Annotated in this window: 49 protein-coding genes (1 of these 49 cut by a window edge); 25 read left to right on the plus strand and 24 right to left on the minus strand. The window is 66.5% G+C overall.

The window, feature by feature from the left end; translation table 11 throughout:
- Positions 1–83 precede the first annotated feature (83 nt).
- Positions 84–827, minus strand: coding sequence for a proteasome-type protease (locus AC5P9L_RS07475; RefSeq protein ID WP_012481280.1), 744 nt, complete (start codon positions 825–827; stop codon positions 84–86).
- A gap of 91 nt (positions 828–918) precedes the next feature.
- On the opposite strand from AC5P9L_RS07475, the gene folK reads away from it, so the two are divergent.
- Entirely contained in the window at positions 919–1,404 is a 486-nt protein-coding gene (gene folK, locus AC5P9L_RS07480; RefSeq protein ID WP_227415440.1) for a 2-amino-4-hydroxy-6-hydroxymethyldihydropteridine diphosphokinase, read from the plus strand.
- A 31-nt stretch (positions 1,405–1,435) separates the two neighbouring features.
- On the opposite strand, the gene AC5P9L_RS07485 is transcribed toward folK, so the two are convergent.
- Positions 1,436–2,173: a pteridine reductase gene (locus AC5P9L_RS07485; RefSeq protein WP_005411052.1), complete on the minus strand. Its 738-nt coding sequence runs from the start codon at positions 2,171–2,173 to the stop codon at positions 1,436–1,438.
- A 59-nt stretch (positions 2,174–2,232) separates the two neighbouring features.
- On the opposite strand from AC5P9L_RS07485, the gene AC5P9L_RS07490 reads away from it, so the two are divergent.
- On the plus strand, positions 2,233–3,417 hold the full coding sequence (locus tag AC5P9L_RS07490; protein ID WP_227415437.1) for a class I SAM-dependent methyltransferase: 1,185 nt from the start codon (positions 2,233–2,235) through the stop codon (positions 3,415–3,417).
- Positions 3,414–3,806, plus strand: coding sequence for a VanZ family protein (locus tag AC5P9L_RS07495; RefSeq protein WP_033835244.1), 393 nt, complete (start codon positions 3,414–3,416; stop codon positions 3,804–3,806). The genes AC5P9L_RS07490 and AC5P9L_RS07495 overlap by 4 nt, the downstream gene beginning before the upstream one ends.
- A gap of 105 nt (positions 3,807–3,911) precedes the next feature.
- On the opposite strand, the gene AC5P9L_RS07500 is transcribed toward AC5P9L_RS07495, so the two are convergent.
- From AC5P9L_RS07500 to AC5P9L_RS07510, 3 genes are all read right to left on the minus strand, one after another.
- Positions 3,912–6,269 carry a beta-N-acetylhexosaminidase gene (locus tag AC5P9L_RS07500; protein WP_227415436.1) on the minus strand — a complete coding sequence of 786 codons (2,358 nt, stop codon included), beginning with the start codon at positions 6,267–6,269 and terminating at the stop codon, positions 3,912–3,914.
- A 111-nt stretch (positions 6,270–6,380) separates the two neighbouring features.
- Positions 6,381–9,089, minus strand: coding sequence for a TonB-dependent receptor (locus AC5P9L_RS07505; protein WP_005414491.1), 2,709 nt, complete (start codon positions 9,087–9,089; stop codon positions 6,381–6,383).
- Between the two features lie 143 nt (positions 9,090–9,232).
- Positions 9,233–10,252, minus strand: coding sequence for a glucokinase family protein (locus AC5P9L_RS07510; RefSeq protein ID WP_024957032.1), 1,020 nt, complete (start codon positions 10,250–10,252; stop codon positions 9,233–9,235).
- A gap of 378 nt (positions 10,253–10,630) precedes the next feature.
- On the opposite strand from AC5P9L_RS07510, the gene AC5P9L_RS07515 reads away from it, so the two are divergent.
- The 6 genes from AC5P9L_RS07515 (at position 10,631) to AC5P9L_RS07540 (ending at position 19,606) form a co-directional block, all read left to right on the plus strand.
- A complete protein-coding gene (locus AC5P9L_RS07515; protein WP_088428836.1) occupies positions 10,631–11,920 on the plus strand; it encodes a sugar MFS transporter in 1,290 nt (429 codons plus the stop codon).
- A gap of 39 nt (positions 11,921–11,959) precedes the next feature.
- On the plus strand, positions 11,960–13,027 hold the full coding sequence (locus AC5P9L_RS07520) for a LacI family DNA-binding transcriptional regulator (RefSeq protein ID WP_005411045.1): 1,068 nt from the start codon (positions 11,960–11,962) through the stop codon (positions 13,025–13,027).
- 7 nt (positions 13,028–13,034) lie between these two features.
- Positions 13,035–14,063: an SIS domain-containing protein gene (locus tag AC5P9L_RS07525; protein WP_005411044.1), complete on the plus strand. Its 1,029-nt coding sequence runs from the start codon at positions 13,035–13,037 to the stop codon at positions 14,061–14,063.
- Positions 14,063–15,211 (plus strand): N-acetylglucosamine-6-phosphate deacetylase, encoded by a 1,149-nt coding sequence (gene nagA, locus AC5P9L_RS07530; protein WP_227415435.1) that lies wholly within the window; start codon positions 14,063–14,065, stop codon positions 15,209–15,211. The genes AC5P9L_RS07525 and nagA overlap by 1 nt, the downstream gene beginning before the upstream one ends.
- Positions 15,211–16,278 (plus strand): acyltransferase family protein, encoded by a 1,068-nt coding sequence (locus AC5P9L_RS07535; protein ID WP_227415434.1) that lies wholly within the window; start codon positions 15,211–15,213, stop codon positions 16,276–16,278. The genes nagA and AC5P9L_RS07535 overlap by 1 nt, the downstream gene beginning before the upstream one ends.
- A gap of 298 nt (positions 16,279–16,576) precedes the next feature.
- Positions 16,577–19,606, plus strand: a complete 3,030-nt coding sequence (locus AC5P9L_RS07540) for an autotransporter family protein (protein WP_227415433.1) — start codon at positions 16,577–16,579, stop codon at positions 19,604–19,606.
- A gap of 207 nt (positions 19,607–19,813) precedes the next feature.
- Here AC5P9L_RS07540 and AC5P9L_RS07545 read toward each other — a convergent pair whose 3' ends face one another.
- The gene (locus tag AC5P9L_RS07545) at positions 19,814–20,248 is read right to left on the minus strand and encodes a hypothetical protein (RefSeq protein WP_100438123.1); all 435 of its coding nucleotides are present in this window, start codon (positions 20,246–20,248) and stop codon (positions 19,814–19,816) included.
- A gap of 411 nt (positions 20,249–20,659) precedes the next feature.
- On the opposite strand from AC5P9L_RS07545, the gene AC5P9L_RS07550 reads away from it, so the two are divergent.
- Positions 20,660–21,697: a S41 family peptidase gene (locus AC5P9L_RS07550; RefSeq protein WP_197596566.1), complete on the plus strand. Its 1,038-nt coding sequence runs from the start codon at positions 20,660–20,662 to the stop codon at positions 21,695–21,697.
- 3 nt (positions 21,698–21,700) lie between these two features.
- Entirely contained in the window at positions 21,701–22,033 is a 333-nt protein-coding gene (locus AC5P9L_RS07555) for a hypothetical protein (RefSeq protein WP_100438121.1), read from the plus strand.
- A gap of 80 nt (positions 22,034–22,113) precedes the next feature.
- Here the strand turns inward: AC5P9L_RS07555 and AC5P9L_RS07560 are convergent, their stop codons facing one another.
- Both AC5P9L_RS07560 and AC5P9L_RS07565 read right to left on the minus strand, forming a co-directional pair.
- Positions 22,114–23,598: an XVIPCD domain-containing protein gene (locus AC5P9L_RS07560; RefSeq protein ID WP_100438120.1), complete on the minus strand. Its 1,485-nt coding sequence runs from the start codon at positions 23,596–23,598 to the stop codon at positions 22,114–22,116.
- Positions 23,595–24,233 carry a hypothetical protein gene (locus AC5P9L_RS07565; protein ID WP_100438119.1) on the minus strand — a complete coding sequence of 213 codons (639 nt, stop codon included), beginning with the start codon at positions 24,231–24,233 and terminating at the stop codon, positions 23,595–23,597. Before AC5P9L_RS07565 ends, AC5P9L_RS07560 begins: the two co-directional genes overlap by 4 nt.
- A gap of 688 nt (positions 24,234–24,921) precedes the next feature.
- Between AC5P9L_RS07565 and AC5P9L_RS07570 the strand changes: the two genes are divergently transcribed.
- Entirely contained in the window at positions 24,922–25,356 is a 435-nt protein-coding gene (locus AC5P9L_RS07570) for an SseB family protein (protein WP_005411035.1), read from the plus strand.
- 79 nt (positions 25,357–25,435) lie between these two features.
- Here AC5P9L_RS07570 and AC5P9L_RS07575 read toward each other — a convergent pair whose 3' ends face one another.
- Both AC5P9L_RS07575 and AC5P9L_RS07580 read right to left on the minus strand, forming a co-directional pair.
- Positions 25,436–26,656 carry a multifunctional CCA addition/repair protein gene (locus AC5P9L_RS07575; RefSeq protein WP_100438118.1) on the minus strand — a complete coding sequence of 407 codons (1,221 nt, stop codon included), beginning with the start codon at positions 26,654–26,656 and terminating at the stop codon, positions 25,436–25,438.
- Positions 26,657–26,860: 204 nt separating this feature from the next.
- The gene (locus AC5P9L_RS07580; RefSeq protein WP_133050307.1) at positions 26,861–28,846 is read right to left on the minus strand and encodes a transglycosylase SLT domain-containing protein; all 1,986 of its coding nucleotides are present in this window, start codon (positions 28,844–28,846) and stop codon (positions 26,861–26,863) included.
- A gap of 196 nt (positions 28,847–29,042) precedes the next feature.
- On the opposite strand from AC5P9L_RS07580, the gene AC5P9L_RS07585 reads away from it, so the two are divergent.
- The 3 genes from AC5P9L_RS07585 to AC5P9L_RS07595 all read left to right on the plus strand — a co-directional run bounded on the left by AC5P9L_RS07585 (position 29,043) and on the right by AC5P9L_RS07595 (position 33,892).
- Positions 29,043–29,453 carry a biopolymer transporter ExbD gene (locus tag AC5P9L_RS07585; RefSeq protein WP_133050308.1) on the plus strand — a complete coding sequence of 137 codons (411 nt, stop codon included), beginning with the start codon at positions 29,043–29,045 and terminating at the stop codon, positions 29,451–29,453.
- A 270-nt stretch (positions 29,454–29,723) separates the two neighbouring features.
- Positions 29,724–32,585 carry a TonB-dependent receptor plug domain-containing protein gene (locus AC5P9L_RS07590; protein WP_262101862.1) on the plus strand — a complete coding sequence of 954 codons (2,862 nt, stop codon included), beginning with the start codon at positions 29,724–29,726 and terminating at the stop codon, positions 32,583–32,585.
- 125 nt (positions 32,586–32,710) lie between these two features.
- A complete protein-coding gene (locus AC5P9L_RS07595; protein WP_012481258.1) occupies positions 32,711–33,892 on the plus strand; it encodes a hypothetical protein in 1,182 nt (393 codons plus the stop codon).
- A 140-nt stretch (positions 33,893–34,032) separates the two neighbouring features.
- Here the strand turns inward: AC5P9L_RS07595 and fhuE are convergent, their stop codons facing one another.
- The 3 genes from fhuE to AC5P9L_RS07610 all read right to left on the minus strand — a co-directional run bounded on the left by fhuE (position 34,033) and on the right by AC5P9L_RS07610 (position 37,407).
- Positions 34,033–36,192 carry a ferric-rhodotorulic acid/ferric-coprogen receptor FhuE gene (gene fhuE / locus AC5P9L_RS07600; RefSeq protein WP_262101861.1) on the minus strand — a complete coding sequence of 720 codons (2,160 nt, stop codon included), beginning with the start codon at positions 36,190–36,192 and terminating at the stop codon, positions 34,033–34,035.
- 171 nt (positions 36,193–36,363) lie between these two features.
- A complete protein-coding gene (locus tag AC5P9L_RS07605) occupies positions 36,364–36,915 on the minus strand; it encodes a M23 family metallopeptidase (protein ID WP_227415429.1) in 552 nt (183 codons plus the stop codon).
- 9 nt (positions 36,916–36,924) lie between these two features.
- Positions 36,925–37,407, minus strand: coding sequence for an Lrp/AsnC family transcriptional regulator (locus AC5P9L_RS07610; protein WP_012481255.1), 483 nt, complete (start codon positions 37,405–37,407; stop codon positions 36,925–36,927).
- A gap of 72 nt (positions 37,408–37,479) precedes the next feature.
- Between AC5P9L_RS07610 and AC5P9L_RS07615 the strand changes: the two genes are divergently transcribed.
- Complete coding sequence (locus AC5P9L_RS07615) at positions 37,480–38,349, plus strand: EamA family transporter (protein WP_012481254.1); 870 nt, start codon at positions 37,480–37,482, stop codon at positions 38,347–38,349.
- A gap of 110 nt (positions 38,350–38,459) precedes the next feature.
- Here the strand turns inward: AC5P9L_RS07615 and AC5P9L_RS07620 are convergent, their stop codons facing one another.
- From AC5P9L_RS07620 to AC5P9L_RS07635, 4 genes are all read right to left on the minus strand, one after another.
- Positions 38,460–39,197, minus strand: coding sequence for an endonuclease/exonuclease/phosphatase family protein (locus tag AC5P9L_RS07620; protein ID WP_005411026.1), 738 nt, complete (start codon positions 39,195–39,197; stop codon positions 38,460–38,462).
- A 53-nt stretch (positions 39,198–39,250) separates the two neighbouring features.
- Entirely contained in the window at positions 39,251–40,087 is an 837-nt protein-coding gene (locus AC5P9L_RS07625) for a thiol:disulfide interchange protein DsbA/DsbL (protein WP_049396488.1), read from the minus strand.
- A 106-nt stretch (positions 40,088–40,193) separates the two neighbouring features.
- On the minus strand, positions 40,194–40,844 hold the full coding sequence (locus tag AC5P9L_RS07630; RefSeq protein ID WP_005411024.1) for a thiol:disulfide interchange protein DsbA/DsbL: 651 nt from the start codon (positions 40,842–40,844) through the stop codon (positions 40,194–40,196).
- A 106-nt stretch (positions 40,845–40,950) separates the two neighbouring features.
- Positions 40,951–41,751, minus strand: a complete 801-nt coding sequence (locus tag AC5P9L_RS07635; protein ID WP_005411023.1) for a c-type cytochrome — start codon at positions 41,749–41,751, stop codon at positions 40,951–40,953.
- 156 nt (positions 41,752–41,907) lie between these two features.
- On the opposite strand from AC5P9L_RS07635, the gene yihA reads away from it, so the two are divergent.
- The gene (yihA, locus tag AC5P9L_RS07640) at positions 41,908–42,510 is read left to right on the plus strand and encodes a ribosome biogenesis GTP-binding protein YihA/YsxC (protein WP_005411022.1); all 603 of its coding nucleotides are present in this window, start codon (positions 41,908–41,910) and stop codon (positions 42,508–42,510) included.
- 72 nt (positions 42,511–42,582) lie between these two features.
- Here yihA and AC5P9L_RS07645 read toward each other — a convergent pair whose 3' ends face one another.
- From AC5P9L_RS07645 to AC5P9L_RS07655, 3 genes are all read right to left on the minus strand, one after another.
- Positions 42,583–43,554 (minus strand): MBL fold metallo-hydrolase, encoded by a 972-nt coding sequence (locus AC5P9L_RS07645; RefSeq protein ID WP_049396489.1) that lies wholly within the window; start codon positions 43,552–43,554, stop codon positions 42,583–42,585.
- Between the two features lie 629 nt (positions 43,555–44,183).
- Positions 44,184–45,008, minus strand: coding sequence for a helix-turn-helix transcriptional regulator (locus tag AC5P9L_RS07650; protein ID WP_043034020.1), 825 nt, complete (start codon positions 45,006–45,008; stop codon positions 44,184–44,186).
- A complete protein-coding gene (locus AC5P9L_RS07655) occupies positions 45,005–45,709 on the minus strand; it encodes a VIT1/CCC1 transporter family protein (protein WP_043034022.1) in 705 nt (234 codons plus the stop codon). Before AC5P9L_RS07655 ends, AC5P9L_RS07650 begins: the two co-directional genes overlap by 4 nt.
- 152 nt (positions 45,710–45,861) lie before the next feature.
- Between AC5P9L_RS07655 and AC5P9L_RS07660 the strand changes: the two genes are divergently transcribed.
- On the plus strand, positions 45,862–47,226 hold the full coding sequence (locus AC5P9L_RS07660; RefSeq protein ID WP_049450587.1) for a glutamate--cysteine ligase: 1,365 nt from the start codon (positions 45,862–45,864) through the stop codon (positions 47,224–47,226).
- Between the two features lie 121 nt (positions 47,227–47,347).
- On the opposite strand, the gene AC5P9L_RS07665 is transcribed toward AC5P9L_RS07660, so the two are convergent.
- Positions 47,348–48,406: an NAD(P)-dependent alcohol dehydrogenase gene (locus AC5P9L_RS07665; protein WP_495230597.1), complete on the minus strand. Its 1,059-nt coding sequence runs from the start codon at positions 48,404–48,406 to the stop codon at positions 47,348–47,350.
- Between the two features lie 107 nt (positions 48,407–48,513).
- Between AC5P9L_RS07665 and AC5P9L_RS07670 the strand changes: the two genes are divergently transcribed.
- Complete coding sequence (locus tag AC5P9L_RS07670) at positions 48,514–49,398, plus strand: LysR family transcriptional regulator (protein WP_005411016.1); 885 nt, start codon at positions 48,514–48,516, stop codon at positions 49,396–49,398.
- Between the two features lie 109 nt (positions 49,399–49,507).
- On the opposite strand, the gene AC5P9L_RS07675 is transcribed toward AC5P9L_RS07670, so the two are convergent.
- Positions 49,508–50,170, minus strand: coding sequence for a TetR/AcrR family transcriptional regulator (locus AC5P9L_RS07675; protein ID WP_227415428.1), 663 nt, complete (start codon positions 50,168–50,170; stop codon positions 49,508–49,510).
- A gap of 76 nt (positions 50,171–50,246) precedes the next feature.
- Between AC5P9L_RS07675 and AC5P9L_RS07680 the strand changes: the two genes are divergently transcribed.
- Positions 50,247–50,942, plus strand: coding sequence for a DAPG hydrolase family protein (locus tag AC5P9L_RS07680; RefSeq protein ID WP_201862505.1), 696 nt, complete (start codon positions 50,247–50,249; stop codon positions 50,940–50,942).
- 12 nt (positions 50,943–50,954) lie between these two features.
- On the opposite strand, the gene AC5P9L_RS07685 is transcribed toward AC5P9L_RS07680, so the two are convergent.
- Positions 50,955–51,371: a VOC family protein gene (locus AC5P9L_RS07685; RefSeq protein ID WP_227415427.1), complete on the minus strand. Its 417-nt coding sequence runs from the start codon at positions 51,369–51,371 to the stop codon at positions 50,955–50,957.
- Positions 51,372–51,485: 114 nt separating this feature from the next.
- Between AC5P9L_RS07685 and AC5P9L_RS07690 the strand changes: the two genes are divergently transcribed.
- Positions 51,486–52,163, plus strand: a complete 678-nt coding sequence (locus tag AC5P9L_RS07690; RefSeq protein WP_065183179.1) for an SMI1/KNR4 family protein — start codon at positions 51,486–51,488, stop codon at positions 52,161–52,163.
- 101 nt (positions 52,164–52,264) lie between these two features.
- Here the strand turns inward: AC5P9L_RS07690 and AC5P9L_RS07695 are convergent, their stop codons facing one another.
- Positions 52,265–53,368, minus strand: a complete 1,104-nt coding sequence (locus AC5P9L_RS07695; RefSeq protein ID WP_227415426.1) for an alkene reductase — start codon at positions 53,366–53,368, stop codon at positions 52,265–52,267.
- Between the two features lie 129 nt (positions 53,369–53,497).
- Between AC5P9L_RS07695 and AC5P9L_RS07700 the strand changes: the two genes are divergently transcribed.
- The 4 genes from AC5P9L_RS07700 to AC5P9L_RS07715 all read left to right on the plus strand — a co-directional run.
- Positions 53,498–54,403, plus strand: coding sequence for a LysR family transcriptional regulator (locus AC5P9L_RS07700; protein WP_060380164.1), 906 nt, complete (start codon positions 53,498–53,500; stop codon positions 54,401–54,403).
- Positions 54,404–54,473: 70 nt separating this feature from the next.
- Positions 54,474–54,749: a formaldehyde-responsive transcriptional repressor FrmR gene (frmR, locus tag AC5P9L_RS07705; protein WP_005411009.1), complete on the plus strand. Its 276-nt coding sequence runs from the start codon at positions 54,474–54,476 to the stop codon at positions 54,747–54,749.
- Between the two features lie 59 nt (positions 54,750–54,808).
- Positions 54,809–55,918 carry an S-(hydroxymethyl)glutathione dehydrogenase/class III alcohol dehydrogenase gene (locus tag AC5P9L_RS07710; protein WP_005411008.1) on the plus strand — a complete coding sequence of 370 codons (1,110 nt, stop codon included), beginning with the start codon at positions 54,809–54,811 and terminating at the stop codon, positions 55,916–55,918.
- Positions 55,919–55,926: 8 nt separating this feature from the next.
- Positions 55,927–55,987, plus strand: the 5' portion of a protein-coding gene (locus AC5P9L_RS07715; protein WP_012481241.1) for a YqcC family protein. 299 nt of this gene lie beyond the right edge of the window; only the first 61 of its 360 coding nucleotides appear in the window; its start codon is at positions 55,927–55,929; its stop codon lies off the right edge, out of view.

Consider the following 55,987-nt stretch of genomic DNA (forward strand, 5'->3'; position numbering starts at 1 on the left):
CAGGGCTGATGCCCGGTAGTGCCGGCCGCTGGCCGGCATCCCTGTGTGGCGGGATCAATGCGGTTGCCGGCCAGCGGCCGGCACTACCGTTCGGCAGTTTCCCAGGGGAAGCGTGGCAGGGCGTCCACCGCCTGTTCCAGGCGCCGTGACCAATTCTGGTGGATGTCCGCATACAACGTTGAATCCGCGCCGAGCCGCAGCTGCTGCCCGATGCGCAGTTCACCATCACGCAGCAGCGCCAGGTCGATCGGCAGGCCTACCGACAGATTGGAGCGAATGGTCGAATCCAGCGACACGATTGCCGTGCGCGCCGCGTCCTCCAGGCGTGTGGCCGGGCTGAGGATGCGGTCCAGGATGGGCTTGCCGTACTTGGACTCACCGATCTGAAGATAGGGCGTCTCCGGCGAAGCGGCGATGGCGTTGCCGAGCGGATAGATCATGTACAGCCCGGGCCGCTCGCCAGCGATCTGGCCACCGAAAATCAGCGTCGCCTGGGTGTTGACCCCGTCATGGCCGTGCTCGCTGTGGCTGCTGTGCACCTGGCTGTCCACCAGCAGCTGGCCGACGTACTCGGCAGCTTCGAACAGATGGGTCATGTCGCGCAGGTTGGGCGTGCGCCGTTCACCGGCGTCGCGCCCCAGGCGTGACACCAGCAGCTGGGTGGTGGCCAGGTTGCCAGCCGCCATCAGCACGTAGGCTGCCTGGCCGGGGTACTCGAACACGTGCAGCTTGCGGTGCACGCGCACATCGTCCAGCGAGGCATTGGTCCGGGTGTCGGCAGCGAAGACCAGGCCTTCGTCCACCTCGATTCCAACGCAATAGGTCATGTCGGTGCCCTATCATGTGCGTCCCGGATTGTAGGCAGGCCGCCGTGACGACGGCATGTCCACGCCCCCCAAGTGCCGTCACCTGAACCGCATGACCACCGTGCTCCTGAGCCTGGGCAGCAACGTCCAGCCCCGCCGCTACCTCCACGCCGCGGTGACGGCCCTGCGCGAGCGCTTTGGCGCACTGCAGGTGTCACCCGCCTACCGTACTGCCGCGGTCGGCTTCGATGGCCCGGCCTTCCTCAACAATGCGGTGGCGATCGAGACCGATCTGCCGCTGCAGGAACTGGACGACTGGCTGCATGCGCTGGAAGACGCGCATGGCCGCGATCGCAGCGGGCCGCGCTTCTCCGACCGGACCCTGGATATCGACGTGGTGTTCTACGGCGACCTGGTGGTGGAAGGCCCCGGCCACCTGCGCATTCCGCGCCCGGAACTGAAGCATGCCTTCGTGCTGAAGCCGCTGGCGGACATCGCGCCGGGCTTCATCGACCCGGTCAGCGGGCAGGACCTGGCCACGCTGTGGCGGGCGCACGCGCAGTTTGGCGAAGCGTTCGAGGTGATGGACCTGGAATGACGGCGGTTGCCGGCCAGCGGCCGGCACTACCTCAACTGACCGTGCGCCCACCATCCACGCGCAGGGTGTGGCCGGTGACGAAGCTGGCTTCGGCCACCAGCCAGTAGACCGCTTCGGCGATCTCCTCGACCGTGCCGATCCGTGCCAGCGGCGTGCGCGCCAGCAACGCCTCGCGGGCGAAATCGTCCTTGCCCTGCTCCGGCCACAGGATCGCACCCGGGGCCACCGCATTCACACGCACCTTCGGCGCCAGCTCCAATGCCAGCGCGCGGGTGGCCATCTCCAGCGCAGCCTTGGCCATGGTGTAGGCGATGTGGTCGCGCATCGGGTCGGTGCCGTGCAGGTCGGTCAGGTTGACGATGCAGCCCTGCTGGCGGCGCAGGTAGGGCGCCGCCGCCTGTGACAGCAGCAGTGGCGCGCGCGCGTTGACCGCGTACAGCTCGTCCATCGCCTCGGCGGTGACCTGGCCGAGCGGGGTGGGGAAGAAGTTGGAGGCGTTGTTGACCAGCGCGTCCAGTCGGCCGAAGTGGGTGACCGCCTGTTCCACCAGGTCGGCCAGGGCGTCGGCGTCACGCAGGTCGGCCTGCAGGGCCAGCACGCTGCCCGGGCGCACGTTGTCGAAATCGAACGCGGCCTGCTGCAGCTCGGCGCTTGAGGTATTGGCGTGCAGCACCACCGACCAGCCACAGGCGTGGAACTGGCGGGCGATGGCCGCACCGATCCGGCGCGCGCTGCCGGTGATCAGGACCACGGGGTGGGTATCGCTCATCGAGGGTCCTCCAAGGCTCGGCTATCCTGTGCACCATTGTCACCGCATTCGAAGACGCCATGCAGCCCACCTTCCCCCTGCCCGAAGCCGATGCCCTGGCCCATAGCGATCAGCTGGCGGCCGCCCTGCGCGCCGAGATCCTTGCGCAGGGCGGGGCGATGCCGTTCTCGCGCTTCATGGAGCTCTGCCTGTATGCCCCCGGCTGGGGCTATTACAGCGCCGGCGCCAGCAAGTTCGGTGGCAGTGGCGACTTCACCACCGCACCCGAGCTCGGCAGCCTGTTCGCCGGCAGCGTGGCCAATGCGCTGGCGCCCGTGTTCGCCCAGCTGGGTGCGCAGGCGCGCATGCTGGAACTGGGCGGTGGCACCGGCGCCTTCGCCGAGGCGGTGCTGCTACGCCTGGCCGAGCTGGACGCGCTGCCGTCGCGCTACGCCATCCTGGAACCCAGTGCCGACCTGCGCGAGCGCCAGCAGCAGCGCCTGCAGCAGAACCTGCCGGCCGAGCTGGCCGCGCGCGTGGACTGGGTCGACCGCCCGATCGAGGAGGACTGGGAAGGGGTGGTGTTCGCCAACGAGGTGATCGACGCGCTGCCGACCCCGCGCTTCCTGATCCGGGATGGCGAGGTCTACGAGGAAACCGTCGAGCTGGACGCCGAGGGCAACTTCATCCGTGGCGCGCAGCCGGCCGACATCCTGCTCAACGGTGCGGTGCGCCATATCGAGCGCTACCTGGAAAAGCCTTTCGCCGAAGGCTACCGTTCTGAAGTGCTGCCGCAGCTGCCGTACTGGCTGCAGGCGGTGGCCGGTGGCATGCAGCGTGGTGCGATGCTGTTCGTCGACTACGGCTACAGCCGCAGCGAGTTCTACCAGCACGACCGCGACGATGGCACCGTGCGTGCGTTCTACCGCCACCACGTGCACAACGACGTGCACCGCTGGCCGGGGTTGCAGGACATCACCGCGTCGGTGGATTTCACCGCGATGGCCGAGGCCGGCATGCACGGCGGATTCGAGCTGGCCGGCTACTGCAGCCAGGCCAGCTTCCTGCTCGGCAACGGCCTGGACCAGGTGCTGCTGCTGGCCGAGGAACGCACCGATGAGGTCGGCCGCATCCAGCTGCGCGACCAGGTGAAGAAGCTGACCCTGCCGACCGAGATGGGCGAGCGCTTCCAGGCCATCGGCCTGCAGCGTGGCGTCGACTTCGAACCGGCCTTCGAGCTGGGTGACCTGAGCTGGCGCCTGTGAGCGAGGTGTTGCCGGCGATCAAGCCGCTGCGGCGGCCGCGGTTGTGGGCCGGGCTGTGGGCGACGGCAGTACTGCTGGTGATCGTGGTCTGCCTGATTCCACCGCCGCCGATTCCGTTGCCGGAAAACAGCGACAAGGGCGAGCACTTCCTCGCCTACTTCATCCTGGCCGGCAGCGCGGTGCAGCTGTTCCGTCGGGGCCGCCCGCTGCTGTGGGTGGGCGTGGGCCTGGTGTTGATGGGCATCGGCATCGAATTTGCCCAGGGTGCGCTGACCAGCAACCGCATGGCCGACCCGATGGATGCCATCGCCAACACGGTCGGTGTGCTCGCCGGCATGGCCACCGCACTGACCCCGCTGCGCGACCTGCTGCTGCGCTGGCGCGGGTAAAGGCGTGCCAACCCAGGTTGGCACCTACCCGTAGATCCACGCCATGCGTGGATGCTCTTCCCGAGGTGCCGACCAAGGCCGGCACCCACCTGGACAGGCCTGCCGTCATTTCCCCAGGGTCACCTCATCCAGCACCCACATCGCCGGGCGCGTGTCGCCGGTGAAGTTGATGCACAGGTCACCGCTGCCCTGCGTCCCCTTCGGCAGCGCCGCACGCAGGGTCACGAAGCCATCGGCATCCGGCTTGGCCGGCAACGGCACTTCCGCCAGCACCTTGCCGCTGCAGTCGCCACGACGCACGAGCATCTCACCGTGTGGCCGCTTGGCCTTCTCGAAGCGACGCTTGGGTTCATCGTGGGCAAGCTGGAAGTAGTACGGAATACGCCCCGCGCGGACCTCCAGGCTGCCGATGCCGTCCAGCTGCGCCTGCGGCCAGCGCCAGCACGGCTGGAAGATGTCCACGTTGAACACCGCGCGGTTGCCTTCGCGTGGGCCATCGTCTTCCAGGCGCAGCACCAGGCCCTTCTTGCCCACGCAGCTGAGCAGCTCATCGCTGCGGCGGCTGAGCAGCGACTGTGCGGTGAAGGTGGCAATGGTCGGTTTCGCCGCCAGCATCTGGCCCTGGTAGAACGCGGCAGCCTGCACGGTGGTTGGCAGTTTTCCGGTCAGCGGCTGCTGGTACAGCGGTGACTGCGCGCTCACCGGCTGGCCATCGGTGCTGTAGCGCACTTCATAGCCCAGCGGATTGGCCAGCGACACCGTCACCGTGTTGTCCGCGCGATTGTCGGTGTAGTCCACGCCCACTTCGAACGGAGTCTGCGCATAGGCCAGGCCCCAGGCACGGTAGCGCTGCAGCTGGGACGGCAGGCGCGCGAGGAAATCGCGGAAATCGCGATGTTCCGGCGTGCTCCAGCCGGTCTCGGCCACGGCGGCCAGGCGTGGGAACAGGTTGTGCTGCAGGCGTGCGTAGCTGCGCGTGTGCTCGGTGAACATGTTGGCCTGCAGGCCGAGGATGTGCCCGCGCTTGTCAGCGGCCAGCTCGGCCGGCACCGGCTCGAAGTTGTACAGCTTGCCGAGGTTGACTTGGGTCGGGCGGCCGGGCGGTTCGTTCGGCGAGGCCGTCTGCAGGTAATCCAGATAGAGGTAGCCGACCGGCGACATGATCACGTCATGGCCGGCGCTGGCCGCAGCCAGACCGCCTTCGGTGCCCTGCCAGGACATCACCGTGGCCTGCGGCGGCAGCCCACCTTCGAGGATCTCATCCCAGCCGATCAGGCGCCGGTCGTGCTCCTCCAGGAAGGTCTCCAGGCGCTTGATGATGTGGCTCTGCATGGCCATTTCATCCTTGATGCCCAGCGCACGCATGCGCTGCTGCACCTGCTTCGACGCTTCCCACTGGTCCTTCACCGCCTCGTCGCCACCGACGTGCACGTACTTGGCCGGGAACAGGTCGATCACTTCTTCCAGCACGTTCTCGAGGAAGGTGACGGTGCTGTCTTCAGTGTTGAACAGGTTGGGGAACACGCCCCATTCACTGATCGGTTTCAACGGCGTATCGATGGTGCCCAGCTCCGGATACGCAGCAATCGCGGCAGTCGCGTGGCCCGGCACATCGATTTCCGGAATCACCTGGATATGCAGCTTCGCCGCATAGGCAATCACTTCGCGGATCTGGTCCTGCGTGTAGAAGCCGCAATACGGATGCTCCTCGCCAGTGACCGGATCGATGCCACCGTCGCCGGCCGGCAGGCGGCAGCTGCCCACGTCGGTCAGCTTCGGGTAGCGCTTGATCTCCATGCGCCAGCCCTGGTCGTCGGTGAGGTGCCAGTGGAAGGTGTTGAGCTTGTGCGCGGCCATCGCGTCGAGCACGCGCTTGATCTCGTCCAGGCTCTGGAAGTGACGTGCGGAATCGAGCATGAAACCGCGCCAGCTGAAGCGCGGCGCGTCTTGGATCTGCACCGCCGGCAGCACGCCATTGCTGCCGCCGGTGGCGAGCTGGGCGAGGGTGGTCGCGCCGTAGAACAGGCCGGTTTCGTTGCCGGCCTGGATCAGCACGCCCTGCGCGGTGCTCTCCAGCGTGTAGCTTTCGCCGCTGTCGCGGAAGGTGGGCACGATCTGGAAGCGGATGCTGCCCGACATGCCTGCCGCCTTGCCGCTGGCTCGTGCAAGGCGCGGACCACCGCTGCGGGCCAGCAGATCGGCGAACTGGCTGGCGACGCGCTGCGCGGCTTCGCCTTCGGCCTGCAGCACGGTGTCGGCGCGGACGGTGATGCCGCTGCCCTGGCCGCGCTGCACGGTCGCCGGTGCGGGAATCAGCATGAGGCTGCCGGCGCGCAGCAGAGGGCCGGGTGCTTCAGTGGCGGGTGTGGGGTCGGCGGCAAGTGCCGGCAGTGCCGGCAACAGGGCGAGCAGGCTGCCCAGCAGCACTGCGCTGCGCATCCGGGCGCGGGAAGGCTTGACCATCGGTACGACTCCTTGGAACGGTGCGATGAACGCTATACATGAAAAACGCCGGGCCCGGAATGACCCAGGCCCGGCGTGCGTGCACGACTCGGCGATGTTGCCGCCGCTGGATCAGTACTTGAAGCGGAAGTTGAGGTAGTACTGGCGACCGTTGCTGTAGAACGAGGTCGGGATGGCCGCGGTCTGGTAGTACTTGTAGGTCGGGTTGTTGAGGTTGAGCGCATCGAAGCTGATGCTCAGCCAGTCGGTGGCCTTGTAGCTCAGCGACGCCGACAGGGTGCCGAAGTCATCCTGGTAGTACGGGTTGGCGCCGGACAGGCCGATCAGGAACGACGAACGGCGGGTGTAGCTGACGCGTGCACCGAAGGTATCGTTCTCGAAGTAGGCACCGACGTTGTAGGTGTTCTTCGAAGTACCCAGCAGGTTGTCGCTGCCATCGGCCCAGGTGTGGTCGGTGCTGCCATCGGCGTAGGTGTAGTTGGCATTGACACCGAAGTACTCGCCGATCGGCTGCTCATAGGCCACTTCGATACCGCGCACCTTGCCGTCGGCATTGCGCGGGCGGGAGATGTTGTATTCCTCGAGACGGTTGGTCAGCTCGCTGAACAGCATTTCCTTCTCGGTGCTGAAGGCGACGTAGTCCTTCAGGCGCATCGAGTAGGCACCGATCGACAACATGCCGCGCGGCATGAAATACCACTCCAGGTTGGCGTCGAAGTTGGTCGACACCACCGGCTTCAACTTCGGATTGCCGCCACCGCCGGTCCGGTTCAGGTCCGAACCGTACGACGAGGCACCCAGTGCCGAGAAGTCCGGCAGGGTCTGGGTCTGCGAGGCGGCCACGCGCAGCACCAGGTCGTCACGCAGGTCGTACTTGAAGTTGGCGCTCGGCAGCACACGGTTGTGCTTGTTCTCGAAAGCTTCGCGGGTCCACGCGCCGAACAGGCTGCTCACGTCCGGCACGGTCGAGCCGGTGGCGGCGGCGTAGGTATCGATATCCTGCTTGATGTTGACGTAGCGCAGGCCGACGTTGCCGCTCCAGCGGTCGCCGCTGAAGTTGCCCTGTACGTAGGCAGCGAAGTTCTTCTCGGACACCGTCCACTCGGCGCCGTAGTTGTGGCGGCCGGTCGGGCCGTCATTGCCGGACAGCCAGGTGGAGTTGTTGGTCACTGCTTCCTTCAGTGCGCCCGGGGTGAAGTACCACAGGTCACGCGGGAAGCTGCCACCGATGCCGTTGGCGAAGCCACCGGGGAAGTTGGCGGTGGCGCCATTCTTCAGCGCATTCCAGATCGCGCCCGGGGTTGCGCCTTCCGGCGACTTGGCCTCGCGCTTGTGGTCGCCGAAGCGGGCGCCGAAATCAATCGAGTTCAGTACGCCAGCGTCGGCGAAGTACTGGTTGAAATCGAGCGTGGCCCACTTTTCCTTGTCGATCGCGGTGACCTGCTGGTTGCCCCAGGTGCCGAAGTCGGTCACGCCGCTCGGGCCGATGTTGCCCCCGACGTTCCAGTCGATCGGCGAGCCGTTGCCGTGGGTTGCCCAGGTGGCGCCGCCACCACGGGCCAGGTTGACTTCGGCGATGTACTGGCGCGGCGTTTCGCCGGTGCCCTTGGTGCTGCCAGCCTGGAATTTCATGCCCAGGTTGTCGCTGATCTGCCAGTCGGCATCGAAGGTGATGTAGTTGGTCTTGGCCTTCGACTCGCGGTAGATCATGTCGTACACCGCGTAGTCGCGGTCGGCCTGGCCGGCGAAGGTGGCGTTGGACAGCACGCCATCCTTGATGACGTAACCCGGATTCGGGGCCTGGCCCGGAATCAGGATCTTGTTGCCATTGGCATCTTCAACGGTGCGGTCATTGAGGATGCGGCCACCCCACAGCATGAAGTTGCGGTTGTAGTTGTTCGCCTTCAGTTCCGAGCTGAAGCCTTCCAGGCCCAGGGTCAGGTTGTCCATCGGCTTGAACTGCAGCGACACCAGGCCGCCCTTGCGCTCGCGGGTCTGTTCGAACAGGGTCGAGCCGAGCAGGCCCGGGGCATAGACGCCGGCCAGGTCCGGGTTGGACTTGGCCACGGTGCCATTCGGATCGATCTGGAAGAAACCGCCCGGGATTTCCTGCGCTTCGCGGCGCAGCTCGCGCTTCTGGCTGAAGGCCTGCACCATCACGCCGAAGTTGCCTTCGTCGTTCTTGTAGTTGAACAGTGCCGACAGCTGCGGGTCGTTGGACTTGGCCTGGTCCGAACGCACCATGCCGATGGAGCCTTCCGCAGTGAGCTGCTTGGAGAATTCCAGCGGCTTGCGGGTGAGGATGTTGACGGTACCGGTGGTGCCGCCGTCCTGCAGCTTGGCCTGCGAGGACTTGTTCACTTCCACCGAGCGCACCAGTTCCGACGGCAGCAACGAGTAGCTGACGCTGCGGCCGACGTTGTTGCCCTGGCTGAGCACGAACCAGTCGGCGGTGCCGACGGTGTGGCCGTTGATCAGGGTCTGGGTCAGGCTCGGGCTGGTACCACGCAGGCTGACACGGTCGGCTTCGTCGAAGCCGCCTTCGTCGGCGCTGGACGAGCTGATGTTCACGCCCGGCAGGCGCTGCAGGGTGTCGGCGACGTTGTGCGCGGGCAGCTTGCCCACGTCTTCGGCGGTGACCACTTCCACGCGCGCATTGGCTTCGCGCTTGGTGTCCAGCGATTTTTCCATCGACCCACGGATGCCGGTGACCTGCACGGTATCCAGGTCGGTGGCGGTCTGGGCGGCCTGCTGCGCATGTGCACTGAAGGCGATGCAGCTGACGATGGCGGCCGAAAGCAGGGTCTTGCGGGTGTTCATGATGTCTCTCCTCATCACTCGATTGGATGCCGGCGGCGGTGTTCGATTACGGTTGCGATGACATGCGCGGGGCGGCGGCGAAGTCCCGTGCGTTGGCGTGCCACGTACTGCGTGCTGCGATTGCGTTGAAGCCTGTTGCGGTGTCAGGCGGCCGACTGCTGCTGCAGGTACCAGCTGGCAGCGCCGACCACGCCCAGCTGGCCGTGCTCGACGACCTTCACCGGGATGCGTGCCAGCGCTTCGCCCATCGGCCCCTTCTGCAGGTAGCGTTCGACGAAGGTGCTGGCGTGCAGGTATTCGCGGATCTGCGGCAGGATGCCGCCGGCCAGGTAGACGCCACCATGGGCGCCGTAGAACAGCGCCATGTCGCCGATGGTGCTGCCGAGCAGGCCGCAGAACACATCCAGCGCCTGGCGCGCATGTGCATCGCTGTCGGCCATGGCCGCAGCGGTGACCGCATCGGGGCTGGCCAGGGTCGGCGCCTGGCCCTGCAGCGCGCATACCGCGCGGTACAGGTTCATCAGGCCCGGGCCGGAGATCGCGTGTTCGATCGACACGTGCGCGCGGTCGCGCTGCATGTGGCGGACGATGGCCATTTCCAGTTCGGTGCTGGCGGCCAGGGTCGGCTGGCCGGCTTCGGTCGGGAGCACCACCGGGCCGTGCGCGGTGGGGATCCACAGCGCGGCGCCGAGGCCGGTACCGGGGCCGACCACCAGGGTCGGGCCGCGGGCGGCGGTTTCCGGTCCGCACAGGTGCAGCACGCCACTGGCGTCAACCTGCGCAGCGGCATAGGCCACGGCTTCGAAGTCGTTGACGATGAAGACCCGCTGCAGGCCGACGTCGGCTTCCACCTGGCGTGCCGACAGCGGCCACGGCAGGTTGGCGGTGATCACCGTGCCGTCCTCGCGGGCGTAGCCGGCACTGGCGACCACGCAGTGCGTGGGCCGCGGGCCTTCGCCGAGGAAGTCGGACAGGATCGCGCTGAGGCCTGCATGGTCGGCGTTGCGGTACTTGCGGTACTCCAGCACCTGCACCGGATGGGCGGCATCACCGCTGGCCTGGACCCGGGCCACGCGCACATGGGTGCCACCGACGTCGGCGGCCAGGAACGAGGGCGCGATTCGGGACAGGACATGGGCCGGGGCGGGGTGGCTGGCGGTCACGCGGGCTCCTGCTGCAGGTGGGGCCGTCCCCAAGGTTCGAGGGCGGCGATTGGGGCGGAGTCTGTAACCGCGCTGACAACGATGTCAACGAGTTCGTGACACTTTCGTTGCTGCGTCGCAACGAATGCGGCGTGCAGTAAACGTTTACATGGCGTGAGCATGGGTTTCACGCTGGAACCGTTGCTGCACGGGGCTCAAGGGCTGCGGCGCATTCAGCACGACCCGCTGCCATCGGGTTGCGCAGTGCAGCACGAGGTTCACGCGGCCTCGCGGGGAAGTTGACAAACCGCGGTTGTCCATCGAAAGAATGTGACAACGTTGTTCCCAGCCACTCTCCGACGCCGCGTTCTGCGGCCGTCGCCGCAGGAGCCCTTCCCGATGTCCGCCGTCTCCGCTGCAAGCGTGCGCCCGAACGTGGCCACCTCCATCGCCATCGTCGGCGTGCTGTTCTTCCTGATCGGCTTCTTCACCTGGCTCAACGGCCCGCTGATCACCTTCGTCAAGCTCGCCTTCGAACTCAGCGAGGTCGGCGCCTTCCTGGTGCTGATGGTGTTCTACCTGTCCTACTTCTTCCTGGCCCTGCCGTCATCGTGGATCCTGCGCCGCACCGGCATGAAGAAGGGCCTGAGCCTGAGCCTGCTGGTGATGGCCGGGGGCGCCGCGCTGTTCGGCGAATTCGCCACCCAGCGCTGGTACCCCGGCGCACTGGGCGGCCTGTTCGTGATCGGCAGCGGCCTGGCCCTGCTGCAGACGGCCATCAACCCGTACATCTCCATCCTTGGGCCGATCGAAACGGCGGCGCGGCGCATCGCGTTGATGGGCATCTGCAACAAGATCGCCGGCATCCTGGCGCCGATCCTGATCGGCACGGTGGTGCTGCATGGCATTGGCGATCTGGACGTGCAGGTGCAGGCGGCCGATGCCGCGACCAAGGCCGTGCTGCTGAACCAGTTTGCGGCCAAGATCCATGCCCCGTACCTGGCCATGGCGGCGCTGCTGGTGGTGTTGGCGGTGGCGATCCTGTTCTCGCCGCTGCCGGAAATCAAATCGTCCGAAGCCAACGCGACGCCGGTGGCCGCCGGTGCGGTCGAGCGCCGCAGCATCTTCCAGTTCCCGCACCTGTGGCTGGGCGTGCTGTGCCTGTTCGTGTACGTGGGCGTGGAAGTGATGGCCGGTGATGCCATCGGCACCTACGGCCATGGCTTCAACCTGCCGCTGGACGAGACCAAGATGTTCACCGCCTTCACCCTGGGCGCGATGCTGGTCGGTTACGTGGTCGGCCTGCTGGTGATTCCGCGGGTGGTGTCGCAGTCGCGCTACCTGACCATTTCGGCGGTGCTGGGCGTGGTGTTCTGCCTGGGCGCGTGGGCAACGCACGGCTATGTGTCGGTGGCCTTCGTGGCCCTGCTGGGCTTTGCCAACGCCATGATGTGGCCGGCCATCTTCCCGCTGGCGATCCGTGGCCTGGGCCGCTTCACCGAAACCGGCTCGGCCCTGCTGGTGATGGGCATCGCCGGTGGCGCGATCATTCCGCAGCTGTTCGCCCTGCTCAAGCAGCACATCGATTTCCAGCTGACCTTCGTGCTGCTGATGGTGCCGTGCTACCTGTACATCCTGTTCTATTCGGTGATCGGGCATCGCGCCGGCCTGCCGCAGGACAAGGCCTGATCGGCGATGATGGACGGCAGCCAACCCCAGGGAAAACCCATGCGCAGAGCGACCATCAAGGACGTTGCGGAGAAAGCCAAGGTCTCGCTGAAGACGGTCTCGCGCGTGATCAACAACGAGCCCTCGGTGATGCAGGCCACCCGCGCGCGGGTGCTGCGTGCCATCGCCGAGCTCGACTACGAACCCGATCCGTCCGCGCGCAACCTGCGCAGCGGCACCACCTTCGTGATCGGGCTGGTCTACGACAACCCGAACCCATACCACATCATCGGCGTGCAGAACGGCGTGCTCGCCGCCTGCCGCGAGACCGGGTTCGGGCTGCAGATCCATCCCTGCGATTCCAGCTCGCCGCTGCTGGCCGATGAACTGGCCGACTGGGTGCAGCGTTCGCGCCTGGCCGGGCTGGTGCTGACCGCACCGATGTCCGAGCGCCGCGACCTGATCCAGGCGCTGACCGCGCGCGGCATCAAGCTGGTGCGCATCATCGCCGCCACCGAAGACCCGGCCGATGGCGCCTGTGTGTTCGTGGACGACCGCGAGGCCGCCTACGAGATCACCGAGCACCTGATCCAGCTGGGCCACCAGCGCATCGGCTTCCTCTGGGGCGGCAGCTCGCACCGGTCTTCGGGCGAGCGCTACGCCGGTTACGAAGCCGCGCTGAAGGACTACGGCATGACCGTGGACAAGCACCTGGTGGTGCAGGGCGACTACACCTTCGATGACGGTTTCCGCGGTGCGCGCCGCCTGCTGGCGCTGCGCGAGCCACCTACCGCCATCTTCGGTTCCAACGACGAAATCGCCGCCGGGGTACTGGCAGCCGCAAAGTCGGCCGGCATGAACGTGCCGTACGACCTGTCCATCGCCGGTTTCGAGGACAGCCCGTTCTCGCGCCAGTCGTGGCCGCCGCTGACCACGGCCAAGCAGGCCACCGAAGACATCGCCCGCCACGCCGCGCGCCTGCTGATCGCGCAGCTGCGCAGCGATGCCTACGACGACGCGCCGGCGCCGCTGCACAACCAGGGCTTCGTGCCGCAGCTGGTTGTGCGTGGTTCGACCGCGCCGATGCGCCCCGCCGGCGCACGCCCCCTTCCTTCCGATCCTGCCTGAGCCTGCCATGTCGCTGTCAGACCCCACGTCCACCCTGATGTTCGCCGAGGCCGCTGAAGCGGCCGACGTGGTCGCGCGCCAGTTCTCGCGCAACCACGCCACCATGGAAACCCTGGCCGCCAGCCTGCGTGCTGCACCGCCGCCGTTCGTGGTCACCTGTGCACGCGGCAGCTCCGACCACGCCGCCACCTATGGCAAGTATCTGCTGGAAACCCAGCTGGGCCTGGTGGTCGCGTCGGCCTCGCCATCGGTGGGGTCGGTCTACGCCGCACCATTGCAGCTGCGCGGCGCACTGTTCATCGTCATCTCGCAGTCGGGCAAGAGCCCGGACCTGCTGCGCAACGCCGAGGCCGCCAAGGCGGCCGGTGCGCGCGTGATCGCGCTGGTCAACGTCGAGGATTCACCGCTGGCGCAGCTGGCCGACACGGTCATTCCGCTCCACGCGGGTGCCGAAAAGAGCGTGGCGGCGACCAAGAGCTACCTGGCGTCGCTGGCCGCGCTGCTGCAGCTGGCCGCGTACTGGAAGCAGGACAGCAGCCTGCGCGCGGCGCTGGACCTGCTGCCCGACGCCCTGCGTGAGGCGTGGCAGTGTGACTGGAGCGCGGTGACCGAAGGCCTGGTCGAGGCCACCAACCTGTTCGTGCTCGGCCGTGGCCTGGGCCTGGGGGCGGCGCAGGAAGCGGCGCTGAAGTTCAAGGAAACCTGCAGCCTGCATGCCGAAGCCTACAGCTCGGCTGAAGTGAAGCATGGCCCGATGGCGCTGGTCGACCGCGGCTTCCCGGTGCTGGCCTTTGCCCAGCCGGATGAAACCGGCGCCGGCACCCGTGCCGTCGTCGAAGAATTCACCGCGCGTGGCGCACAGGTATGGATGGCCGGTGCTGGCGGCAACCTGCCGGTGGCTGCTGCGCCGCACCCGCTGTGCGCACCGCTGCTGACCGTGCAGAGCTTCTACCGCGCGATCAATGCGCTGGCGCTGCGTCGTGGCTTCAACCCGGACCTGCCGCCGCACCTGAACAAGGTGACGGAGACCGTGTAATGGCGACCGTCCTGCGCAATGCCCGCATCCTGGCGGGCGACGACTTCCGCGATGATCTGGCGCTGGTGATCGAGAACGGTCGCATCAGCGCGCTGTTGCCCGACGCCGCACCGCAGCTCGGCCATGCCGCCGAGCAGGTGGACCTGGGTGGCGGCTGGCTGCTGCCCGGCTTCATCGATGTGCAGGTCAATGGTGGCGGTGGTGCGCTGTTCAACAACACGCCCGATGTCGCCTCGCTGCGCACCATCGCGCAGGCGCACCGCCGCTTCGGCACCACCGCGATGCTGCCAACGCTGATCAGCGACGACGTGGGTGTGATGCGCGACGCAATCGCTGCGATGCGCGAGGCGATCACGCAGGGTGTACCAGGCGTGATCGGCATCCACCTGGAAGGCCCGTACATCGCACCGGCGCGCAAGGGCACGCACGATGCCAGCAAGTTCCGCGTGCCGGACGAAGAAGAAATCGCGCTGGCGGCATCGCTGGACAACGGTGTGACCGTGCTGACGCTGGCGCCGGAGCGCGTGCCGCTGGAGACCATCCGTGCGCTGGTCGAGCGTGGCGTGATCGTTGCGGCCGGGCACACCGCAGGTACCTACGAAGCGATCCGTGCCGGCCTGGATGCCGGTGTGCGTGGCTTCACCCACCTGTACAACGCGATGTCGCCGCTGCAGGGCCGTGAGCCCGGTGCGGTGGGCGCCGCATTGGAGGACCGCGACAGCTGGATCGGCATCATCGTTGATGGCGTTCACGTGCACCCGGCCAGCCTGCGCGTGGCGCTGGCGGCCAAGCCGCGAGGCCGCCTGCTGCTGGTGACCGATGCGATGCCGCCGGTCGGTGCCGACGATCCCAGCTACGTGCTGTACGGCGAAACCATTACCGCCGTCGACGGCGTGGTGCGCAATGCTGCCGGTTCGCTGGCCGGCTCGGCGCTGGACATGGCCACCGCGGTGCGCAACACCGTGCAGCTGCTTGGCCAGCCGCTGGCCGAAGCGGCGCGCATGGCGTCGACGTACCCAGCGCAGTTCCTCAATGTCGATGATCGCCTGGGCCACATCGCCGAGGGCTACCAGGCCGACCTGGTGCTGCTGGACGACGCCCTGCAGGTGCGGGGTACCTGGATTGCCGGACAGTACGAGGCCGCCTGATGAACAGTTCGCCGCCACGCCGGCTGGGCTCGATCGATGCCCTGCGCGGCATCACCGTGGCGGCGATGCTGCTGGTCAACAATCCGGGCGACTGGAGTGCGGTGTTCGCGCCGCTGCGTCACTCGGAATGGCATGGCTGCACGCCCACCGACCTGGTGTTCCCGTTCTTCCTGTTCCTGGTGGGCGTGTCGATGGCCTTCAGCGTGGCACCGCGCGCGCAGGATGCGGCGGCGCGACCCGCGTTGGCGCGCGGCGTGCTGGAGCGCGCGCTGCGCATCCTGATGGCCGGTGCGCTGCTGCACCTGCTGATCTGGTGGGCACTGGATACGCATCACTTCCGCATCTGGGGCGTGCTGCAACGCATCGCGGTGTGTGCGGCGTTGGTGGGCGTACTGGCGGTCTACGCGCGACCACGCGTGCAGGTGGGCGCTTTGATCGCGCTGCTGGTGGGGTACACCGTGTTGCTGCTGGGCATCGGCGACCTGGCGCCGTGGACCAACCCGGCCAGCCGCCTGGATACCGCGCTGTTCGCACCGTGGATCTACCAGTGGCATGCCGATACCGGCCTGGGCCATGACCCGGAAGGATTGCTGAGCACGCTGGGGGCGCTGGCCAGTACCGTGCTCGGCCTGCTTGCCGGTGGCCTGCTGCGCAACGTGCGTTCGGCGGCATTGGCAGGGCTGGGCGTGGCGACCGCTGTGCTGGGCCTGCTGCTGGCCGTGGTGCTGCCGTTGAACAAGCAGCTGTGGACGCCCAGCTACGTGCTGTGGACCGGCGGCCTGGCCGCGCTGGCGCTGTGGCTGGGCCACGTGCTGATCGACCAGAAGGGATGGCCGGCACTCGGCCGGCGCTTCGGGGTCAATGCGATCACCGCGTACCTGGGGGCATCGGTGATGTCGGTGGTGCTGATGGCCACCGGGATCTGGGGGTGGATCTGGCAGCAGCTGGCCACCGCGATGCCGCAGGCGCTGGAGCTGGCGTCGATGCTGCAGGCGCTGGTGTTCGTCGCACTGTGGTGGGGCGTGGCGTGGTGGCTGGATAAGCGGAAGATCTACCTGAAGATCTGACCCCCTCCGTCAACGGCATCCACGCATGGCGTAGATTTACCAGTGCCGTGAGCGAATCGACTGGCGATGCAGGATCAGTAGATCCACGCCATGCATGGATGCTTTGCGCGTGATTCCGGATGCCGGAAAAAATGAACGATTTCAGCCACATCACATCGGTGTGAGGGCTGGGCGATTTCACATCTGAACTGTGATTTCCCGCACGCAAGTTCACCTATCGAAATGGTTCACCACACGGCAGACTGCAAGCGCCGTGCCGCACATACGCAGTTCCTGATTTCCCGCCCAGGAGTGCCCCATGTACCGTGCCGTTCCGCGTGCGTTCCGTCCGCGCCGCCTTGCTGTTTCCGTGTTGCAGGCCCTCGCCGTTCCCTCCCTGCTTCTGACGACCGCCAGCGTTGCCTGGGCCGGCTGCAACAGCCCGGCACCGACCGCCGGCCAGACGGTCACCTGTGATACAAACGCGCCGAATCCGCAGACCACTCCCGTTGCCGCAAATGGTGCGGCCGGCATCACCGTCAATGTCGCCGCCGGTGCACAGCTGCAGCAGAGTGGTGGTGGATCGGCCATCGCGCTGGTCGGCGCCGGTGGTCACCTGCTGTCAAACCAGGGCGCGATCAGTTCGGTCGGCGGTGTAACCGTGCAGCTTGGGGGTGGCAGCCGCGTCGACAACACCGGCAGCATCAGCACCGGCAACAACACCGCCCTGCAGTTCGTCGGTGCGGGCGACAGCGTGCTGGTCAATCGAGGAGCGATCAGCGGGCGCACCGGCGTACAGTTCGATGCGGGCAATGATCGCCTCGAGATGCAGAGCGGCAGCATCACCGGCGGCGTCCTGCAGGGCGATGGCAATGATGTGCTGCTGCTCAGCGATGGCACGATCGACAGCGTCGACCAGGGCGGCGGCGATGACCAGATGACCGTCACCGGCGGCGCCGTCACCGGCGTGGTGGCGCAGGGCAGTGGCCGCGATGATTTCATCATGAGTGGCGGCACCATCGGCGCGCTGCAGCAGGGCGACAACATCGATACCTTCCGCATGAGCGGTGGCCGCATCATCGGCGCGTTCGAGGATGGCGACCAGGCCTGGATGACCGCTGGCCGCATCGGCCGCGTCAACATGAAGCTGGACAAGAACCTGTGGGACCAGTCTGGCGGTACGGTTGACGGCAACGTGGTGACCGGCTTCGACACCGACACCATCATCATCTCGGGCACGGCCTACATCGGCGGCAACATCAGTGTCAGTGGCGGCAACGACAGCGTGACCATCACCGATGGCACCGTGCGCGGGCAGGTGCTGCTCAGTACGGGCAGCGACACCTTCAACTGGAGTGGCGGTGGCATCGTCTACGGCGCGATCGACATGGGGCCGGACAACGATGTGGCCAACCTCAGCAGCCTCAACCAGGGCAACCTCGGTGCGGTGCCGCTGTTCGACGGCGGCAGTGGCATCGACCAGCTCAACTTCAACAACGTCAAGACCACGGGCGTGGGCCGCTTCCAGAACTGGGAGGCGATCAGCCTGGCCAACAGCACCGAGCTGACCTTTGATGGCGATCTGGTGCTGGGCGACAGCGGAACCGGCACCGGCACGCTCACGGTGGATGACACCAGCACCGTCTACGCGGGCAGTGGCAGCCATTCCGTCCGTCCGTTCAACAGTGGTGCACTGGTGGAGATGGTCAATGCCGGGCGCATCGACCTGACCGGTACTGGCGCCGGCGACGTGTTCACCGTGCGTGGCAACTACCGCGGTGACGGTGGTGGTCTGTACCTGCGCACCGTTCTGGGGGCCGATAATTCAACCAGCGACCGCCTGGTGATCGATGGTGGTGCCGTCACCGGCACGACCGGCATCGGCGTGCTCAATGCCGGCGGCAGCGGCGCTGCCACGTTGGCCGATGGCATCCTGGTGGTGCAGGCCTTGAATGGTGGCCGCACCGCGCCGGGTGCGTTCTCGCTGTTCGCGCCGGTGGCGGCCGGCGCCTACGAGTACTTCCTGTTCAAGGGGGGTGTCAGTGCCGGTACCAGCGAGAACTGGTACCTGCGCTCGACCCTGGTGGCCGGCCCGGCACCAGCGCCAAACGGAAGCGGTATCAATGGCGTGCCGCCGCCGCCGACGCCACCCGTCGCACCACCGCCACCGATCACCCCGGCACCGCCGCCGCCGCCCGAAGGCGCCCCCGATCCAGACCTGACAGCCGGCGAGACCGCACCACCGCCGCCGCCACCGGAACCGGCGCCTGTGGCGCCGCCCAGTGATCCAGCGGTACCGGACGTGCCGGTGGCCGGCGGTGCGCTGCCCGGAACCGGTGCGCCGCCGACGCCGGGCGCACGCCCCGCCGAAGGCGCGGTGGTGCCGCTGTACCGCGTGGAGACTGCTGCCTATGCCGTGGTGCCGCCGCTGCTGCGCGAGACCTCGCTGGCCAGCCTGGGTACCTTCCACGAGCGGCAGGGCGAGCAGCGCCTGCTGTACAGCCAGGGTGCGTTCCGCACCGCCTGGGGCCGTCTGGTGGGGCAGAGCAGCGAGATCCACTGGAAGGGCGATTCGCAGCCCGGCTTCGATGGCGATGTGATGGGCCTGCAGGCCGGTCTGGATGTGTGGGCTGCTGCCTCTGACAACCACCGCAACCAGATCGGCGTGTTCGTCGGCCGCACCCGCGCGCAGGGCAAGACCACCGGCCTGGCACTGGGCTGGGAGAACGTGCAGGTAGGCCAGAACCGCCTGGACGACAAGCACGTGGGCCTGTACTGGACCTTCACCGACAGCAGTGGCGGCTACATCGACGCCGTGGCGATGCAGAGCCGCTACGACGGCCGCGTACGTTCCTCGCGCGGGCTCGGCTTCGGGATCAAGGGTGATGGCACCAGCGTGTCGGTGGAGGCGGGCAAACCGCTGCTGCACTTCGGGCAGTCGGCGTGGTGGCTGGAACCGCAGGTGCAGGTGATCTGGCAACGCACCTCGCTGGACGACCGCCGCGATGAGGTGTCGAGCGTACGCTTCGACAACGACAACGCCTGGACCGGCCGCATCGGCCTGCGCCTTGCCGGCGACTATCAGCTGGCCGACAACGGCTGGCAGCCGTACTTCAAGCTCAACTACTGGCATGGCCGTTCCGGCGAAGACCGCGTCGGCTTCGACAACGACACGATCATCAATTCGCAGCGCTCGCGTGCACTGGAGGCCGGCGTCGGTGTGGTCGGGCGCTTCAACCGCACCATCAGTGCGTACGCGGTGGCCGACTACACCCGCGAACTGGGTGGCGATCGCAACGAGAAGCGCCGCATCATCGAAGGCAACATCGGCCTGCGCGCGGACTGGTAGCGCGCGGTGCAGATGTCATGACCCGCTCTGGTAGGCGCCGACCTTGGCCGACACGATGCTTCTCGCTGCCATGACCTGCTGGTAGGTGCCGACCTTGGTCGGCACAGGGCCAATCGACGCCATGATCCGCTCTGGTAGGTGCCGACCTCGGTCGGCACGAATCCCACCGATGCCATGACCTCCGCGCAGCCGAGCAACGGCTCGGCTCTACAGCAGCGGTGCGCACGCATCCGCTTCCACCAGCGCGCTGGCATGATCGGCCAACACCACCACCGCTTGCAGCAGGCATTCCTCCACCTGCGGCGGACACTGCGCCTGCGCATCGTCCGTCTCGCGCGCAGACTGTGCAGCCAGCAGTACCCCGCCGCACGCAGACAACGCCGCCAGGCAACGCGTCGCCTCGGCCAGTTCCCGACCGCGCCCCTCGCTGAGTTGCCGCTCGCGCCACGCCTGGCCGTCGGCTGCGTGGCTGTGAGCGATGCCGCGCAACCGCGCGAAGAATGCGGAGGGCGGCGCCTGTTCGTTGGCTTCGGCGAGTGCATCTTCCAACGCTTCGGCGGCGGTAGTGGGCAGCTGCAGGCCGGGCAGTGCAGCGCCGAGCAATGCCTGCAGGCGTGGATAGGTGGGGTGGGGCGTGTTCATGGCGGCAACCTCACGAGGCAAGGCCACCTGCGGCGTGCAAGGTGGCGGGCGGTGCGGGTTGGCGTGCCGGTCAAAATCGAAACGAAAAAAAGCCGACGGATCACGAGGATCCCCACGCACCGCCCGCCATGGGCAAGCCGGTGCATTGTCGCGATTGCCGCTGAGGCGGCAACTCGATCGTTTCGATGTTTGATTCAGGACGCCAATCCCGGCCAGCGCAGGAGGCGCCGACGGAGGCAACCTTCTCGCGTTCTACGTGGCAATGACATGGGCAAAGTTGCAATTTACTGATCGCGTGCACGCTGTCTTGCTGCAACCCGCGGCGGGGCCAGATACGACAGTTCGCGCATGGCGAAAGCCATCACCTGCGGGCTATGCTGTGCGCCTGCCTCAACGACAAGGAAACGTCACATGCAGGTTCGCAAGGGAGTGCGTCGCATCGGCGCGCTGATGCTCGTGTTGCTGGCGACCGGCGCCATGGCCGATACGCCAGGCGCGGTCGAGGTGCCCTCGCCGGTGGCCCAAGCCGAGATCCTCAATCTGCTTGAACGCCAGGCGCTGTATCGCGATCGGGTGGACTGGGCCGCCACCCGCGTACGCCTGCAATCGGCGCAGGGCGACCCCGCGCAACGGCTGGCCGTTCTGCGCGAAGCCATTGCGGTCAGCACGGGCAATCACGGCGTATGGACGACGACCCAGCGCCAGAGCGAATTCCTTGCGCGCGCGCAGCAGGCCGGCGCCGCCGCCGTGGACCGGGCCAAGGCGGCCGATGCGGTGGATATGCGCATCGGCTGGGTGGTCATCGAGGGCTACGCCTCCACGCCGGGCGCGACGCCGCAGGAAAAGTTCCGCCAGGACATCCAGCGTGCCGCGCGGTGGCAGCAGGTCATCCGCAGCAAGGACGACGGCGCGCGCTGTGGCTGGATCGTCGACCTGCGTGACAACAGCGGTGGCAACATGTGGCCGATGCTGCTGGGCATGGCACCGCTGCTGCGCACCTCGGTAGTGAACAACGAAGATGTGGGGTCGTTCGAAACTGCACAGGGGCCTGAGCGCTGGACGTTGACCGCGACCGCCGTGCAGCGTGCAGGCAAGTCGGTGCTGGACTTCGGCCAGTCCGGCTATGTGCTGCGGCAGCCCGGCGCGCCGGTGGCGGTGCTGTTCGGGCCGCGCACCGGCAGTTCGGGCGAGGCCTCGGTGCTGGCGTGGCGAGGTCGTCCGCAGGCGCGGAGTTTCGGTCAGCCCACTGCGGGTGTCTCCACTGGCAATGTCGTGCAGACGCTTGCCGATGGCAGTCGCCTGCTGCTGACCACCACCGTGATGCGCGACCGCAATGATCGTGGTGATGGCTTGAAGATCGAGCCCGACCAGCGTATCGAGGGTGATGCCGCCACTTTGGCCGCTGCCGAAGCCTGGCTGCTGGCCCAACCCGCCTGCCAGGGCCGCTGATCCATGATCCTGATCGGCCAGCAGGAGCGGGTGGTGGTGGTCGGCCCAACCGAAGCCCACCATTGCCTGCGCTGCCAGACGGAAACCGAGTTCGCCCCGCAATTGCGCTACAAAATGGCGCGCATCGACCTGCTGTTTGGCCTCACCTACCAGCGCCGCTACGAGCTGGCCTGCACCCGGTGCGGGCACGGCTGGGTGCTGGATACCGAGACCATGGACCAGCAGCTGGGCGGGGTGCCGATCCCGTGGCGGCACCGCTTCGGCCTGCCGTTGATGCTGGTGGTGGTGGGGCTGGCGGTGGCCGGATGGATGTGGCGGAACCTGTACTCCTCCTAGGGAGAGGGCGGGCCGACACAGCCTCAGCAGGCCGTTCCAGCGGGCGCCAGCCTCCGGTGGGGCCAAGCCATCAGGCTGGCCTAGCCCATGCGCATCGCTGTTCGGGTCTGCTCTTGGGTTTGCTCTTGCTGAGCGACCTGCTGTGCCTGCGAAATCTGCTCGACCTTGGCGAGCGACTGATCTACGGGTGTATTGACCGCCTCGCTGACCGCAATCGATGCCCTCAGGTGTGCCGGATTGTCGAACGCTCCCTGCACGACGAACATGCGAGGTCCTGATCCATCGCTGGGAGGGTTGCCCAAGACAACATGATCGACGCGTTCCAGGCCGCTGCGCTTGGCCGTTGCAAGCAGGCCGGCCGTCACGCGCTCACTGGTTTCATCGAAGCCGCGCCCGTGCCTGGCATCCACGGCCGATACACCGTCGCGAATCTGCCGGTAGAGCGCATGGTCGGGGTGGCCTTCCTTTCGGGGATCCAGGCCTGCCTTGTCCAAGGTTGATTCTATGCTCTCCTGCAATGGGCTCTTGGGAGCGAAGCCTGGGTTGCTCAGAGAGGGCGAGCCCTTTTCGGTTGCCTCTTGGACCGGACGCTCCCCAGCCTTCAATGCACTTTCTGCGTGCTGCACGGCTTCGGCTTCGCGACGGGCGTACGCTCCGGCTTCCCCGGTGCCGCGAAGGTAATTGACCCCGTCGCGCAGGAGTCCAGGGCCACCGCCGACAAGTACGGTCGCCCCCAGGCGCAACTGGTGGATGTCTTTGCGATACTCCGCTATCCGGCGTAGGTCCTCGGCATCAGTGATCCGCGCCCCGGGGTCGTCCAGTACGGACTGCACTGGGCCCTTGTCGGTCATACGGTCAATGAAGTGAACCATTCGATGGGAATCACCCAACTGGACCGCAACCGCAGCGGACATGACATGGCCGCTTTTCATCCCAAGCGATACGAGCGAGGCGATGCGCTGGCCCTGCTCGGCATCGCGCAAGACTCCCAGTTCCTTGGGGAGCGCGTACATCTCAACCTTGCCGTAATGAGGGCCGGCCGCACTAACGAGGTCGCCCGCCATCACATGGTTGGTGAAGGGCGCCGCATTGGCCGGCTGGCCTTCAGGCAGGCGATACGCCAGCCCCGCAGCGCCGTAGGGATTGAAGGCGTCGCCAGGAAGATTGTAGTGGTAGGCAGTGATCTGCGCGAGTGCGCCGCCTAGGGAATGTCCAGTGACGTACACCGGACCATATCCGTTTTCCTCAGCTTGCTTGATTGCCTGCTTGGTCAGTACGAGGGCATCATCAATCTGTGCGTTGACTCTGGCGCTGACCATCGCTGCGTCGACGCCGCCATCAAGTATGGCCTGGCGATCAAACTCGGTGCCTCGGTGGGCGATGATGATCTCGTTGGTCTTGATGTTCCGGTACACAACGCCTTGATAGCCGCTGACTGCGTCACGTCGCCCAAGAACTTCGAAGTCTTCACCATCAACGCGCAGCGATTCCTTATCGCCTGGAGCTGGATGTGACGGTGGGGAGTAGGCTGCATTGGCTAGGGCTGCATTGGTTAGAGGTCTCATGGGACGATTCCTTTCGAAGGAGACGATATCTCTATGGCAAAGTACTTCTGCTTCTCGATATCAGACAATCTGTTGTAGCTATACTGGGACTGCGTTCGCACCCACCCAGGCGTCGAACTCTTTGTTTGCAGGGTCATTTGACTGTCTGCGTACGAAACCGACGTGAGTAGGTTCTTCAGTTCGAGATGGTGGACGGCAACTGATATGAAGCCTTCGCGTCCCTCGGAAATGACTGGGAATGAAGCTCGAATGATGCTGGGTTTCCATTCGCATGGCCCGCGCCCGTAATAGTCAGCGACTGCCATGCCGTCCTCGAACACGGTGCTGCTGAACTCGGTTGCACTGACGCGTTGTACTGGGAACTCTACTGAGTGCCGTTGGGGGGCGTACTGCACACCCTCGTAGTTGTTGATCGGTGGGAGGCAGAGCGGGTCTATCTCGTAGGAGACGAAAACCTTCGGGAGGGTGAGCTCCACAGGCGCATCGTGGACCCGGATCACAATCGGTAGCGCATCCTTGGGTGCAGGATTCTCGCGATAGACCGGGTATGAGCGTTCCTTGTTGCATCCGGAAACGGCCAGTGTGATCAAGGCGATCAACGCCACGTGAGTGAGGGAGGGGGAGGGTTTCAGCATGAGCGGTCCATGTCGCTGATTGAAGTAGGCGCCTCTTCAGGGTTACTACGGGGCACGGTTCTCTGCGCGTGAGGATACTGGCAGGATTGCCCTGATCCTTGATCGGCTGGACAGGAGGGATGGCCGAGGAAGACGGCGCGATGTACCGCGTTAAGGGGCACATGCGACAGGTTGTGCCGCTCGTGCTGCCAGCTTCCTTGGCGTCCATCCATGCATGCCTGTGGCGCGAGGCCTTGCGAGGTAGCGTTCATCGGCGTTCCATTGCTCTACGTCATACGACTATACGACCCGCTCCAGCCGTGCTCAAAGCTCTTGGTCATGCCAGTCTCAACGTCCTTCCAGGATTGAGTGGAGCGGCGCCGGCACACGGTCACAAGCGAATTGGACACATTGACGATTTCGTCAGACTGTCGAAGCAGGCCTTAACAATTCCCCCGTCGAGCGGTTCAGGTGGGGTAGCAGGGTTCTAGCATCTGCGGCCGGCCGTATCCTGCCCGCCATGCTTTCCTCCCAAAGCTATCAAGACTTCCGCACGGCCCCGAATTCCTATGGCGGGGCCCAGGCCGGTGAGCGCTGGGCGCTTTGGTACATCGGCCGCTGAAGCCCCGCGCGCCCCTGCCGACACGCTGCCGTGCCTCACCCCCGGCCTGCTAAAGTTGCAGCCTGCAACCACGTACCGGAACCGACCATGGACCACGACACCCCGTTCGAACCCCTCAACGACCTCGAGGTGCGCCTGCTGCAGGCCCAGGACGGCACGCTGACCGCATCGCAGTTCCTCGATGGCCTGCTGACCTCGACGGCGTTCGTGCTGCTGGACAAGGCCATCGGCGAAGACGGTGCCTGGGACGAGAGCATCTCGCCGCTGGTGCTGACCAGCGAGAGCGGCGAGCCGATGTTCGCGGTGTTCACCGCGCCCGAGCGCGCGGGCCTGTGGCACGAGCAGCTGCCGCAGTTCGCGCATGCCATGCCGATCGCGGTGCACGCGCTGCTGGCCGGGATCGGCGACGGCGTCGGCCTGGTGCTGAACCCCGGCCTGGACGTGGGCATGGAGATGATTCCCGATGCCGTGGCCCAGCTGAAGCAGCGGGCGGCGGCGATCACCCGCGGGATGGCGCATTGAAGCCAGCGATATAGGGTTGCCGGCCAGCGGCCGGCACTACCCATGGGAGTCGGTGCGCGGCCGCCACGGCGGTTGCGGATCAGCGGGCGGCGGCGATGGCTTTTACGCGCGCCTTGGCCAACGCTTCACCGATGGCCGGGCCCTTCAGATGGGTGGTATCCAGATCCCGCGCCTGTACTGACAGTGCCGCCTGGTGCAGGCGCTTGAGCGTTTCGCCCTGCGGGTAGTCGGCGTCCTCGAAGCCGAGCCGGCCGCGTTTGTCGGCCTCGCAGCACAGTGCGATGCGGGCCACGCGCTCCGGCCGGCGCAGCGCATCACAGCGGCCCAGTAGTTCCAACACGGTGGCATCGCGGAGTTCGTCGATGCGGTGCACGTTCAAGTGCTCCCGGCAGACCGCTTCGGCCAGCTGCTGGTGCTCGGCGGGAATCTTCAACCGCGCGCACAGTGCCTTCAGGGGTTTGATGCCGCGCTGTTCGTGCATGATGTGGCGCGGCCACTCCTCCGGCGGAGTCAGGCCCTTGCCGAGATCGTGGGTAAGCGCGGCAAAGCCGACCAGGTCATCGCCGGGGGCCAGCTTCGCCGCCATGTCGCTGACCATTTCCTGGTGGATGCCGGTATCGACTTCCGGGTGGAATTCGGCACGCTGCGGCACGCCATACAGCGCTTCCAGCTCGGGCAGGATAGGGCCCAGTGCATGTGCATCGTGCAGCGTGCGCAGGAAGGCGGAGGGCCGCTCACTGACCAGCGCCTTGCGCAGTTCCTGCCACACTCGCTCCGGCACCAGTGCATCCAGTTCGCCACTGGCGGCGATCTCGCGCATCAGCGCCATGGTCTCTTCGGCGACGGTAAAGCCCAGCGGCGCGAAGCGCGCCATGAAGCGCGCCGCGCGCAGCACGCGCAACGGATCTTCCACGAACGCAGGGCCGACATGGCGCAGCACGCGCTGCTCGATATCACGCACGCCACCGTAAGGATCGACCAGCGCCCCGCTGTCTTCGTCGCAGGCAATCGCATTGATGGTGAAGTCGCGGCGCTGCAGGTCTTCTTCCAGCGTCACTCCCGGGTCGGCATCGACCACAAAGCCGCGATAGCCGCGGCCGGATTTGCGCTCGGTGCGCGCCAGTGCGTACTCCTCACCGGTCTTTGGATGCAGGAATACCGGGAAATCGCGGCCGACCGCGGTGTAGCCCTGCGCTTCCATCTGCGCGGGCGTGGCGCCAACCACCACCCAGTCATGGTCGCCGGCGGGGCGCTGCAGCAGGCGGTCGCGTACGGCGCCGCCGACAAGATAGATCTTCATGGCTGGAATCATCGCATGCCCGGCGCAGATGCATCGGTAGTGCCGGCCGCTGGCCGGCAACGGCAGTCACACCGAAGCTGCCGGCCAGCGGCCGGCACTACCGATACAGCGGCCAGCCTGATCCAGGCCAGCAGGCTCATCGTTTCACTCCAGGGCGTGGATACCGGGGATTGCCGGCCAGCGGCCGGCACTACCGCAGTGCGATCAATCCCCGCCCTGGTCGGCGTTGGCGGCGCAGCTGAAGCTCTTGCGCTTGTCCACCAGGCGGCCCATCAGGCGGTCGCTCAGCGGCAGCGCATCGCCGTTGAGGCGCCAGTCGTAGATCACGCTGAAGGCCAGCACGCGGGCGACGTACTCGCGGGTTTCCTTGTAGCTGATGGTCTCGATCCACAGGTCCGGATCAAAGCCCGGGCGCTGGCCCTGCCAGCGCGCGGTCGGGGTCGGGCCGGCGTTGTACGCGGCGATGGTCACGTACGGCAGGCCGTCGTACTTGTTCATCAGCTGGCGCAGGTAGGCGGTGCCGATGGCGATGTTGGTGTCCGGGTCGTAGAGGCTGTCGGCGCCGCCGTAGCCGGTCAGGCCGATCGACTTGGCCACGCCGGCACCGGTGGCCGGCAGCACCTGCATCAGGCCCATGGCGTTTGCAGGCGAGCGCGCACGCGGGGTGAACGTGCTCTCGGCGCGGATTTCCGCCGCCACCCAGGCCGGGTCGATTGCATTGCGTGCTGATTCACGGCGGATGGTGGCGTCGTGGTGCAGCGGGAAGCGCAGGTCGTACAGGCGCTGCTCCTGCGGTTGCTTGCCCAGTGCGAACACGGCGCGGTCGAACCAGCCGTTGTCCTGCGCCACGCGCACGGCGAGGCGGCGCTGGGTGTCATCGAAGCGCGACAGCGCGCTGTTCCATTCGGCCACGGCCCAGCCGGTGCGGTCGATCTGGTACAGCGCCATCGCGCGCTGGATGGCCGGGTCACGCGCGATCACCGCCTGTGCCTGCGCGCTGTCATTCGGCTTCCAGGGGCACAGGGTATAGCCCTGCTGCAGCTTGTCGGCAGCCAGGAAGCCGTGGAAGGTCGGTGCGCGCGCGGCCTCGCGGAACAGCGGCTGCGCCTGCTGGGACTGGCCGGTCTTCTCCAGCATGCGGCCTTCGAAGTAGCGCCAGCGCGGGTCGCTGCGCTGCTTGCTGGCCATCTTGCGGATCGCGGTCAGTGCCGCCGGCCAGTCACCGCGCGACATCGCCTCGCGCACGCGCCATTCATGCAGGCGTTCGTCATACGCCGATTCAGGCACTGCGTTGAGGCGGCGTGCCGAATCGGGCAGGTAGGAAGCCACCGTCCACAGCGCGATCTGGTACAGCACCTGGCCCTGCTGCTCGGCACTCAGGCCGAGCGCCTGGGCGTACTGCGGCAACTGCTGTTCGGTGGCGGCCGGGTCGGCCTTGGCCAGCTTGGCCAGGCCGTCGGTGGCGATGCGCCGGCTGCGCTCGTTGCGCGGCCAGTTCAATGCGCTGGCATTGGGCTTGTCGACGAAGGCGGCGTAGCTGTTGGCCTGCGCCAGGTCCGCGGCGGGCAGGCCGCGTGCGGCGCTGCGCATCACGGCCGGCTGCTGTGCGTCGGCGGCGGCGTCGATACGCTCCCAGCGCAGGGCGTCGCTCAGGCCGCCTTGTGCCTGCAGCACGGCGAATACCGCGTCGCAGCCGTCCGGCAGCGACTTGCCGTTCTTGCGCCACAGGTCCTGTGCCTCGCTGATCCACTGCGGATCGACCTTGCCCGTCACCTGGCGCGCGGTCAGCTGCGCACAGCGCAGCCCGACGTTGTCGGTGGGCGCCCAGTTGGCGAGCAGGGTTGGCCAGTCCTGACGGCGTGCGACCGAGGGCAACCACACGCTGCGGAACGTGTTGGCCACGGCCTGGCCGTCGTAGCGCTTGAGGAAGGCCTGCGCCTGCGCGGTATCGACGGTGTCGATGTTGCGGCGCAGGTTGGCGTACTCCAGCCAGCCGTAAGCCGGATGGCGGCTGAGTGCGGCGGCCTGGCCGGGATCGAACTGGCCGCGTTCGGCGGCAGCGATCGCGGCCTTCAGCTGCGCGTTCTGGGCGTCGAGGGACTGGGCATTGGCGCAGCCGATCAGCAGCGTGGTGGCCAAGGGCAGCAGGGACAGGGCGGTCGAAGAGCGTCGGGTCATGGCGCCCAGCATAGCGGGGACTGGCTGAATTCAGTTTCGCATTGCGTGCACGCCACCGATGGGATGGGCAGACGATCGATCCTGCCTGGACGGTGTGCATGCGGGGGGCGGCAGAAGCGACAAACCTGTCGCGGATCTCAATTGTGCGATGATTCAGGCACAGCGCGGCCTGCCCGACGTGGGCCGCTGTTCCGCGAAGGAGCGTGGTATGCGCTATGCGTCCGTGCACGCCCGTGCGCTGATGTCCGGGATCAATCTGGCGCCGCTGGTAGATGTGCTGCTGGTATTGCTGGCGCTGGTGGTCACCACCTTGCCGATGGCACAGACGACGGCGGTGCGCACGTTCCAACAGCGCACTGTCTGCCCGCCGCGGCCCGGGCACACGCCGCCGGCATCGATCGCGCTGCATCTCGACGCGGCCGGTGGCGTCTACTGGAATGACCGGCCCTTGGACGACCCGTCACTGCAGCACGCCCTCGGCCAGCTCCAGCAGTTGCCGCCGGCGCTCCAGCCCTCGCTGCACCTGACCACCGCCGACAGCACCGACTACGGCGACATGGCACGGGTGCTGTTCGCCATCGAGGGGCGTGGCCTTCGCGTCACAGCGCAGGGCTACTAGCATCGGCACTCGCAAGAGCGCTTGATGAGGGCTGGGAAAACTCCGCGTGTGCTGTCGTGTCCGGCATCAAGCCGTCCGCCTCGAACAGTACCGTCCGGTATTTAACGGCACGCATCTGACGCAATCGGCTGCCAACTGCGTCAATTCCGCGTGAAAGGGTGTCGATCATCACGCCGTAGTTTTTACCTTTTGTTTACAAAGGAGACGCTGCCGCCATGCAGGGGGGAGCGCGGCAGTCCATGTCCCGACATTCCTTTGGAGAGAGAGCGAATGATTCACCTGCATCACCGCCCGTTGGCGGTTGCTGTCGCGCTGTGCGTGACGGCCCTGGCACCGTTGGGTGCCGCTGCGCAATCCACCACCAACCTCGATGCGGTGGAGGTCACCGGCACCCGCATCAAGCGCGCTGAAGTCGAAGGCCAGGTGCCGATCCAGACACTGACCCGTGGCGACATCGAGCGCACCGGCCTGACTTCGATCGGCGAGGTGCTGCAGCAGCTCACCGGTTCCGGCTCCGCGCTCAACGCCAAGTTCAACTCGTCCGGCAACTTTGGTTTCCCGCCCGATGGCAGCGGCGTGGGTGCCGGCTCAGCGCAGGTCGATCTGCGCCACCTGGGTGCCAAGCGCGTGCTGGTGCTGGTCGATGGCATCCGCTGGGTCAATGAATCGTCGGCGTCCGGTGTGGGCTCGGCCACCGACCTCAACACCATTCCGCTGGCCATCGTCGAGCGCATCGAGGTACTGGAGGACGGCGCGTCGTCGCTGTACGGCTCCGATGCCATCGCCGGCGTGGTCAACATCATCACCCGCCGCGATTTCGATGGCGGCCAGGTGACGCTGAACTACGGCGAGTACAGCAAGGGCGACGGCACGCAGAAGGGCGTGGACCTGGCCTGGGGCAAGAGTGGCGATCGCTTCAGCCTGTTCCTGGGCGCCAGCTGGACCAAGCAGGACCCGGTGTTCGCCAAGGACCGCGAGCAGTCGCGCTTCCCGATTCCCGGTACCGGCCTGGCGTTCGGCAGCGGTGGCATCCCGCAGGGCCGCTTCGCCTTCGTCGATCCGAATACCGGCGCGTCGCAGAACATCGTGCCCAACACCGGCGTGAGCAACCCGCGGTACGACGGCAGTGCCGGCTGTAACCGCAGCGATGACTACCACTGCTTCACCACTGCCGACCGCTTCAACTTCGCCGAATACAACATGGTGCTGACGCCGTCGGAGCGCAAAGGCCTGTTCGGCCAGTTCCGCTTCGACATCACCGACAATGTGCAGTGGTACATCAAGGCGCTGGGCAACCGCCGCGAGTCGACCAACCAGGCCGGTCCCGAGCCGCTGTTCTTCGGCCCCGATGGCGCCACCGGCAATCCGCTGGCCGACAACATCACCGTCTCCGCACTCAACCCGTACAACCCGTTCGGCTTCGATCTGGTCTCCGGCGACAACATGAGCCTGATCGGTCGTCGCCCGGTGGAAGGCGGTGCGCGCGTGTTCAAGCAGAAGGTGGACACCACCTACTTCGCCACCGGCCTGGTCGGTGACTTCCATGCCGCCGACCGCAGCTGGTACTGGGACGTCAACGGCATGTACAGCAAGAACAAGGCCCAACAGACCAACTACGGCAGCTATGACATCTACAAGGTGAACATGGCGCTGGGCGATCCGTCCGTCTGTGCGGCCACGCCGGGCTGCGTGCCGCTGAACATCTTCGGCGGCGTCGGTTCGATCACCCCGGACATGCTGAAGTGGATCCAGCCGGTGGTGCGCGACCGCAGCCAGAACGAACTGAGCCTGTTCACCGCCAACCTGTCCAGCGAGCTGTTCTCGCTGCCGGCCGGTCCGGTATCCTTCGCCACCGGCTTCGAGTACCGCAAGTACAAGGGCTCCTACCAGCCCGATCCGCTGACGGTGATCGGCCACTACAACGGCGTGCCGTCGCAGCCGACCTCCGGTTCCTACGACGTCAACGAGGCCTACCTGGAGTTGAGCGTGCCGATCTTCGCCGATTCCTCGTTCGGCAAGAAACTGGACCTGAGCCTGGCCGGCCGCTATTCGGACTACTCCACCTTCGGTGGCGAGTTCACGCCCAAGTACGGCCTGCGCTGGCAGGTGACCGATGACTTCGTGCTGCGCACCACCTACGCCGAGGGCTTCCGCGCACCGTCGATCGGTGAACTGTACGGCTCGGCGGCGCGTGCCGACCTGCAGCTGTTCGACCCGTGCTCGGTGGGTCTGGGCGGCACTCCGCCGCGTGGCAGCGCCGCCAACTGTGCCGCGCTGGGCGTGCCGGCCGGCTTCCAGCAGGCCAACTCGCAGATCTCGGTGACCACCGGCGGCAACCGCGAGCTGGAGCCGGAACGCTCGCGCAGCTTCAGCGCCGGCTTCGTGTGGAGCCCGTGGTTCGGCAACAATGCGTCGTGGTCGGAGCGCTTCGATGTGGAGGTGACCTTCTACCGCCATGCCATCGATGGTGCGATCCAGGCGATCAACGCGCAGACCCAGCTGGACCTGTGCGTGGATACGCTGGACCCGGTCTACTGCGATGGCATCACCCGTGCCAGCACCGGTGCGGTCAGCAGCTTCAACAACCGCCTGACCAACCTGGGTTCGATCAAGACCGACGGCTGGGACGTGGATCTGTTCTGGACCCTGCCGCAGACCTCCATCGGCCAGTTCAAGCTGGCGTGGAAGAACACCTTCGTCGGCCGTTACGAGGCCACCGGCGCGGCCGGGCAGAAGCAGCCGCAGGAGCCGGGCGTGGAAGTGGCCGACAGCTCGATTCCGGAGTGGACCAGCAATGCCAGCATCGGCTGGACGATGGACCGCTGGAGCGCCAACTGGACGGTGCGGCACATCTCCGAGCTGACCGAGAACTGTGGCGATGCCGCGGCCTTCCCGGTGTGCAGCAACCAGGCAGCGGGCACCAACACGCTGTCGGCCACCACCTTCCACGACATGCAGGTGGGCTACAAGATCGACTGGATGAAGGGGCTGCAGCTGACGGCCGGCCTGAACAACGTGTTCGACAAGGATCCGCCGATCTGCCTGTCGTGCTCGTTGAACGGCTACGACGCTTCGACCTACGACATCCCGCGTGGCCGCTACTGGTACCTGCGCGCGGATCTGCGGTTCTAGTTTGAAGTGCCGGTGCCGGGGTAATTCCGGTGCCGGTATTTTTTGACGATGATGAGAATCATGAAGTTGGCAGGGTCATCTCGATAGCGCTAAATTGTCGTCGAACCTTCCAGTCAAGGAACGACATGTTCTCCAAAGAAATCTTGGTCGAGATCAACGAGAAGAGTTGGAAGAAGAAGTCTGTACCACCATGGGGGTTGAAGGCGCAGCCAAAGCAAATAGTCGACATTGGTCAGTCCCTGCTTCTCCTTGGTGCGCTAACTTCGCCAAATGGGCTGTCTGCAGGGTCGCCAGAGAGGTACTGGGCATGCGTCAGATATTTTTCTGCATGCGCTGCTACCGACGATCTTCGAATAAGTCTTCCGTTCACAAATTTGGATCCTCACCAGCGAGGGATTCTCAGTGATGACTTTGGAGTTGCCCTGTCTGTAAATTGGCTGGTCGAACAACTCGGTGGGGCGAAAAATATTGTTGATGGCCGTCAGTTCATAGTCAACATGGGGGTGAGGAAGAGTAAGAAGAAGATCCCTAAGGTTGGTCCTGGGAAGTGTCCGGATTTTGTCATTGAAGATAAGAATGGGCTCATGCATGTACTCGAGTGCAAAGGTACCCAGAGCGGAAGATCCTATCTTGATCGGGCTATGGCTACGGGTAAGGAGCAGAAGAAGGGGATCCGCATTGAGGGAGGGCTGCGTGGGGAAAGCCTTGTCATCGGTGTGCTGCTCAGTGATGAAAGAAGTCGATCCTCGTCGAGGATAGTTGTGGTTGATCCAGAGCCGCCGGCACTCACTGTTGTTAATGCAAGAAATAAGGGCAGGGCTCAGGAGGTCATGAAGCGACTTAGCTTTGCTAAGGCGATTAATTTGTCCGGATTCTCGCGTCTTGCGTTCGAAGTAGCTTGGCCGGATTCGCAAGGTATGGGTGACACTGAGATGAAATTACTTACGCCAATGGAGCGGCGTAGTGCCATGTCTGATCCAGATGATCGCTGGCGGGCGGTTCAGGCAGAATTGGATCTGGAGTTGGAGGGGCTCAGGCAGGAAGATCAGGGGGCGTTCTCAGTGAAGACCGTGCAGGTTGAGATCCCTGCGATTAAGTTGGACTCAGGGGAAATTGCCCGTCGCCTAACAATACGCAGAGGTATCAGCGCTCCTGCAGTGCTTGAGTTTTCTCAGGACAAAAGGGATGTCCGAAGTGTGCTGGAACAAGTGGCTCCAGGTGAGCAGGCAATTTCCATCGTCACTGAAGGCAATCATTCGCGCCTTGATTACGGTGACCTATTCTTCAGTGAAATGATATTTGACTGAGGCATTGGTCCGGGCCTACGCCTGTACGCACTGACTGTTGAGGAAGCAGAGCGATGATGCTGTTGTGAAATGAATGTGCTGAGCATGCGCTCGGCTTTCCACGTGCTGTGAGCGCCGGGATCAACCCGGCGCTGTTTACATCAGAACGCCCAGGTGAACGTCAGCGAGCCATTGCGGCCATCGCCATACGCACCGTAGCCGTTGATCTGCGACAGGTACTTCTTGGCCAGCAGGTTGTTGAGGTTGGCCTGCACGCTGAACTCCGGCGAGATGCGGTAGCGCACGAAGGCGCTGACCAGTGCATAGCCACTCTGCTCGATGCGGCCGTAGGCAGGCACCGCGTAGTAGATGCGGTTCTGCCAGTTGGCACCGCCACCGACGGTCAGTTCCTGCAGCGACTGCGGGGTGTAGCTGGTGAAAAGCTTCAGGGCGGTCTGCGGCAGGTTGGTGTTGATGTCGGCGTCGTTGATGTCCTTGGCCACGTAGCGCGAGGCGCCGAAGGTGGCATTCCAGCCCGGTGCCAGTTCACCGTTCACCTCGAACTCGAAGCCACGGCTGACGGTGCCGCGTGCGGCGATCGAGGCGAACTCACCCGGGCGGCCGAGGATCGGCTCGCTGGTGACCTGGGCGACGTTGTCCTGCTCGATGCGGAACACCGTCAGCGAGGCATTCAGGCGGTTGTCGAACCAAGCCCCCTTGACGCCCACCTCGTAGCTCTTGCCGTCGACCGGGTCGAGATAACGGTCGTTGCGGTCGCGGGCGGTCTGCGGCTGGAAGATCTCAGTGTAGCTGGCGTACGCGGAGTAGGTGTCGTTGATGTCATACACCAGGCCGGCGTACGGGGTGGTCACCTTGTGTTCGCGGTCGTCGTTCTCGCCTTCGCTCTTCCAGTCGGTGTAGCGGGCGCCGATGATCAGCTTCAACGGATCGGCCAGTGACAGGCGTGCGGCGGCGTAACCGGCCTTCTGGGTGATGGTGCCCTGGCTGGCCAGTGCCAGCGGGTTCCAGTTCGGCTCGCTGATGTTGCCGGTCCAGTGCAGGTAGCTGGTGAACGGGTCCCAGGTCTTGCCGGCGCCACCGACCTGGTAGTCGCCGTAGTTGGCATAGTCGCGCTTGTTGTAGCTCAGTCCGGCCATGAACTGGTGCTCGCGGCCGAACAGCTGGAACGGACCGTCAACGTAGCCATCAACACCGGTGACCTTGCGCTCAGTGTTGTAGAAACCCGCGGAAGGCGAGATGCCCGTGCCGTTGGTTCTGTCGAAGTTCGATGCGCCCGTGGTCCAGTCGTTGTATGCCGGGTAGAACAGCTTGTCGTCGGCCTTGGTCTCATCGTGCGTGGCACCGACCTTGAACTTCCAGCCATTGCTGAAGGCGTGCTGCAGGGTGGCGAACGCGCGCTTGCTGGTGGTGTCCCAGTAGGTCCAGTTCGGGCTGGCGTTGAACGATTCGTCATAGCCGGTGCGCGAGCCATCGGAGTACAGCATCGGGAAGCCGCCCCAGGTCGCGCCGTTGGCGCGCTTCTGCTGGTAGTCGTAGCCCACGCTCAGCTGGGTGTCCGGGGTCAGGTCGGCGTCGATGACCGCATAGCCCAGCGTCTTGCGCTGGTTGTAGCGATCCATCTGGCCGTCGGTGTCCAGGTAGCTGCCGATCACGCGGCCGCGCACGGTGCCGCTGGCGTTCAGTGCACTGCCCACGTCCACGGTGGTGCGGGTGCGGCCCCAGCTGCCGACGTTCACCGAGGCGCTGCCGGTCAGTTCGGCGCTGTCGGCATGCTTGCGGATCAGGTTCACCGACGCGGACGGATTGCCGGCACCACTGAGCAGGCCGGTGGCACCACGCACCACTTCCACGCGATCGTACAGCGCCAGGTCCAGGCCGGAATCACCGTAGCTCCAGTTCTGCACCATCTGCGTCGGCAGGCCATCGAACTGGTAGGCATCGATGTAGAAACCGCGCGCGTAGAACTCGGTGCGTTCGCTGTCGGACTGGGTGCTGGTCACGCCGGTGGTGTTGGCCAGCACGTCGATGATGTCGTCGAGGTTCTGATCTTCGATGCGCTGGTGGCTGATGATGCTGATCGACTGCGGGATCTCGCGCGGGGCCAGGTCGAAGCGGGTACCGGCCGAGGTGCGGCGCACCGAATAGCCTTCGGCGCGTTCACCCTTCACCACCACCTTGTCGAGGTTGGTCGGATCGGCGGCGGTTTCGGCGAAGGCGGCCGGGGCCACGGCGCAGAGAACGGCGAGCACGGCAACGGACAGCCGTTGTGGCTGCGGCGTACGGAAGACGGAACGGGTCATGGGGGTCCTGGACGAGCACGCGCGCTCGGCCGGCATCCAGAGGCGAGGCGCTACGGGTGGGAAACGGACGGGCAGGCCGTCCTGGCACCACCGGAAACGAAAGAAATGGTAATACGAACTATTCCTATTTACAAATGATGAACAGATCGGTCTGCGGGTGTGCAGTGGCAGTCAGCGCAGCAATGGCAGCGGGTTTCGCGCGCCGTCGGTGCCGTAGACGCCCCAGTGCAGGTGCGGCGGCGTGCCCTTGGCGTTGCCGCTGTCGCCGACATGGCCGAGCAGATCGCCGGGTTGCACCACCTGGCCGCGTGCCAGGCCGTCGGCCCAGTCCTCCAGATGCGCGTAGTAGTAGCGTTCGCGCCCAGGCCCGATCACCCAGACCTGACGCCCGCCGAGCCCGCGTTCGCTGACATCCGCGACGACACCGGCCGTGGCGCTGCGCACTGGGGTGCCGCGTTTGGCGAAGATGTCGATGCCGGCGTGGGAGCGGTCACGGCCACGTGGCGCGCCGAAGGTATCGGCGATCTGGCGTGGCCGCACGCCGTCCACCGGCACCGGTAGTTGCGTGGCCGGCGGCATCCGCGAGAGCTCCCACAGCATCTTCGGTGCGGCCGCCCATGGGCTGTTCCACAGCGTCATCGCCGCGATGAGCGCAATGGCCAGCCACAGGCTACGCAGCAACCAGCGGCGCAGGCGTTGGGCGTGGGAGGACGGTGTATTCATGGCTCGACGCTACAGAACCGGTGCCAGCGGGACCTCGAAACTCCGCTTCAACGTGCCCAGTGCCACCGAGGTGCGGAAGCGCTCGATGTTGTCATCGCCGCCGAACAACCGCTCGGTGATGGCCTCGTACTCTTCCATCGACGCCGCCGAAAGCAGCAGCAGGAAATCGCCATCGCCGGTGATGGAGTAGCACTGCTGCACCGCAGGGTCGTCCTGCACGCGGCGCCTGAACGGCGCCACGCGGTCGCGCTGCTCGCTGACCACGCGCACCTCGACGATGATGGTCAGCGGCCGACCGATCTTGGCTGCGGCGACCACCGCCACGTTGGCCGCGATCACGCCACTGTCCTGCAGGCGCTTGATGCGCCGTTGCACGGCCGGGGTGGACAGGTGCACGGACTCGGCGATTTCGCGCTGCGGCAGGGTGTTGTCCCGCTGCAGGAGGTCGAGGATGGCGCGGTCGAAACTGTCGAGCACGGGAGCGATGGCCATGGCGAGCAGAAGTTGCACGAACAGGCTGTCAATTGAGCCAAGTGCTCGGCGCCGACGCAATAGACTTTGCGGATGCAGACCTCACGACTTGCGCCGATGTTGCCGGCGCTGGCGGTGCTCGGCTCGGTCACCTCGCTGGCCATCGGCACTTCCTACGCAAAACACCTGTTCCCGCTGATCGGTGCGCAGGGCACCAGCGCGCTGCGCGTGGGCTTTTCAGCGCTGTTGCTACTGCTGTTCTGGCGACCATGGCGCTGGAAGACCAGCCGCGTGGATGCAATCACCATCCTGCGCTACGGGCTCACCCTGGGGCTGATGAACCTGCTGTTCTACATGGCCCTGCGCACGATTCCCTTCGGCATCGCGGTGGCCATCGAGTTCACCGGGCCGCTGACGGTGGCGATGCTGTCATCACGACGCCCGATCGATTTCCTCTGGGTAGGCTGCGCGGCGGTGGGGCTGCTGTTGCTGCTGCCGATCGGCGGTGGCCCCGCGCTGGACCCGGCCGGCGTGCTGTACGCGATGGGCGCTGCGGCCTGCTGGGGCCTGTACATCGTGTTCGGCAAGCGTGCCGGTCATCTGCATGCCGGGCACTCGGTCTCGCTGGGGCTGCTGGCGGCGTCTCTGGTGGTGGTACCGGTGGGCGTGGTGCATGCCGGTGCGGCGCTGCTCGACCCGAAGATCCTGGCGGCGGGCCTGCTGGTGGCACTGGTGTCCAGCGCGATCCCGATGTCGCTGGAAATGATGGCGCTCAAGCGCCTGCCGAAGGAGACCTTCGGCATCCTGATCAGCATGGAGCCGGCGGTGGCCGCGCTGTGGGCGATGCTGTTGCTGCACGAGCACCTGCACGGGCTGCAGTGGCTGGCGATCGGCTGCACGGTGTTGGCCTCGGTGGGCAGCACGATGACCGCGCGGCGCCTGAAGGCACCCGTCACCGCCTGAAAAAAAGGGACGGAGGGGATTAAGTCGTTTATGCCCCGATTTAGAGGGCGCGGGGCGGCGCCCGGCACAGAGCGTGCGGACCAACGGTCAGCACCTACCGTAACGGCGAGTCAGCGCAGGGCGTCGGCCGGGACGTCGATCTGCATCGCCAGGGCGAGGTGATCGGAGAACGCGGCCGGTACGGCTTCCACGGTGCGGGTCTGCAGGCCGCTGCTGACCAGGATGTGGTCGATGGCGCGGTCCGGGCGCCAGCTGGGGAAGGTCGGCACGATGCAGCCCGGGGGCTGCAGCCGGGTCTTCTGGTACAGCACCTGCATTTCCGGGCGCTCGGCCAGGCAGTTGAAGTCGCCCATCAGCACCGCGTTGGGGTGGTCGGACAACAGCTCGGCGATGAAGCCCAGCTGCGACATCCGCGATCCCGCGCCCAGCGACAGATGGGCCACAGCCACCGCCAGGCCATCGGCGCCATCGCCGAACTTGGCCAGCAGCACGCCGCGCCCGCCGATGCGGCCGGGCAGGGCGTGATCCTGCACTTCAACCGGTTCCAGCTTGCTCAACAGGCCGTTGGCGCTGGAGGCGACCCCACCCATGCGCCGGTTCGGCTGGTGGCTCCAGTAATTGAAGCCGGCGCGCTGGGCCAAATAGTGGGTCTGGTTGGTGAAGCCCGAGCGCAGGCTGCCCGGGTCGGCCTCCTGCAGGCCGACGATGTCATGGTCGCGCGCCAAGGTGGCGATCGCGTCAAGGCTGCTGCGCTTGCGACCCGCCGGCAGCGCATGTGACCAGCTGCGGGTCACATAGTCGCTGTAGCGGCGGGTACTTGAGCCGGCCTGGATGTTGGCCGTCAGCAAGCGCAGGGTCCGTGTACGGGGGGAATTCACGGCCGGGAAACGCTTCTCTTGGATCAGTGAGCCTGGGCCGCACCGCGTTCGCGGGCGATCAGGTGGTCGGCGATGCGCAGCATGTCCGGGAAGCTCTTGCCCTTCACCAGGTACTTGCCGTTGACGATGATCGATGGGGTGCCGCTGATCTGGCTGCGCTGCGCGAACTGCTTGGCCGAGTTGGTCTTGGCATTCACCGCGAAGCTGCCCATGGTGGCGGCGAACTGCTTCGGATCCACGCCGTAGGCACCGTAGAACTTGGCGATGTCTTCGACCGAATCACGGCCGCGCTCGCCCTTCAGGGTCTTCTGCGAGTGGATGGCGGCGTACAGCGCTTCGTGGGTCTTCTCCTGCACGCCCAGGGTCTGCGCGGCGTAGAAGGCACGGGCGTAGTCATCCCAGGTGCCGCCGAACATGGCCGGCACGTAGACGAAGTTCACGTCGCTCGGCAGGCCGGCCTTCCACGGGCCGACCAGCGGCTGGAATGCGGCGCAGGCCGGGCAGACGTAGCCGAAGATCTCGGTCACTTCGATCTTGCCGGTGGCCGGCTGGAACGGCTGGCCGTTCGGGATCACCTGGTAGTCGGCACCTTCCACCGGGGCCGGGCCGGTCAGTGCGGCGGTGGTCGGGGCCGGTGCGGTGGCCGGAGCAGTTTCGGCCGGGGCCTTCTCGCCTTCAGGGGCAGCCGGCGCGGCGCCTTCGCTGCCCGCCGCCGGCGCAGCAGCCGGTTCGGTGGTGGCTGCCGGTGCTGCAGCCGGTTCGGCCGGGGCCGCAGTGGTGTTGGTGCTGCCGTCATCAGCCTTGCAGGCAGCCAGGATCGGCAGCAGCGCTGCGAGGGCGAGGGCGTAACGGATCTTCATGGAAACGTCTCCAGCATCTGGAATGGTGGGGCCGGCGCCAGGCGCCGGCCAGAGGGAAATGATGACATGCGGCGGCGACAGCGCCGTGTCGGTGGTGTGTGTTGGTTCAGCGGCCGCGGGCAGCGCGGGCCTGGGCGATCAGCGCCGAGGCGATGCGCAGCTGGTCGTCGAAGCTGTTGCCACGCACCAGGTACTGGCCGTTGATGATCAGCGCCGGGGTCCCCGGGATCCTGGTGCGCTGGGCGAACGCGCGCGCGGCATCGACCTTCTTCTGTACGGCGTCGCCGCGCAGGGCCTGGAGGTAACGGTCCGGGGTCACGCCATACGCCTTGTAGAAGGTGGCGAGCTCATCGGCCGAGACGTTCTGCATCGGCAGCGATCCCTGCTCGTGCAGGGCCTTGAACACGGCAGCGTGGCTGCGCTTGGCCACGCCGACCTCGTCGGCGGCGTAGTAGGCCAGTGCCCAGGCATCCCAGGCGCCACCGAAGGCAGCCGGGACCGGGGTGAAGCGCACGTCGGCCGGCAGCTTGGCCGCCCAGGCTTCCAGCTGCGGTTCGAAGTGGGCGCAATGCGGGCAGGTGTAGCCGAAGACCTCGACCACCTCGATCTTGCCGGCCAGCGGCTGGAACGGGCCCGGCTGGGCGATGCGCTCGTAGTCTTTGCCCTCGACCAGCGGGGCATTGGCGGGGGTAGCGGCGCAGGCTGCCAGCGGCAGCAGCACCAGCACGGACAACAGCAGGCGGGAAATCAACCTCATCGACACGCATCTCCGTTGAAAAAAGCAACGCCGGCGCGGTCGCCGGCGTGAAGGAAACATACCGCAGGCGCGGGCCGTGGTGGCGGCCCGGGCCGACCAGTGGTGGTCAGGGGGCGGCAGCCGGTTGCGCCGACGGGGGGGCAGTGGCCACATCGTCGGCCTTGTTGTGCAGACCCTGCAGGTAGCTCGACAGCGCCTGCACCTCCTGCTCGCTCAGCTTCTGCGCGACTGTCGCCATGATCTGGAAGTGGGCCTTGTCGGTCTCGTTGGTCTGGCCGGCCTGGTATTCCTGCAGGCGGCGCGCGACATAGCTGGCGTGCTGACCACCGATGTGCGGATAGGCCGGACCCGGATTACCGGCACCGCTGGGGCCGTGGCACGCCATGCAGGCCGGCAGGCCGCGCTTGGCGTCGCCGCCACGGTACAGCTGCTGGCCGATCTCGTAGAACTTCATGCCCTTGTAGGGGCCGTCGGTGACTGCCGTGTCATCGGCGATGCCGGCGGTGGCCTTCTGCGTGGCGAAGAACGCGCCGATGTCGCGCATGTCCTGCGGGGTGAGATTCTGCACGAACGGCACCATCGCCACCGCCGCACCGGAGCTGCGCTGCCCATTGGCGATCAGGGCCATCTGCTGGGCGACGTAGCGTTCGCTCTGGCCGGCGATGGACGGGTACATCTCCACCGTGGAATTGCCGTCGGCGCCATGGCAGGCCGCGCAGGCCGAGGCCTTGGTCTGGCCGGCCTTGGCATCGCCCCAGTGGGTCTTGCTGAAATCCACCTCCAGCGAGGCGGTGTTGATCGGCCCGTTGTCGGGCAGCGGGGTCAACGTGGTCTGCGCGAACGCAGCAGCGGCAACGACTACAGCAGTGGCAAGGGCGGATACGGCAAGAACGCGAGCGTGGCGCATGCTGAAGCTCCGTATGGACCGGGCCGGGCGGTGGCCGCCGGCATCGCCCGGATTATCAACGCCGTTTCCGCGCACGGTCAACGCAGCAGTGCAGCAAAATGCCCGCAGAGGCCGCCGGCACGGGCGCGCGGCGCCGCAACATGCGATCCTAGGCACATGTCATTGCTCATCGAACGCGCCCGTTACCACCTTTCGGCCCACAACGTGCGGCAGCTGCCGCCCGACGAAGGGGCCGAAGTGGCCTTCGCCGGCCGCTCCAACGCCGGCAAGTCCAGTGCGCTCAACGCGCTGACCCGCCAGAACGCCCTGGCCCGTGTCTCCAAGACCCCTGGCCGTACCCAGCAGCTGGTGTTCTTCCAGGTCACCCCGGAAGCACATCTGGTCGACCTGCCAGGTTATGGCTATGCAAAGGTGCCGCTGGACCTGCAGGCGCACTGGCAGGCCTTCATCGACAAGTATTTCCGCACCCGCGAAGCCCTGAAGGGGCTGGTGGTGGTGATGGACATCCGCCATCCGCTGAAGGACTACGACCGGCAGATGCTGTCCTACGCCGTGCAGCGCGGCCTGCCGGCGCACGCCCTCCTGACCAAGGCCGACAAGCTCAGCCGCAGCCAGCAGATGCAGTCCCTGCAGAAGGTGCGCAAGGAACTGCAATCGGCCTACGGCGACAGCGTCAGCGTGCAGGTGTTCTCCGGCGAAGACCGTACCGGCGTGGACGAAGCCCGCGGCGTGATCGGCGGCTGGCTGGGGCTGGAATAAGGCATTTCCGGTCGCCCGGCTGGCAGCCGGGCGCTACCCGATCGGTGGGTGCCGACCTTGGTCGGCACACCCTTACAACGGCGAATACTCCGCCGGCACCCACGCATAGGCCTTGCCCTCGCCACGCACATGGCCCAGGCCGGGGAAGGGCAGGTGCGCACCGGCTACCCACCAGCCGTTGGCGGTGGCCTGCTGCAGCAGCCCGCGACGGCTGGCGATGGCCGCCGTGCGGTCCGAATCGGCCTCGAATGCCGCCTCCGGGTGCGCGAACTGCACCGCATGGAAGTGCAGCACATCACCCCATACCAGCAGTGACTGGCCCTGGCTGTCGAACCGGTAAGAGACATGGCCGGGCGTATGGCCATGGGTGTCCATCGCCACCGCGCCGCCGGGCAGGGCGTCGCCGGGGCTGAAGGTGCGCAGGTGGCCGCTGGCCTGGTATGGCGCGACCGCATTGCGTGCCAGCGGGAAGGCGAAGCGCACGCCCTTTGGCGCGGTGCCCTCGCTGGCCGGGTTGAGCCAGTAATCGGCATCGGCCTTGGACAGCCACACCGTGGCATTGGGATAGGCCGGCTTGCCCTGCGCGTCGAGTACGCCGCACAGGTGGTCCGGATGGGCGTGGGTCAGCAGCACCTCATCCACCTCGGCCGGGTCGACGCCGGAGGCGCGCAGATTGCCCAGCACCTGGCCCAGGCCGGGGCCAAAGCACTGCGCGGTGCCGGTGTCGACCAGGGTCAGGTGGTTGCCCTGGCGGATCAGGAACGCATTGATCGCGGTCTGCAGGCCCTTCTTGTCTTCCGGCACGTAACGGCCTTCCAGCAGGCGGCTGACCAGCGTCGGCGGCACGTCCACCACTTCCTGCCGGCCGAGCGCGACCACGCCGTCGAACAGGGCGGTGACCTGCAGCGCACCGATGCGCTGGTGATAGACACCAGGCACCTGCTGGGTGGGGGCGGGCGAAGTGGCCTCGGCCAGCGCGACCAGCGGCAGGGACGACAGGGCCAGCAGCAGGGCGCCGCGCAGCGGCAGGGGACGCAGGGTCATGGCGGTTCTCGGTGGATGACGGGCGGTTCCGTTGTGCCCAGAGTGCCGTGGCCGGCGTGTGCGCGGCGCTCAAACCACTGCGCGGAATGCTCAGGGAAGGGGTGTTGTCTGCAGGGCTGCGCCCTGAACCCGCTACGAGCCAGGGCAACGGCCGAAGCAACAGCAACAGCGACAGCGGGCTATCCGTGGGATGGCGGGGTGGGTCCGGTTGCGGGAGACGCCGTAAACCCGTCCATGGGGGCTTGGCCGCGGCATCCATGCCGCGGACACTCCCGCAACCGGACCCACCCCGCCTTCGACAGTTTTCCGCGATCTGTCAGCTCGTGGGGTCAGATCCGTTTTCCGCAGGAAAACGGATCTGACCCCAGAGTTTCATTCGATATCTGACAGATGTGTCGACCAAGGTCGACACCTACCAACAGTCGCGAAGATCTGTCAGAGGTGGGGCGGTGTGGGTGGGCAGGACCGTTGGCGCCATGGATGGCGCCATCGAGCCCCCATGGATGGGTTTACGGCGTGTCCTGCCCACCCACACCGTCCCGCCCTCCCACGGATAGCCGCTGTTGCTGTTGCTTTCGCTGTTGCCGTTGCCTCTGCAGGTGCAGGGCTGCAAGCCCTGCCGAACCCCCTCAAATGTCTGTGGGAGCCAGCCCGTACTGCTCGGCGAAGCGCTTGCTGAAACTCGCCGCAGACCGGTAGCCCGCGCGCGCTGCCACGGTCTTCAACGGCAGGTCCGTGGTGTAGAGCAGCTGCATGCCATGCGCCAGCCGTGCCTCGGTGAGCAGCTGGCGCAGGCTGGTGTCCTCGGCGGCAAGACGGCGGCGCAGTGTCGCGCCGCTCAACGCGAACTGTTCTTCCACATCGCGCGATTGCCAGTCGCGTGCTGGTTCGGCGGCGATGCGGTCGCGGATCTGTTCGCCCAGGCTCGGTGCCTGCGGCAGCAGCAGGTTGCCGTGGCCCTGCCGGCACAAGGTCAGTACCAGCGAGGCCAGGGCCAGCCGCGCTTCGCTGTAACGACCGTCCTGCAGCGATTGCCGCCACTGGCGCAGCACCGCGCCATGATCGATCAACGGCAGTCGCGCCATCACCTGGCCTGGCGCGGGAAGCTCCTCGCTCCACAGCGTGCGAGCGGCCGCCAGCACTTCGGCACACAGCGGCACGATGGCGCTGAGGTAGCGGCCACTGCGTGGGTCGGGGGTGTTGACTACATCGATGCGGCAGCGCTGGGTCAGCAGCAGGATGTCGCCGGGGATGAACTCCAGCGACTGGTGCGCGGTACGCACCTGCTTGCGGCCTTCCAGCAGGATCGCGAACTGCGGTTGCGGAATCTCCACCGAGCTGGCGCCATGTTCGCGCCGCGCGGTGATGCACGCATAACCTTCGGCGCGTGCGCAGCCGGCCAGACTGGCCATCTCGGCCAGCAGTGCGGTAACTGGCGGCAGCATGCCGGTCATGTCACCGGGGCGCCGAACAGGCGACCGACGCCTGCAGCGGCGGCCATTGCCAGTGCACCCCAGAACATCACCCGGATCGCGCCGCGTACCGGCGGGGCGCCGCCGGCCTGGGCTGCCACCGCGCCGGTCAGACACAGGCCGAGCAGGGTACTGGCCGTGGTCATCAGTGCGACCTTGTCGACCGGCGCCAGCAGGGCGGTCATCACTGGCAGCGCCGCACCGCAGGTGAACGCACCGGCCGAGGCCAGCGCTGCCTGCAGCGGACGGGCGCGCAGGGTATCGGTGATGCCCAGTTCGTCGCGGGCGTGGGCACCCAGCGCATCGTGGGCGGTAAGCTGTTCGGCAACCTGCCGCGCCAGCGCAGGCTCCAGGCCGCGGTGTCGGTAGATCGCGGCCAGCTCCTCCAGTTCGCTGTGCGGATCGTCGCGCAGCTCGCGCTTTTCCATTGCCAGGTCGGCCGCTTCGGTGTCGGCCTGGGTCTGCACCGAGACATATTCGCCCGCCGCCATCGACATCGCGCCGGCCACGGTACCCGCCACGCCGGTGGCCAGGATGGTCGCAGCCGAGGCGCCGCTGGCGGCCACGCCGACCACCAGGCCAGCCACCGAGACGATGCCATCGTTGGCGCCCAGCACGGCGGCTCGCAGCCAGCCGACGCGCTCGGAGCGATGCAGTTCGGGGTGTCGTGAATGGCGGCTCATGGCTCTGAGTGTACGAGGGTCAAGAGGGCGTCGGTAGGATGCTGAAACCCGTCACCGTCGCATGACGCAACGGGGTGCCACGCTATAGTGCGCCCTTGCGATGGAAGGCCGCGAGCCCCACATCCCCCGCCACCGTCCAGCGAGCCTTTCCCTTGTCGAGCCCCAGCCACGTCGCCGATACCCCCATTACCGACCGCTCGCAGCTGGTGGAGGTGATCGCCTCCGGCGAGAAGCCCCGCGCGCAGTGGCGCATCGGCACCGAGCACGAGAAGTTCGGGTTCCGCCTGGATGACCTGCGCCCGCCGACCTTCGAAGGCGAGCGCGGCATCGAAGCGCTGCTCAACGGCCTGGTCCGCTTCGGCTGGGAGCCGGTGCAGGAGAACGGCAACACGATCGCCCTGCTGCGCGATGGCGCCTCGGTGACGCTGGAACCGGCCGGTCAGCTGGAGCTGTCCGGTGCGGCGCTGGAGACCATCCACCAGACCTGCGTGGAGACCGGCACCCACCTCAACGAAGTGGCGCAGGTGGCCGGCGAACTGCAGCTGGGTTTCCTCGGCATGGGCTTCCAGCCGAAGTGGAAGCGCGACGAGATGCCCTGGATGCCCAAGGGTCGCTACAAGATCATGCGTTCGTACATGCCCAAGGTCGGTTCGCTCGGCCTGGACATGATGACCCGCACCTGCACGGTACAGGTGAACCTGGACTACGCGACCGAAGCGGACATGGTGAAGAAGTTCCGCGTATCGCTGGCGCTGCAGCCGATCGCCACCGCGCTGTTCGCCGATTCGCCGTTCACCGAAGGCAAGCCCAACGGCTACCTGAGCTACCGCTCGCACATCTGGACCGACACCGACGCTGACCGCACCGGCATGCTCGACTTCGTGTTTGAGGATGGCTTCGGTTACGAGCGCTATGTCGATTACCTGCTCGACGTGCCGATGTATTTCTCCTACCGCGATGGCATCTACCACGACGCCAGCGGGCAGAGCTTCCGCGATTTCATGCAGGCCAGGCTGCCGGTGCTGCCGGGCGCGCTGCCGACGCTGCGCGACTGGTCGGACCACATGACCACCGCGTTCCCGGAAGTGCGCCTGAAGAAGTACCTGGAAATGCGCGGCGCCGATGGTGGTCCGTGGAGCCGCCTGTGTGCGCTGCCGGCGTTCTGGGTCGGGCTGCTGTACGACGACGCTGCGCTGGACGCTGCGTGGGACCTGGTGCGTGACTTCACCCTGGCCGAGCGCCATGCACTGCGCGACGGCGTGCCGAAGCATGCGATGAACCTGCCGTTCCGCAATGGCACGGTGCGCGACCTGGCCCGCGAAGCCGTGAAGATTTCCGTCGAAGGCCTCAAGCGCCGCGCGGCGCGCAATGCCGACGGCCAGGACGAGAGCAAGTTCCTGGACGTGCTGCAGGAGATCGTCGAATCCGGGCTGACCCCGGCCGAGCGCAAGCTGGCGCTGTTCCATGGCCGCTGGCACGGCGACGTCGATCCGGTGTTCCGCGAATTCGCGTACTGAGTGGATTGCGGTAGTGCCGGCCGCTGGCCGGCAGCCAGGCGGGGGTGCCGGCCAGCGGCCGGCACTACCAGAAAAAAACCCCGGCATTGCCGGGGTTTTTCTTTTTCGCATCTGCCCTGGATCAGGCCGCGTCCTTCATCGTCGCCATGTCGATCACGAAGCGGTAGCGCACATCGTTCTTCGTCATGCGTTGCCAGGCTTCGTTGACGTTCTTGATGTCGATCATCTCCACATCGCTGACGATGCCGTGCTCGGCACAGAAGTCCATCATTTCCTGGGTTTCAGCCATGCCTCCAATCGCCGATCCGGTCAGGTGCTTGCGGCCGAAGATCACGCTGCCACCGGTCAACGGCGGGTCCAGTTCGGTCAGCACGCCGACCAGGCACATGGTGGCTTCACGCTTGAGCAGGCCCATGTACGGATTGGTGTCATGGCCAACAGGGATGGTGTTGAGCAGGAAGTCGAAGCTGCCCGCGTGCGCCTTCATCTGCGCGGCATCGCGCGAGACCAGCACCTCATCGGCGCCCAGGCGCTTGGCGTCGGCACCCTTTTCCGGCGTGGTGGTGATCATCACCACGTGCGCGCCGAGTGCCTTGGCGAACTTCACGCCCATGTGGCCGAGGCCACCGAGGCCGATCACGCCGACCTTCTGGCCCGGGCCGACCTTCCAGTGGCGCAGCGGCGACCAGGTGGTGATGCCGGCGCACAGCAGCGGCGCGGCGGCCTTCAGGTCGAGGGTGTCGGACACCTTCACCACGAAGCGCTGTTCGACCACCACGTGGTCGGAATAGCCGCCGTAGGTCGGCGCGCCGCTTTCGCGTTCACGGCCGTTGTAGGTCCAGGTCGCGCCCTCTGCGCAGTACTGCTCCAGGTCGTGCTCGCAGGCATCGCAGTGGCGGCAGGAGTCGACCATGCAGCCGACGCCGGCGTGGTCGCCGACCTTGAAGCGGGTGACGTTGCTGCCGACTTCGGTCACCCGGCCGATGATCTCGTGGCCCGGCACCATTGGGTAGATCGAGCCACCCCAGTCGTCGCGGGCCTGGTGCAGGTCGGAGTGGCAGATGCCGCTGTAGAGAATCTCGATGCGCACATCGTCCGGGCCGACCGCGCGGCGTTCGAACTCGAAGGGCACCAGCGGGTCGGTATGGGAGTGGGCGGCGTAACCACGGGCGAGGGACATGGGGAATCCTTGGCAGGGTTTGTCGAAAGGCGTTTTACAATACGCCCCGTACCCAGCCGCAAGAAGCACGGATATCGGCATGATTCATCAAGTGAAACTGCACAATCATGGCCACTGACAATCTCACCCACCTGGCCGCGTTCGCGGCGGTCGCCCGTCACCGCAGCTTCCGCCGTGCCGGCGCCGAGCTGGCGCTGTCGACCTCGGCGGTGAGCTATGCCATCCGCGCGCTGGAGGAACGGTTGGGCGTGGGCCTGTTCCATCGCACCACCCGCAGCGTGGCCCTGACCGAGGCCGGGCAGCGCCTGCTGGAACGCCTGCAGCCCGCGCTGGGCCAGGTGAATGACGCGCTGGAGGAGATGAACCAGTTCCGCGCCGCGCCGGCGGGCCTGCTGCGTATCAATGCTACCCGCGCCGCAGTGCCGACCCAGTTGGGGCCACGGCTGGCGCGCTTCCTGCACGCCCATCCCGACGTGCGGGTGGAGCTGACCGAGAACGATGGCCTGGTCGATATCGTTGCCGAAGGCTACGACGCCGGCGTGCGCCTGCACGAGTTCGTACCCGAGGACATGGTGGCGGTGCCGATGGGCCCACCGCTGCGTGGCTTGATTGTCGGCTCGCCGGACTACCTGCGGCGGCGCCCGGCGCCACAGCATCCGCGCGACCTGGCCACACACGAATGCATCCGCTTCCGCTTCGCCAGCGGGCATCTGTACAAGTGGCAGTTCGAGCGCGGTGGGCAGGCGCTGGAGATCGATGTACCGGGGCGGCTGACGCTGTGCGAGCAGGGCACCGTGGTCAGAGCGGTACTCGATGGCATCGGCCTGGCCTATGTGCTGGAAGACACCGCCCGCCCGTACATCGAATCCGGCCAGATGGTGGCAGTGCTGGAAGACTGGAGCGAACCGTTCGCCGGCTTCGCGCTGTACTACCCGAAGCAGCGGCAGATGCCCGGTGCGTTGCGCGCGTTCGTGGACATGCTGCGCGAGTGAGTTACTGCAGGAGTGCCGACCAACGGTCGGCACCCACCGTGGAAGGCCAGTGCCGACCAACGAATCGGGACCGGCCGGTAGATCCACGCCACGCGTGGATGGAACAACCTTACGGCGCCTGCAACACCGGCGCCAAGAACGCCACGCAGTCGCGCAGGTGCACGTCCACCGGCGCATCCTCGGCCACCACACCGATCACGCGTTCGCGCAGCGGCTCGGCCACGGCCATCGCCAGCAGCAATCGCGCCATGCGAACAGGATCTCCCTCGCGCAGCAGCCCACGCTGTTGCTGGCGCGCCAGCCAGTCGGCCAGCAGCGCACGGCCGCGTTCGATGCCGTTGTCCAGATAGGCCTGCAGCAGCGCGTCCTTGCCGGGAAAGTCGGTGGCCAGCAGGCGGAATACCTGCACCGCCTGCGCCGACAGCGCCTGCGCGCACACCGCGTGCAGGATGTCCTGCAGCAACGGCACGACCTCTTGGGCATTGCGCGCATCGCGCTGCAGTTGTGGCGCGAAGCCGTCGGTCCACTCACGCACCGCCAACCCAACCAGTTCCTCGCGATTGCTGGCGTGGCGGTAGACGGTCTTCTTCGCCACCCCGGCGTGCGCCGCCACCGCTTCGATGGTGGTGGCCTCGTAGCCCTGCGCCAGCAGCAGTTCCAGCGTGGCCTGCAGCACGGCGTGGCGGACTTCGGCTTCCGGCCGCGCAGGGCGGCCGCGGCGGCGGGTTGGTGGAGGTGGCTCGGGCAGGGTGGTGCTGTTCATTGCGCCCATCTTACCGCATCCGGTCAATTGCGAAACGAATAGCGTTTCCGTATTGTCGGGACTCCCAACACCGCAGGAGACCCCGATGGATACCGCTGTGAATGCCCGCGCCTGGCTGGACCACCACGATCTGCTCGACCCGGCACCGATGCGCCTGGAAACCGGCATCCAGCGCCGCGAAGACGGCACCCTGCTGGTGGCGGTGCGTACCGATCTGCACGGCTGCAAGGGCCGTATGCTGGACTGGTGGTTCACCTTCTTCGAGACCACCCAGCACATCCGCTGGTGGCATCCGGTCGATCATGTCGAGCATCGCGGCTGGGACGAGGCCTGGCAGCGCGGACGCAGCTACCACGGTGCCAGCATCCATGCGGTGGAATCGCTGGCCGACATTCCGCCGGTGGCGGCGCGCTTGAAGTTCCATGACCCGCGCACGTTGCTGGTGCCCGAGCGCCTGCAGGCGGCACAGGATGCAGGCGATGTATCGGCGGTGATCGCCGCGCGCATCGGCTTCGGCGACCAGGTCCGCCTGGATGCAAACGCTGACCCCTGCGACGGGCAGATGCTGCACGTCGCACGCGATACGCCGTTTGGCTGTGTGCTGCGCAGCCGCTTCGTGCTCGGCCTGGACAGCACCGATCCGCACCGCGATGCCGGCGATGCGGTCGGGCTGGGCCTGCTCAAGCACTGCTACACGGAGTTCAGTTTCCTCTCGCGCCTGCTGCCGTCGCTGTACTACGGCGAGCGCGCCAACGGCGAAGCGGTGCCGTTGCCGTGGTGAGCGGTGCAGCGGTCATTCGACCAGTGCGTCGTAGCCTTCGCCGCTGAACTGGATCAGGCAGAAGCCGTGGCCGAACGGATCGGCCAGCACGGCGATGCGTCCCCAGCGGCGCTCGCACACGGATTGCTCGAGCGTCGCTCCGGCTGCGACTGCACGTACCAGCGCGGCTTCGATGTCATCCACCACCCAATCCAGGTGCAGCGGCGTCCAATGGCGCTCGTAGTCGCGCACGTCGCCGTCTTCGGTGGCGGCGCTGCCGGCGTCGTTGTGCAGCAGGTAGAGCGGCGTTGGCCCACCGAGCAGCTCCACGGCGCCCTGGCCGAGACGGCGGCCGATGCGCAGGCCGAAGGCCCGGATGTAGAAGTCTTCGGCGGCGGCCAGGTCGGGCACGTCGAGGTTGACGATGAAGCTGTGGGCAGTGGCGTTCATGGCAGCGATGGGCGGCATCCGGTGGTCGCAGTCTAGTCCTGCCGCGTGCTGCGGCTGGTTCGTCTCCTGCGCGGATTCGGGCAAGCTGGGCGGTCTCCATCGACAAGGACATCCATGAGCGCGCTATCCGGCATCGAACAGGCCACCGGCCAGTCCTTCCCGCCCCTGTTCAAGCAGCTGCATGCAGCGGATCGGTTGAGTTGGGGTGCCCCACATCCGGAATGGTCCGAGGTGGTATTCCCGACGCTGCAGGCGGATCCGCCGGTGCTGCTGTATGCCCAGGACTATGAGCCCCTGGAGGACGATGAGCTGCTCGAGGCGTGGCAGGAGCTGACTGCGGAGGATCATTACAATCCCCTGCGCACTGACCTGCAGTTGCTGCCCTTTGCGCGGACCGGCGGTGGCGACAGCTACTGCTTCTGGAGCAACGCGCCCGGCTTTGCCGAGCCCCCCGTCGTGCTGGTGTGGCATGACGATGATCGTGCCGATGTGCTGGCGGCCAGCTATCAGGATTTCCTGTTCCGCAAGATGGTCGAAGCCGTTGCTGACTACCAGGGGCCGTACACGCTGCTGTCGCACGGCGAGCTGGCCAGCAACCTGCGGCGCTGGCTGCAGAGCCACCAGCCGTTCCTGCGCGATGACCAGTACGCAGCCCTGCAGCGGCTGTTCGCCCGCGTTGACGATATCGCTGAAGGAAACATCAGCGACGAGGATGCACAGGCCATCGTCGCTGAGGTGATCGGCTTCGGGCGGTTGGACGAGTCGTTCGCCTACGTGCGCGAGGACGCCTGAAGGCCGGGGTCGGATCCGCGCGCAGCGTGGCTCTGACTCCTTGTTCGCCGAACAGGGGTCAGAGCCCTTGCCGTTGGAAAGGGATCCGACCCCGTGGGGGATCAGCCCGCGGCTGGGTAGTCGAGGTAGCCTGCTTCGCCGCCACCGTAATAGGTGCTGCGGTCGGGCGTGGCCAACGCGATGTTGCGCTGCAGGCGTTCGACCAGATCCGGGTTGGCGATGAACGGCTGGCCGAACGCGGCCAGGTCAATGGTGCCCGCTTCGACCAGCTGCAGGGCGCGTTCGCGGGTCATGCCACCTGCCAGGATGACGGTGCCACCGTAGGCCTGCCTGAACTGCCGCAGGAACGCCTCGCCCAGCACCGACTGGCCCGCCTGCAGGTTGTCGTTGAGGTGCACGTAGGCCAGCCCACGCTTGCCCAGTTCCTCGGCCAGGTACAGATAGGTGGCTTCATTGTCGGGATAGAACGGCATGTCGAAGGTGAGGTTGTTCGGTGCCAGGCGCACGCCGATGCGATGCGCACCGATACGCTGCGCCATCGCATCGACGGTCTCCAGGATCAAGCGCGCACGATTGGGCAGCGAGCCGCCGTAGCGATCATCACGCTGGTTGATGAGCGGGTTGAGGAACTGCTCGAACAGGTAACCGTTGGCCGCATGCAGTTCGATGCCGTCGAAGCCGGCCGCAATGGCGTTGTCTGCCCCGCGCACGAAGTCGTCGACGATACCGGGGATCTCCGCAGTCTCCAGTGCACGTGCCGGAGTGGGATCGGCGTGGCCGCGGCTGCCATCGTCCAGGTACACGAACGAGGTGTTCTTCGGTGCGCTGGCCACCGGGCGGGTACCGGCGCTGACCGGTTGCCCACCGTCGGGCTGCAGCGAGGAATGCGACATGCGGCCGACGTGCCAGAGCTGGGCGAAGATCGTGCCCTGTGCGGCATGCACCGCCTCGGTGACACGCTTCCACCCGGCCACCTGCTCGGCCGACCAGATGCCCGGCACGTCGATGTAGCCCTGGCCCTGCGGCGAGACAGGCGTGCCTTCGCTGATGATCAGGCCGGCGCTGGCGCGCTGCCGGTAGTACTGCGCGGTGAGTTCGTTGGCGACCGCTCCGGGGTTGCGGGCACGGGTCATCGGCGCCATCGCGATGCGGTTGCGCAGGAAAGTGCCTGCAAGGTCGAAGGGGCGGAACAGGGCGGCGGTCATGTCGGTCATCTCGGTGCGGGGGAAGGCGCCAGCGGCGCGATGCACACAGGATGGAGTTGACATGCGGGCGCATAAAGCGCTTCGATCTCCCTGGGTGCGGGACTATTTGTCCCCAATGGAGCGCGAACGATGCTGCCGCTGGAATCGTTGAATGGCCTGGTCACGTTCGTCACCACGGCCCGCTCAGGCAGCTTCACCGAGGCCGCCGACGCGCTGGGCATCTCGCGCTCGGCGGTGGGCAAGGCCGTCGCCCGGCTGGAAGCGCGGCTGGGGGTGCGCCTGTTCCACCGCACCACGCGGCGCATCGCGCTGACCACCGATGGCGAGGCGTACTACGCATCGTGCGCGGCGGCGCTGGAAGAAATCTCCGCCGCCGAGGCCTGCCTGGGTTCGGCCGGCCTGCCCAGCGGGCGGCTGCGCATCGACATGCCATCCTCGTTCGGGCGCCTGGTGGTGCTGCCGGTGCTGTTGCGGCTGTGCCGGCAGTACCCGGACCTGCAGTTGACGATGACCTTCACCGATCATTTCGTCGATCCCATCGAGGAAGGCATCGACCTGCTGATCCGCTTCGGCGGGCTGCACCAGGCCGAGCATCTGGTGGCGCGGCGGCTGGGGAGCCAGCGACTGGTCACCTGCGCATCGCCAGAGTATCTGCAGGCGCACGGCGTGCCGCGCACGGTGGAGGAACTGGCGCAGCACCGCAGCATTGTTGGCTTCCGCCACGGGCAACCGGTGTGGTGGCGGATCGGTAGCGAGGAGGACGAAGGGACATTCATCCCGAATGCGCCGTATCAACTCAATGACGGCGACGCGGTGATCGAGGCGGCCATCGCCGGGCTTGGTATCTGCCAGATGCCGGTTTCACTGGTACGCCGTCACCTGGATTCCGGCGCGCTGCGGTCGGTGCTGGATGCGCACATGCAACGGCACATCGATATCCACGCGCTGTGGCCACCGACGCGCCACCTGCGGCCCAAGGTGCGCTACGTGGTGGATGAACTGACCCGGTTGGCGGGTGAGGGATTGTTTGATTGAGCCGGCCAGGATTGAGTTCGTGACTTCGGCTTGTATACTGTCCCCCAGTATAGTTCCGAGATGGCCCGCCATGCCGCACTCCCCCGAAGAAAAGAAAAAGGTCCTGGCCCGCGTGCGCCGCATCCGCGGCCAGTGCGATGCGCTGGACCGCGCGCTGGAAGCCGGCGCTGACTGCGGGCCGGTGCTGCAGCAGATCGCCGCCATCCGTGGCGCGGTCAACGGCCTGATGTCCGAGGTGATGGAGGCTCATCTGCGCGAGGAGTTCGGGCAACCCGCAGCCTCCGATGAACAACGCGCCGAACGCGTGCGCGACATGAGCGCGTTGATCCGCTCGTACCTGAAGTAAACGACGGCGCAACATGGCGCCGCCCATCCTGTCATTGCCTGTCTCTGGAGAGTCCACCCATGAAATCCCGTGCCGCCGTCGCCTTTGGTCCCGGCCAGCCGCTGCAGATCGTCGAGATCGACGTCGCCCCGCCGAAGGCAGGCGAAGTGCTGGTCAAGATCACCCACACCGGTGTCTGCCACACCGATGCGTTCACCCTGTCCGGCGATGACCCGGAAGGCCTGTTCCCGGTGGTGCTGGGCCATGAAGGCGCCGGCATCGTGGTCGAGGTCGGCGAGGGCGTGACCAGTGTCAAGCCCGGCGACCACGTGATTCCGCTGTACACCGCCGAGTGCGGCGAGTGCCTGTTCTGCAAGAGCGGCAAGACCAACCTGTGCGTGGCCGTGCGCGCCACCCAGGGCAAGGGTGTGATGCCCGATGGCACCAGCCGCTTCAGCTACAACGGTGAGCCGCTGTACCACTACATGGGTTGCTCGACCTTCAGCGAGTACACCGTCGTTGCCGAAGTCTCGCTGGCCAAGATCAACCCGGACGCCAACCCGGAACACGTCTGCCTGCTCGGCTGCGGCGTCACCACCGGCATCGGCGCGGTACACAACACCGCCAAGGTGCAGGAAGGCGACAGCGTGGCCGTGTTCGGCCTCGGTGGCATCGGCCTGGCGGTGATCCAGGGTGCGCGCCAGGCCAAGGCCGGCCGCATCATCGCGGTGGACACCAACCCGTCCAAGTTCGAACTGGCGCGCGAATTCGGTGCCACCGACTGCATCAATCCGAAGGATTTCGACAAGCCGATCCAGCAGGTCATCGTTGAAATGACCACCTGGGGCGTGGACCACAGCTTCGAGTGCATCGGCAACGTCAACGTGATGCGCGCGGCGCTGGAATGCGCGCACCGTGGCTGGGGCCAGAGCGTGGTGATCGGCGTGGCCGGTTCGGGCCAGGAGATCTCCACCCGTCCGTTCCAGCTGGTGACCGGGCGCAAGTGGATGGGCACCGCCTTCGGCGGCGTGAAGGGCCGCAGCCAGCTGCCGGGCATGGTCGAGGATGCGATGAAGGGCGATATCGAACTGGCCCCGTTCGTCACCCACACCATGGACCTGGACAAGATCAACGACGCCTTCGATCTGATGCATGAAGGCAAGTCGATCCGTTCGGTGGTCCACTACTGAGCCGCGTCATGGGCTGGTTCGATGCCCTGCGCCGGCCGCGTGCGGAAGACCCGCGCGCGGCCCTGGTAG

It is taken from the genome of Stenotrophomonas sp. YJH_SMC_64 (genome assembly GCF_059371375.1).

What these genes read in the sequence shown, in the direction of transcription:
- AC5P9L_RS07505 (WP_005414491.1), bottom strand. Translation starts at nt 9,089, where the DNA reads ATGAACACCCGCAAGACCCTGCTTTCGGCCGCCATCGTCAGCTGCATC.
- AC5P9L_RS07625 (WP_049396488.1), bottom strand. Translation starts at nt 40,087, where the DNA reads ATGAAGATCCGTTACGCCCTCGCCCTCGCAGCGCTGCTGCCGATCCTG.
- frmR (WP_005411009.1), top strand. Translation starts at nt 54,474, where the DNA reads ATGCCGCACTCCCCCGAAGAAAAGAAAAAGGTCCTGGCCCGCGTGCGC.
- AC5P9L_RS07515 (WP_088428836.1), top strand. Translation starts at nt 10,631, where the DNA reads ATGTCCGCCGTCTCCGCTGCAAGCGTGCGCCCGAACGTGGCCACCTCC.
- AC5P9L_RS07525 (WP_005411044.1), top strand. Translation starts at nt 13,035, where the DNA reads ATGTCGCTGTCAGACCCCACGTCCACCCTGATGTTCGCCGAGGCCGCT.
- AC5P9L_RS07485 (WP_005411052.1), bottom strand. Translation starts at nt 2,173, where the DNA reads ATGAGCGATACCCACCCCGTGGTCCTGATCACCGGCAGCGCGCGCCGG.
- AC5P9L_RS07560 (WP_100438120.1), bottom strand. Translation starts at nt 23,598, where the DNA reads ATGAGACCTCTAACCAATGCAGCCCTAGCCAATGCAGCCTACTCCCCA.
- AC5P9L_RS07555 (WP_100438121.1), top strand. Translation starts at nt 21,701, where the DNA reads ATGATCCTGATCGGCCAGCAGGAGCGGGTGGTGGTGGTCGGCCCAACC.
- AC5P9L_RS07695 (WP_227415426.1), bottom strand. Translation starts at nt 53,368, where the DNA reads ATGACCGCCGCCCTGTTCCGCCCCTTCGACCTTGCAGGCACTTTCCTG.
- AC5P9L_RS07595 (WP_012481258.1), top strand. Translation starts at nt 32,711, where the DNA reads ATGTTCTCCAAAGAAATCTTGGTCGAGATCAACGAGAAGAGTTGGAAG.
- AC5P9L_RS07565 (WP_100438119.1), bottom strand. Translation starts at nt 24,233, where the DNA reads ATGCTGAAACCCTCCCCCTCCCTCACTCACGTGGCGTTGATCGCCTTG.
- AC5P9L_RS07680 (WP_201862505.1), top strand. Translation starts at nt 50,247, where the DNA reads ATGGATACCGCTGTGAATGCCCGCGCCTGGCTGGACCACCACGATCTG.
- AC5P9L_RS07605 (WP_227415429.1), bottom strand. Translation starts at nt 36,915, where the DNA reads ATGAATACACCGTCCTCCCACGCCCAACGCCTGCGCCGCTGGTTGCTG.
- AC5P9L_RS07550 (WP_197596566.1), top strand. Translation starts at nt 20,660, where the DNA reads ATGCAGGTTCGCAAGGGAGTGCGTCGCATCGGCGCGCTGATGCTCGTG.
- AC5P9L_RS07545 (WP_100438123.1), bottom strand. Translation starts at nt 20,248, where the DNA reads ATGAACACGCCCCACCCCACCTATCCACGCCTGCAGGCATTGCTCGGC.
- AC5P9L_RS07540 (WP_227415433.1), top strand. Translation starts at nt 16,577, where the DNA reads ATGTACCGTGCCGTTCCGCGTGCGTTCCGTCCGCGCCGCCTTGCTGTT.
- AC5P9L_RS07535 (WP_227415434.1), top strand. Translation starts at nt 15,211, where the DNA reads ATGAACAGTTCGCCGCCACGCCGGCTGGGCTCGATCGATGCCCTGCGC.
- nagA (WP_227415435.1), top strand. Translation starts at nt 14,063, where the DNA reads ATGGCGACCGTCCTGCGCAATGCCCGCATCCTGGCGGGCGACGACTTC.
- AC5P9L_RS07520 (WP_005411045.1), top strand. Translation starts at nt 11,960, where the DNA reads ATGCGCAGAGCGACCATCAAGGACGTTGCGGAGAAAGCCAAGGTCTCG.
- AC5P9L_RS07690 (WP_065183179.1), top strand. Translation starts at nt 51,486, where the DNA reads ATGAGCGCGCTATCCGGCATCGAACAGGCCACCGGCCAGTCCTTCCCG.
- AC5P9L_RS07670 (WP_005411016.1), top strand. Translation starts at nt 48,514, where the DNA reads ATGGCCACTGACAATCTCACCCACCTGGCCGCGTTCGCGGCGGTCGCC.
- AC5P9L_RS07490 (WP_227415437.1), top strand. Translation starts at nt 2,233, where the DNA reads ATGCAGCCCACCTTCCCCCTGCCCGAAGCCGATGCCCTGGCCCATAGC.
- yihA (WP_005411022.1), top strand. Translation starts at nt 41,908, where the DNA reads ATGTCATTGCTCATCGAACGCGCCCGTTACCACCTTTCGGCCCACAAC.
- AC5P9L_RS07675 (WP_227415428.1), bottom strand. Translation starts at nt 50,170, where the DNA reads ATGGGCGCAATGAACAGCACCACCCTGCCCGAGCCACCTCCACCAACC.
- AC5P9L_RS07615 (WP_012481254.1), top strand. Translation starts at nt 37,480, where the DNA reads ATGCAGACCTCACGACTTGCGCCGATGTTGCCGGCGCTGGCGGTGCTC.
- AC5P9L_RS07590 (WP_262101862.1), top strand. Translation starts at nt 29,724, where the DNA reads ATGATTCACCTGCATCACCGCCCGTTGGCGGTTGCTGTCGCGCTGTGC.
- AC5P9L_RS07635 (WP_005411023.1), bottom strand. Translation starts at nt 41,751, where the DNA reads ATGCGCCACGCTCGCGTTCTTGCCGTATCCGCCCTTGCCACTGCTGTA.
- AC5P9L_RS07585 (WP_133050308.1), top strand. Translation starts at nt 29,043, where the DNA reads ATGCGCTATGCGTCCGTGCACGCCCGTGCGCTGATGTCCGGGATCAAT.
- AC5P9L_RS07655 (WP_043034022.1), bottom strand. Translation starts at nt 45,709, where the DNA reads ATGAGCCGCCATTCACGACACCCCGAACTGCATCGCTCCGAGCGCGTC.
- AC5P9L_RS07570 (WP_005411035.1), top strand. Translation starts at nt 24,922, where the DNA reads ATGGACCACGACACCCCGTTCGAACCCCTCAACGACCTCGAGGTGCGC.
- AC5P9L_RS07650 (WP_043034020.1), bottom strand. Translation starts at nt 45,008, where the DNA reads ATGACCGGCATGCTGCCGCCAGTTACCGCACTGCTGGCCGAGATGGCC.
- AC5P9L_RS07475 (WP_012481280.1), bottom strand. Translation starts at nt 827, where the DNA reads ATGACCTATTGCGTTGGAATCGAGGTGGACGAAGGCCTGGTCTTCGCT.
- AC5P9L_RS07500 (WP_227415436.1), bottom strand. Translation starts at nt 6,269, where the DNA reads ATGGTCAAGCCTTCCCGCGCCCGGATGCGCAGCGCAGTGCTGCTGGGC.
- AC5P9L_RS07630 (WP_005411024.1), bottom strand. Translation starts at nt 40,844, where the DNA reads ATGAGGTTGATTTCCCGCCTGCTGTTGTCCGTGCTGGTGCTGCTGCCG.
- fhuE (WP_262101861.1), bottom strand. Translation starts at nt 36,192, where the DNA reads ATGACCCGTTCCGTCTTCCGTACGCCGCAGCCACAACGGCTGTCCGTT.
- AC5P9L_RS07610 (WP_012481255.1), bottom strand. Translation starts at nt 37,407, where the DNA reads ATGGCCATCGCTCCCGTGCTCGACAGTTTCGACCGCGCCATCCTCGAC.
- AC5P9L_RS07700 (WP_060380164.1), top strand. Translation starts at nt 53,498, where the DNA reads ATGCTGCCGCTGGAATCGTTGAATGGCCTGGTCACGTTCGTCACCACG.
- folK (WP_227415440.1), top strand. Translation starts at nt 919, where the DNA reads ATGACCACCGTGCTCCTGAGCCTGGGCAGCAACGTCCAGCCCCGCCGC.
- AC5P9L_RS07685 (WP_227415427.1), bottom strand. Translation starts at nt 51,371, where the DNA reads ATGAACGCCACTGCCCACAGCTTCATCGTCAACCTCGACGTGCCCGAC.
- AC5P9L_RS07580 (WP_133050307.1), bottom strand. Translation starts at nt 28,846, where the DNA reads ATGCTGGGCGCCATGACCCGACGCTCTTCGACCGCCCTGTCCCTGCTG.
- AC5P9L_RS07665 (WP_495230597.1), bottom strand. Translation starts at nt 48,406, where the DNA reads ATGTCCCTCGCCCGTGGTTACGCCGCCCACTCCCATACCGACCCGCTG.
- AC5P9L_RS07575 (WP_100438118.1), bottom strand. Translation starts at nt 26,656, where the DNA reads ATGAAGATCTATCTTGTCGGCGGCGCCGTACGCGACCGCCTGCTGCAG.
- AC5P9L_RS07645 (WP_049396489.1), bottom strand. Translation starts at nt 43,554, where the DNA reads ATGACCCTGCGTCCCCTGCCGCTGCGCGGCGCCCTGCTGCTGGCCCTG.
- AC5P9L_RS07710 (WP_005411008.1), top strand. Translation starts at nt 54,809, where the DNA reads ATGAAATCCCGTGCCGCCGTCGCCTTTGGTCCCGGCCAGCCGCTGCAG.